Source organism: Nocardioides caldifontis (assembly GCF_008087345.1).
Classification (GTDB): Bacteria; Actinomycetota; Actinomycetes; order Propionibacteriales; family Nocardioidaceae; genus Marmoricola_A; species Marmoricola_A caldifontis.
Genome location: NZ_VHIB01000008.1, coordinates 510002 through 564682 on the forward strand (window position 1 = coordinate 510002; position 54681 = coordinate 564682).

The 54681-nt window shown below is 73.1% G+C and carries 61 protein-coding genes and 1 tRNA gene (2 of these 62 only partly in view); 18 read left to right on the forward strand and 44 right to left on the reverse strand.

The genetic code is table 11. The annotated features are described in order from the left end of the window. The 20 genes from atpA to argS form a co-directional block, all read right to left on the reverse strand. Positions 1-241, reverse strand: the 5' portion of a protein-coding gene (gene atpA / locus FIP57_RS16695) for a F0F1 ATP synthase subunit alpha (protein ID WP_148574638.1). It extends 1400 nt beyond the left edge of the window; only the first 241 of its 1641 coding nucleotides appear in the window; the start codon lies at positions 239-241; its stop codon lies off the left edge, out of view. 76 nt (positions 242-317) lie between these two features. Then, positions 318-1190, reverse strand: coding sequence for a F0F1 ATP synthase subunit delta (locus FIP57_RS16700; RefSeq protein ID WP_148574639.1), 873 nt, complete (start codon positions 1188-1190; stop codon positions 318-320). Next, complete coding sequence (locus FIP57_RS16705; RefSeq protein WP_148574640.1) at positions 1190-1747, reverse strand: F0F1 ATP synthase subunit B; 558 nt, start codon at positions 1745-1747, stop codon at positions 1190-1192. The genes FIP57_RS16700 and FIP57_RS16705 overlap by 1 nt, the downstream gene beginning before the upstream one ends. A gap of 26 nt (positions 1748-1773) precedes the next feature. Then, a complete protein-coding gene (gene atpE / locus FIP57_RS16710) occupies positions 1774-1977 on the reverse strand; it encodes an ATP synthase F0 subunit C (protein ID WP_269800883.1) in 204 nt (67 codons plus the stop codon). A 53-nt stretch (positions 1978-2030) separates the two neighbouring features. Then, positions 2031-2813, reverse strand: coding sequence for a F0F1 ATP synthase subunit A (gene atpB / locus FIP57_RS16715; RefSeq protein ID WP_238993529.1), 783 nt, complete (start codon positions 2811-2813; stop codon positions 2031-2033). A 13-nt stretch (positions 2814-2826) separates the two neighbouring features. Next, entirely contained in the window at positions 2827-3099 is a 273-nt protein-coding gene (locus FIP57_RS16720; protein ID WP_148574643.1) for an AtpZ/AtpI family protein, read from the reverse strand. 36 nt (positions 3100-3135) lie between these two features. Next, the gene (locus tag FIP57_RS16725) at positions 3136-3558 is read right to left on the reverse strand and encodes a hypothetical protein (protein WP_148574644.1); all 423 of its coding nucleotides are present in this window, start codon (positions 3556-3558) and stop codon (positions 3136-3138) included. Positions 3559-3641: 83 nt separating this feature from the next. Then, on the reverse strand, positions 3642-4796 hold the full coding sequence (locus FIP57_RS16730) for a glycosyltransferase family 4 protein (protein WP_148574645.1): 1155 nt from the start codon (positions 4794-4796) through the stop codon (positions 3642-3644). Positions 4797-4804: 8 nt separating this feature from the next. Beyond that, entirely contained in the window at positions 4805-5473 is a 669-nt protein-coding gene (locus tag FIP57_RS16735) for an L-threonylcarbamoyladenylate synthase (protein WP_148574646.1), read from the reverse strand. Positions 5474-5478: 5 nt separating this feature from the next. Then, positions 5479-6351, reverse strand: coding sequence for a peptide chain release factor N(5)-glutamine methyltransferase (gene prmC, locus FIP57_RS16740; RefSeq protein WP_148574647.1), 873 nt, complete (start codon positions 6349-6351; stop codon positions 5479-5481). After that, the gene (gene prfA / locus FIP57_RS16745; RefSeq protein ID WP_148574648.1) at positions 6348-7421 is read right to left on the reverse strand and encodes a peptide chain release factor 1; all 1074 of its coding nucleotides are present in this window, start codon (positions 7419-7421) and stop codon (positions 6348-6350) included. The genes prmC and prfA overlap by 4 nt, the downstream gene beginning before the upstream one ends. A 105-nt stretch (positions 7422-7526) precedes the next feature. Next, the gene (rpmE, locus tag FIP57_RS16750) at positions 7527-7763 is read right to left on the reverse strand and encodes a 50S ribosomal protein L31 (protein WP_148574649.1); all 237 of its coding nucleotides are present in this window, start codon (positions 7761-7763) and stop codon (positions 7527-7529) included. 96 nt (positions 7764-7859) lie between these two features. Then, positions 7860-9473, reverse strand: coding sequence for a sensor histidine kinase (locus FIP57_RS16755; RefSeq protein ID WP_148574650.1), 1614 nt, complete (start codon positions 9471-9473; stop codon positions 7860-7862). A gap of 20 nt (positions 9474-9493) precedes the next feature. Then, on the reverse strand, positions 9494-9868 hold the full coding sequence (locus tag FIP57_RS16760) for a response regulator transcription factor (RefSeq protein WP_148574651.1): 375 nt from the start codon (positions 9866-9868) through the stop codon (positions 9494-9496). Between the two features lie 146 nt (positions 9869-10014). Next, positions 10015-12099: a transcription termination factor Rho gene (gene rho, locus FIP57_RS16765; RefSeq protein ID WP_148574652.1), complete on the reverse strand. Its 2085-nt coding sequence runs from the start codon at positions 12097-12099 to the stop codon at positions 10015-10017. A 214-nt stretch (positions 12100-12313) separates the two neighbouring features. Beyond that, entirely contained in the window at positions 12314-13234 is a 921-nt protein-coding gene (gene thrB / locus FIP57_RS16770; RefSeq protein ID WP_148574653.1) for a homoserine kinase, read from the reverse strand. Further along, the gene (gene thrC, locus FIP57_RS16775) at positions 13231-14283 is read right to left on the reverse strand and encodes a threonine synthase (protein WP_238993554.1); all 1053 of its coding nucleotides are present in this window, start codon (positions 14281-14283) and stop codon (positions 13231-13233) included. The genes thrB and thrC overlap by 4 nt, the downstream gene beginning before the upstream one ends. A gap of 80 nt (positions 14284-14363) precedes the next feature. Beyond that, positions 14364-15701 carry a homoserine dehydrogenase gene (locus FIP57_RS16780; RefSeq protein ID WP_238993530.1) on the reverse strand — a complete coding sequence of 446 codons (1338 nt, stop codon included), beginning with the start codon at positions 15699-15701 and terminating at the stop codon, positions 14364-14366. 5 nt (positions 15702-15706) lie between these two features. Then, a complete protein-coding gene (gene lysA / locus FIP57_RS16785) occupies positions 15707-17107 on the reverse strand; it encodes a diaminopimelate decarboxylase (protein WP_148574656.1) in 1401 nt (466 codons plus the stop codon). Between the two features lie 10 nt (positions 17108-17117). Then, positions 17118-18779, reverse strand: a complete 1662-nt coding sequence (argS, locus tag FIP57_RS16790; protein WP_148574657.1) for an arginine--tRNA ligase — start codon at positions 18777-18779, stop codon at positions 17118-17120. A gap of 90 nt (positions 18780-18869) precedes the next feature. Between argS and FIP57_RS16795 the strand changes: the two genes are divergently transcribed. After that, a tRNA-Arg gene (locus tag FIP57_RS16795) sits at positions 18870-18941 on the forward strand. Between the two features lie 100 nt (positions 18942-19041). Here FIP57_RS16795 and FIP57_RS16800 read toward each other — a convergent pair. Next, positions 19042-19992 (reverse strand): LCP family protein, encoded by a 951-nt coding sequence (locus tag FIP57_RS16800; RefSeq protein ID WP_238993531.1) that lies wholly within the window; start codon positions 19990-19992, stop codon positions 19042-19044. Then, complete coding sequence (locus FIP57_RS16805) at positions 19989-20663, reverse strand: hypothetical protein (RefSeq protein WP_148574658.1); 675 nt, start codon at positions 20661-20663, stop codon at positions 19989-19991. Before FIP57_RS16805 ends, FIP57_RS16800 begins: the two co-directional genes overlap by 4 nt. Before the next feature lie 248 nt (positions 20664-20911). Between FIP57_RS16805 and FIP57_RS16810 the strand changes: the two genes are divergently transcribed. Then, a complete protein-coding gene (locus tag FIP57_RS16810) occupies positions 20912-24739 on the forward strand; it encodes a multifunctional oxoglutarate decarboxylase/oxoglutarate dehydrogenase thiamine pyrophosphate-binding subunit/dihydrolipoyllysine-residue succinyltransferase subunit (RefSeq protein ID WP_148574776.1) in 3828 nt (1275 codons plus the stop codon). A gap of 11 nt (positions 24740-24750) precedes the next feature. Then, a complete protein-coding gene (locus tag FIP57_RS23735; protein WP_203231301.1) occupies positions 24751-24927 on the forward strand; it encodes a DUF6104 family protein in 177 nt (58 codons plus the stop codon). Positions 24928-25100: 173 nt separating this feature from the next. On the opposite strand, the gene FIP57_RS16815 is transcribed toward FIP57_RS23735, so the two are convergent. The 4 genes from FIP57_RS16815 to FIP57_RS16830 all read right to left on the reverse strand — a co-directional run bounded on the left by FIP57_RS16815 (position 25101) and on the right by FIP57_RS16830 (position 28190). Then, positions 25101-25433 (reverse strand): TraR/DksA family transcriptional regulator, encoded by a 333-nt coding sequence (locus tag FIP57_RS16815; protein WP_238993532.1) that lies wholly within the window; start codon positions 25431-25433, stop codon positions 25101-25103. Between the two features lie 2 nt (positions 25434-25435). Next, complete coding sequence (locus tag FIP57_RS16820; RefSeq protein ID WP_148574659.1) at positions 25436-26404, reverse strand: zinc-binding dehydrogenase; 969 nt, start codon at positions 26402-26404, stop codon at positions 25436-25438. Between the two features lie 58 nt (positions 26405-26462). After that, a complete protein-coding gene (locus tag FIP57_RS16825; RefSeq protein WP_148574660.1) occupies positions 26463-27659 on the reverse strand; it encodes an NAD(P)-dependent malic enzyme in 1197 nt (398 codons plus the stop codon). Positions 27660-27845: 186 nt separating this feature from the next. Then, complete coding sequence (locus FIP57_RS16830; RefSeq protein ID WP_238993533.1) at positions 27846-28190, reverse strand: S24 family peptidase; 345 nt, start codon at positions 28188-28190, stop codon at positions 27846-27848. A gap of 185 nt (positions 28191-28375) precedes the next feature. Here FIP57_RS16830 and sodN point away from each other — a divergent pair, with 185 nt between their 5' ends. From sodN to FIP57_RS16845, 3 genes are all read left to right on the forward strand, one after another. Then, complete coding sequence (gene sodN / locus FIP57_RS16835) at positions 28376-28777, forward strand: superoxide dismutase, Ni (protein WP_148574661.1); 402 nt, start codon at positions 28376-28378, stop codon at positions 28775-28777. A 67-nt stretch (positions 28778-28844) separates the two neighbouring features. Next, positions 28845-29231 carry an ATP-binding protein gene (locus tag FIP57_RS16840; RefSeq protein ID WP_148574662.1) on the forward strand — a complete coding sequence of 129 codons (387 nt, stop codon included), beginning with the start codon at positions 28845-28847 and terminating at the stop codon, positions 29229-29231. Beyond that, positions 29228-30076 (forward strand): RNA polymerase sigma factor SigF, encoded by an 849-nt coding sequence (locus FIP57_RS16845; RefSeq protein WP_238993534.1) that lies wholly within the window; start codon positions 29228-29230, stop codon positions 30074-30076. Before FIP57_RS16840 ends, FIP57_RS16845 begins: the two co-directional genes overlap by 4 nt. A gap of 12 nt (positions 30077-30088) precedes the next feature. Here the strand turns inward: FIP57_RS16845 and FIP57_RS16850 are convergent, their stop codons facing one another. Continuing rightward, entirely contained in the window at positions 30089-30493 is a 405-nt protein-coding gene (locus FIP57_RS16850) for a hypothetical protein (RefSeq protein ID WP_148574663.1), read from the reverse strand. A gap of 317 nt (positions 30494-30810) precedes the next feature. Here FIP57_RS16850 and FIP57_RS16855 point away from each other — a divergent pair, with 317 nt between their 5' ends. Next, the gene (locus tag FIP57_RS16855) at positions 30811-31062 is read left to right on the forward strand and encodes a WhiB family transcriptional regulator (RefSeq protein ID WP_148574664.1); all 252 of its coding nucleotides are present in this window, start codon (positions 30811-30813) and stop codon (positions 31060-31062) included. A gap of 6 nt (positions 31063-31068) precedes the next feature. Here FIP57_RS16855 and FIP57_RS16860 read toward each other — a convergent pair whose 3' ends face one another. After that, positions 31069-32538 carry a sensor histidine kinase gene (locus FIP57_RS16860; RefSeq protein WP_148574665.1) on the reverse strand — a complete coding sequence of 490 codons (1470 nt, stop codon included), beginning with the start codon at positions 32536-32538 and terminating at the stop codon, positions 31069-31071. Between the two features lie 55 nt (positions 32539-32593). Here FIP57_RS16860 and FIP57_RS16865 point away from each other — a divergent pair, with 55 nt between their 5' ends. The 3 genes from FIP57_RS16865 (at position 32594) to FIP57_RS24530 (ending at position 34867) form a co-directional block, all read left to right on the forward strand. Continuing rightward, a complete protein-coding gene (locus tag FIP57_RS16865; protein WP_148574666.1) occupies positions 32594-34294 on the forward strand; it encodes an acetolactate synthase in 1701 nt (566 codons plus the stop codon). Positions 34295-34296: 2 nt separating this feature from the next. Further along, entirely contained in the window at positions 34297-34686 is a 390-nt protein-coding gene (locus tag FIP57_RS16870; protein WP_148574667.1) for a thioesterase family protein, read from the forward strand. A gap of 106 nt (positions 34687-34792) precedes the next feature. Beyond that, positions 34793-34867 carry a 50S ribosomal protein bL37 gene (locus FIP57_RS24530; protein ID WP_369759046.1) on the forward strand — a complete coding sequence of 25 codons (75 nt, stop codon included), beginning with the start codon at positions 34793-34795 and terminating at the stop codon, positions 34865-34867. A gap of 72 nt (positions 34868-34939) precedes the next feature. Here the strand turns inward: FIP57_RS24530 and rsrA are convergent, their stop codons facing one another. From rsrA to FIP57_RS16905, 8 genes are all read right to left on the reverse strand, one after another. Further along, complete coding sequence (rsrA, locus tag FIP57_RS16875) at positions 34940-35215, reverse strand: mycothiol system anti-sigma-R factor (RefSeq protein WP_148574668.1); 276 nt, start codon at positions 35213-35215, stop codon at positions 34940-34942. Further along, positions 35212-35868 carry a sigma-70 family RNA polymerase sigma factor gene (locus tag FIP57_RS16880; protein ID WP_148574669.1) on the reverse strand — a complete coding sequence of 219 codons (657 nt, stop codon included), beginning with the start codon at positions 35866-35868 and terminating at the stop codon, positions 35212-35214. The genes rsrA and FIP57_RS16880 overlap by 4 nt, the downstream gene beginning before the upstream one ends. A gap of 135 nt (positions 35869-36003) precedes the next feature. Then, on the reverse strand, positions 36004-36666 hold the full coding sequence (locus FIP57_RS16885) for an alpha/beta hydrolase family protein (protein WP_148574670.1): 663 nt from the start codon (positions 36664-36666) through the stop codon (positions 36004-36006). Next, a complete protein-coding gene (locus FIP57_RS16890) occupies positions 36663-37451 on the reverse strand; it encodes an SOS response-associated peptidase (protein WP_148574671.1) in 789 nt (262 codons plus the stop codon). The genes FIP57_RS16885 and FIP57_RS16890 overlap by 4 nt, the downstream gene beginning before the upstream one ends. A 10-nt stretch (positions 37452-37461) precedes the next feature. Further along, positions 37462-38067: a TetR/AcrR family transcriptional regulator gene (locus tag FIP57_RS16895; protein ID WP_148574672.1), complete on the reverse strand. Its 606-nt coding sequence runs from the start codon at positions 38065-38067 to the stop codon at positions 37462-37464. 45 nt (positions 38068-38112) lie between these two features. Further along, complete coding sequence (locus FIP57_RS24125) at positions 38113-38274, reverse strand: rubredoxin (protein WP_238993535.1); 162 nt, start codon at positions 38272-38274, stop codon at positions 38113-38115. A gap of 9 nt (positions 38275-38283) precedes the next feature. Next, complete coding sequence (locus tag FIP57_RS16900) at positions 38284-39483, reverse strand: alkane 1-monooxygenase (RefSeq protein ID WP_238993536.1); 1200 nt, start codon at positions 39481-39483, stop codon at positions 38284-38286. 85 nt (positions 39484-39568) lie between these two features. Then, the gene (locus FIP57_RS16905) at positions 39569-40321 is read right to left on the reverse strand and encodes a hypothetical protein (RefSeq protein WP_148574673.1); all 753 of its coding nucleotides are present in this window, start codon (positions 40319-40321) and stop codon (positions 39569-39571) included. A gap of 285 nt (positions 40322-40606) precedes the next feature. On the opposite strand from FIP57_RS16905, the gene FIP57_RS16910 reads away from it, so the two are divergent. The 3 genes from FIP57_RS16910 to rsgA are packed head-to-tail and all read left to right on the forward strand — an operon-like array spanning position 40607 to position 45153. Continuing rightward, positions 40607-42823 (forward strand): sigma-70 family RNA polymerase sigma factor, encoded by a 2217-nt coding sequence (locus tag FIP57_RS16910; protein ID WP_148574674.1) that lies wholly within the window; start codon positions 40607-40609, stop codon positions 42821-42823. Positions 42824-42855: 32 nt separating this feature from the next. Next, positions 42856-44133 (forward strand): 3-phosphoshikimate 1-carboxyvinyltransferase, encoded by a 1278-nt coding sequence (gene aroA / locus FIP57_RS16915; protein WP_148574675.1) that lies wholly within the window; start codon positions 42856-42858, stop codon positions 44131-44133. A 21-nt stretch (positions 44134-44154) separates the two neighbouring features. Further along, positions 44155-45153 (forward strand): ribosome small subunit-dependent GTPase A, encoded by a 999-nt coding sequence (gene rsgA / locus FIP57_RS16920; RefSeq protein WP_148574676.1) that lies wholly within the window; start codon positions 44155-44157, stop codon positions 45151-45153. A gap of 9 nt (positions 45154-45162) precedes the next feature. Here rsgA and FIP57_RS16925 read toward each other — a convergent pair whose 3' ends face one another. Next, on the reverse strand, positions 45163-45651 hold the full coding sequence (locus FIP57_RS16925; protein ID WP_148574677.1) for a DUF2231 domain-containing protein: 489 nt from the start codon (positions 45649-45651) through the stop codon (positions 45163-45165). 108 nt (positions 45652-45759) lie between these two features. Here FIP57_RS16925 and hisN point away from each other — a divergent pair, with 108 nt between their 5' ends. Continuing rightward, complete coding sequence (gene hisN / locus FIP57_RS16930) at positions 45760-46710, forward strand: histidinol-phosphatase (protein ID WP_148574678.1); 951 nt, start codon at positions 45760-45762, stop codon at positions 46708-46710. Here hisN and FIP57_RS16935 read toward each other — a convergent pair. Continuing rightward, the gene (locus FIP57_RS16935) at positions 46628-47416 is read right to left on the reverse strand and encodes a hypothetical protein (RefSeq protein ID WP_148574679.1); all 789 of its coding nucleotides are present in this window, start codon (positions 47414-47416) and stop codon (positions 46628-46630) included. The two genes, hisN and FIP57_RS16935, sit on opposite strands and share 83 nt — an antisense overlap. A 99-nt stretch (positions 47417-47515) precedes the next feature. Between FIP57_RS16935 and FIP57_RS16940 the strand changes: the two genes are divergently transcribed. Both FIP57_RS16940 and FIP57_RS16945 read left to right on the forward strand, forming a co-directional pair. Beyond that, positions 47516-47974 (forward strand): CBS domain-containing protein, encoded by a 459-nt coding sequence (locus FIP57_RS16940; protein WP_148574680.1) that lies wholly within the window; start codon positions 47516-47518, stop codon positions 47972-47974. An 84-nt stretch (positions 47975-48058) separates the two neighbouring features. Further along, positions 48059-48427, forward strand: a complete 369-nt coding sequence (locus FIP57_RS16945) for an FKBP-type peptidyl-prolyl cis-trans isomerase (RefSeq protein ID WP_148574681.1) — start codon at positions 48059-48061, stop codon at positions 48425-48427. A 362-nt stretch (positions 48428-48789) separates the two neighbouring features. On the opposite strand, the gene FIP57_RS16950 is transcribed toward FIP57_RS16945, so the two are convergent. Together FIP57_RS16950 and FIP57_RS16955 are read right to left on the reverse strand one after the other, a co-directional pair. Continuing rightward, positions 48790-49032: an RNA-binding S4 domain-containing protein gene (locus tag FIP57_RS16950; protein WP_148574682.1), complete on the reverse strand. Its 243-nt coding sequence runs from the start codon at positions 49030-49032 to the stop codon at positions 48790-48792. Next, positions 49029-50288: a DUF445 domain-containing protein gene (locus tag FIP57_RS16955; protein ID WP_148574683.1), complete on the reverse strand. Its 1260-nt coding sequence runs from the start codon at positions 50286-50288 to the stop codon at positions 49029-49031. Before FIP57_RS16955 ends, FIP57_RS16950 begins: the two co-directional genes overlap by 4 nt. Positions 50289-50379: 91 nt before the next feature. On the opposite strand from FIP57_RS16955, the gene FIP57_RS16960 reads away from it, so the two are divergent. Both FIP57_RS16960 and FIP57_RS16965 read left to right on the forward strand, forming a co-directional pair. Then, on the forward strand, positions 50380-50808 hold the full coding sequence (locus FIP57_RS16960; RefSeq protein ID WP_148574684.1) for an FAD synthase family protein: 429 nt from the start codon (positions 50380-50382) through the stop codon (positions 50806-50808). Further along, positions 50805-51164 (forward strand): hypothetical protein, encoded by a 360-nt coding sequence (locus FIP57_RS16965; RefSeq protein WP_148574685.1) that lies wholly within the window; start codon positions 50805-50807, stop codon positions 51162-51164. The genes FIP57_RS16960 and FIP57_RS16965 overlap by 4 nt, the downstream gene beginning before the upstream one ends. Positions 51165-51419: 255 nt before the next feature. On the opposite strand, the gene FIP57_RS16970 is transcribed toward FIP57_RS16965, so the two are convergent. The 4 genes from FIP57_RS16970 to FIP57_RS24135 all read right to left on the reverse strand — a co-directional run. After that, complete coding sequence (locus tag FIP57_RS16970) at positions 51420-52058, reverse strand: response regulator (protein WP_148574686.1); 639 nt, start codon at positions 52056-52058, stop codon at positions 51420-51422. 311 nt (positions 52059-52369) lie between these two features. Beyond that, complete coding sequence (locus tag FIP57_RS16975; protein ID WP_148574687.1) at positions 52370-53545, reverse strand: hypothetical protein; 1176 nt, start codon at positions 53543-53545, stop codon at positions 52370-52372. A gap of 99 nt (positions 53546-53644) precedes the next feature. After that, positions 53645-54136: a thiolase C-terminal domain-containing protein gene (locus FIP57_RS24130; protein WP_238993537.1), complete on the reverse strand. Its 492-nt coding sequence runs from the start codon at positions 54134-54136 to the stop codon at positions 53645-53647. Between the two features lie 297 nt (positions 54137-54433). Continuing rightward, positions 54434-54681: the 3' portion of a hypothetical protein gene (locus tag FIP57_RS24135; protein ID WP_238993538.1), read on the reverse strand. Its footprint extends 40 nt past the window's final position; 248 of the gene's 288 nt are visible here — the last part of the coding sequence; its start codon lies off the right edge, out of view — the gene reads right to left on this strand; it ends in the stop codon at positions 54434-54436.

Sequence of the window (54681 nt, forward strand, 5' to 3'; positions counted from 1 at the left end):
CGAGGATGACGACACCGATCTCGCGGGTGTCGAGGTTCAGCGCGAGGCCGAGCGTGCCGTCCTCGAACTCGAGGAGCTCGTTCGCCATCGCCGAGGGCAGCCCCGTGACGCGAGCGATGCCGTCGCCGGCCTCCGCGACGGTGCCGACCTCCTCGCGGCTGGCGGTCTCGGGCTGGTAGTCGGCCACGAAGCGCTGCAGCGCGTCCCGGATCTCGTCCGGACGGATCGAAAGCTCCGTCATCTGTCTTCCCTGCTCTCTTCCTCGGTGTGGAAACTCGTGTGGTGGCCGGCGCGGTGGCGCCCGGCCTGCGGGTGGGTCAGCCGGCGAGCCGTCGACGCGCGTCGTCGAGTCGGCTGGCGACGGTGCCGTCGATGACGTCGTCGCCGACCTCGACGCGGACACCACCGATCACACCCGGGTCGACGACCACGTTCAAGTGCACGGGGCGTCCGTACTGCGTGGTGAGCGCCCGGGCCAGCCGGTCGGCCTCGCCCTGCTCGAGGGGGCGGGCCACGCGCACCAGGGCCACCATCCGCTGCCGCTGGCTCGCGGCGATCTTCTGGTACTCGTCGACCGCGACCGCCACCGTGCGGTGGAAGCCGCTGACCGACTGCTCGGCGAGCTTGAGCGCCGCGGTGGAGACCTTGCCCTCGAGGAGCCCCCGCAGCAGCCCGCGCTTGTCCTCGACCGAGCGGCTCGGATCGGACAGCGCGTCCCGGAGCTCCGGGTTGCCGCTGACCAGCCGGCCGAAGGCGAACAGGTCGTCCTCGAGCCGGTCGCCCTCACCCTCGGCGTCGGCGGCCTTGACCGCCGCAATGACCCCGAGGTGCTCCAGGGCGTAACCCAGGTCGCGGGTGCCGGCCCACCGGCGCCCCGCGGCGGCGGCGAGCACGTCGACCGAGACCTCGGCGAGCTTGCCGTCGAAGATCCGGTGCACCAGCCCGGCCTTGGCGTCGGCGGGGAGCGACAGGTCGGTGAGCGTGCGGCGCAGCCCCGGCTCGTCGGCCAGGATCGACGCGACCAGGAAGAGGTCCTCGGAGACACGGCCGGCGTCGACGCGCACCCCGGGCTCACCACGGACCGCGTCGACGACGCGACCCACGAGCGAGCCGGAGAGGCCGCGCTCGAGGTCACCGACGAGAGCCTCCAACGACTCCGCCGACGCGCCCCTCAGGTCTGCGGACGGCATCAGCGCGCCGCCCCGCTGCCGTTCGGCGAGCTCTCGAGCTCGTCGAGGAACCGCTCCACGACCCGGCGCTGGCGCGCCTCGTCGTCCAGCGACTCACCGACGATGCGGCCGGCGAGGCTGGTCGCGAGCGTGCCGACCTCGGTCCGCAGCGACGCCACGGCCTGCTGCCGCTCGGCCTCGATCTGGGCCTTGCCGTGGTCGACGATGCGGTTCGCCTCGGCCTGCGCCTGCTCCCGCATCTCCGCGATGATCGCGGCCCCCTGCTCGCGGGCCTCCTCGCGGATCCGGGCCGCCTCGTGCCGCGCCTCGCTGAGCTGACGGTCCAGCTCGGCCAGCTTGGCGTCGGCCTCGGCCTGCTTCGTCTCGGCGGCCTTGAGCCCGCCCTCGATCGCAGTGGTCCGCTCGGCGAAGGTCTTCTCGAAGTTCGGGACCACGAACTTCTTCAGGGCCAGGAAGAGCAGGGCGAAGACGACGAGCGCCAGCACCACCTCGATCCACTCGGGGATCAGGGGGTTGTGCTCTTCCGCGCCTTCCTCGGCCAGGAAGATGAGGTTCATCTCGGGTCCTTCGTCAGGCGGTCAGGTCAGAGGACGAACGCGAGGGCGATACCGATGATCGCGAGGGCCTCGGCGAGCGCGAAGCCCAGGATGGCGATCGACTGCAGGCGACCCTGCGCCTCGGGCTGACGCGCCACACCGCTGATGTAGGCGGCGAAGATCAGGCCGATGCCGACGCCCGGGCCGATCGCGGCGAGGCCGTAGCCGATCATGTTCAGGTTGCCATCCACGGCAATTTCCTTTCGGTTGGTGGTGCTGGTTGGTCGGGTGGGTGGTCAGGGGGTCAGTGCTCGTCCGCGAGCGCGCCGGAGATGTACATCGCGTTGAGCAGGACGAAGACGTAGGCCTGCAGGAACTGCACCAGCAGCTCCAGGAAGCTCACCAGGATGGCCAGCACCCAGGCGACCGGGCCGGCGACGGCGCCGATCACGCCCTCGTTCTGGAGCAGGTAGAGGCCGCCGGTGGAGAACAGCACGAGCAGGATGTGGCCGGCGAACAGGTTCGCGAAGAGTCGGAGCGCCAGCGTGACCGGCCGCACGATGATGTTGGAGAGGAACTCCAGCGGGATCAGCAGCGGGTAGAGCACCGGGCTCACGCCGTGGGGCACCGACTGGTGCTTGAGGTAGCCGACGAAGCCGTGCTTCCGGATGCCGACCGCGTTGTAGATGATCCAGCTCAGCGCTGCGAGCCCGTAGACCATCCCCGCCCGGCTGAACGTCGGGAAGTTGATCATCGGGATGCTGCCGAAGAAGTTGTTCAGCAGGATGAAGAAGAACAGCGCGAACAGGTAGGGCACGAACCGCATGAAGTCGCGGCTGCCGATCAGGTCGCGGGCCAGCCCGTTGCGGACGAAGCCGTAGGCGGCCTCCCCGGCGTACTGGAGCTTGCCGGGCACCATCGCGCGCTTGGCGGAGGCGGCGTAGAAGAAGGCGAAGACCAGGGCCGCGGCGAGGAACAGCTGCAGCATCGGCTTGGTCACGCCGACGGAGCCGATCTCGAAGACCGGCGGCAGCTCGAAGGTGGCCGGTCCCGGAGCGTGGAAGCTCTCACTGGAGGCGAAGGTCACCAGGTCTCCTCTGTCATTCCTGCTCGGGCTCGTGGGGCGTGGTGTCGTGCTGCGGTCCGGTTCCCGGCACGCCCCTGTTGAAGCGGGCGAAGGTCATGTAGATCCCGATGCCGGCTCCGAGGAGGATGCCGATCGCCACCAGGAACGAGGTTCCGAGCCACCGATCCGCGAGCCAGCCCAGCACGCCGTAGACGGCGACCCCGGAGACGACGTACCCGAACGCATGCCAGGGATCGCCCGAAGGCGAGTCGTCCGGGGAAGCAGGAGGCGTGCTCTGCTGACCCATCGCGCACCGGACAATAGCAGCCGGGACGGACACCTCTCACCGCGCGCCTCCCCTCGTCGCACCGGCGACCAGGGCGCCGGTCCAGGCCAGCGCGCCGACCAGCACGGTGCCCCCGAGCCACTGCCCGTCGACGGCGTCGCGGACGGCCGGCGAACCGGTGACCGCGGTGAGCAGCAGGGCCAGCAGGACGACCTGGAGGGTGTAGGTCAGGACCGCCACCATCAGCGAGGCCCGCGGGGCGTGCGCGGCGACGAAACCCGTGGTCAGCGTGCCGAAGAGGAAGAACGCCCCGACCACTCCGGCGCCGACGAGCGCGCCGACGACCTGCCGCTCGCCCTGTCCGGTGAGCGCCGCGAGGGCCACGCCTCCTCCCCCGACGAGGAGCGTCAGGAGGAGGGCCGACCGCTGCCCCGGGACCGATGGCAACACCATCGGGAGCGGGTCCTCGGTCGTCGTCATTGGCGGCCGTTCCTAGCGCTTGGAGCTGGTCGGGAGGTGCTTGTGAAAATTAGCACAAAGTCCTGGCGAGGCTGAAATCGGGGTCATCCAGCGGGGTGCCGGTAGTCCTCGCCGTGGGTCCACCCGGGGCGGTCGACGCGGGGCACGACGAAGGTCAGAAGCACGGTGACCGCCAGCCACGACGCGATCCCGGCGAGCACGAGCCGGCTCTGGGAGAGGCTCAGCGCCACGCCCCCGAGCGCGATCAGCGCGGCCCACAGCCACATCACGACGACGGCCCTGCGGTGGGTGTGGCCGTACTCCAGCAGCCGGTGGTGCAGGTGCCGCTTGTCCGGCGCGAAGGGCGACTGCCCGCGCAACGTACGGCGGACCACCGCGAGCACCAGGTCGGCGAACGGGACCACCAGGATCGAGATCGGCAGCAGGATCGGCAGCAGCACCGGGAGCAGGCTGGTGGTGTCGGTGGCGCCGCTCTCGGAGAAGTCCACCGCCGGGAACCGGCCGGTGAGGGTGAGCGCGGAGGCCGCGAGGACGAGCCCGATCAGCATCGAGCCGCTGTCGCCCATGAACATCTCGGCGGGGTGGAAGTTGTGGGAGATGAACCCGACGCAGCTCCCCGCGAGCGCGGCGCAGAGGAGCGCCGCGGTCACCGCGAGGCTCTCGCCGTTCACCGACGCCAGCCGGTAGGAGAAGAGGAAGAACCCGACCGCGCCCAACCCGATCACCCCGGCCGCGAGCCCGTCCAGCCCGTCGACGAAGTTGACGGCGTTGATGGTGGCGACGACCAGGAAGACGGTGGCGAGCACGGCCTGCGCGGCGTCGAGGGTGAGCTGGCCGTTGCCGGGGACCCACACGTAGTAGAACTGCACCTCGTTGAGCACCAGGAACCCCGCGGCGAGGACCTGCCCGCCGAGCTTGGTCAGCGCGTCGAGCTCGAAGAGGTCGTCGAGGACCCCGAGCAGGCAGACCATCCCCCCGGCCGCGAGCACCGCCCACGCGTCGTCGAAGAGCTGCGCGCCCGCGCTGCGGAGGAACGGGAGGTGCTGGGCGACGATCACCGCGGCCACCAGCCCGCCGTACATCGCGATGCCGCCGAAGTACGGGATCGGGATCTCGTGGACGTCGCGGTCGCGGACCCGCGCCACCGCGCCGAAGCGCAGGGCGGTCTCGCGGGCCAGCACCGCCAGGAGGTAGGTGACCGAGACCGCGACGAGGAAGACCGCGAGGTACTCGCGCATCCGACCGCCTAGTCGCCCTCGTCGTCACCGGCCACCTGCACGCCGGTCTGGGAGAGGACCTCGTCGAGCCGCGCCACGTCCAGCAGCCCCTCGCGCAGGATCCGCGGCCGCGGCCCCGTGCAGTCGACGATCGTCGAGGGCACCGGCCCGGGCGTCGGTCCCCCGTCGAGCAGCACCCGCACCAGCTCGCCCAGCATCGCCTCGGCGTCGTCGGCGTTGGTCGCCGCCGGCAGCCCCGTGCGGTTCGCACTGCTCACCGCGAGGGGGCCGGTGCGGGAGAGCAGCTCGAGCGCGGCCTCGTGGTCGGGCATCCGCACCGCGACCGTGCCGCGGGTCTCGCCGAGGTCCCACTGGAGGCTGGCCTGCTGCCGGACGACGAGCGTCAGCGGCCCCGGCCAGAGCGTGTCCACGAGGACGCGCGCCCAGTCGGGCACGCCGACCGCGAGGGCGTCCAGCGTGGTCCGCGCCGACACCAGCACCGGCGGCGGCATGTGCCTCCCCCGCCCCTTCGCGTCGAGCAGCCGCTTGACCGCCTCGGGGCTGAACGCGTCGGCGCCCACGCCGTAGACGGTGTCGGTGGGCAGGACCACGAGCCGCCCGCGCTGCACGGCCCGGCCGGCCGCCGCGATGCCTTCCTCGCGCTGCTCGGGGTCGGAGAGGTCGTAGCGCGTGGCCATGGGCGTCATCGTGCCAGTCGCGCCGTCACGAACCGAGGCCGACCTGCGAGGTCGGCGTGGTCGCGCACCTCGGCCCACCGGCCGGTGGCGGCGAAGACCGCGGGGGCCGCCTCGCCCTGCACGTCGGCGTGCTCGGCGCCCACGACGCCGCCGCCGTGGAGGAGCCGCGCGGCCACCCGCTCCACCACCCGCATCGCGTCGAGCCCGTCGCCGCCGCTCCACAGTGCGGCCGAGGGGTCGTGGTCACGGACCTCGGGCGGCACCGACTCGTAGGCCTCCAGCGGGATGTACGGCGGGTTGGCGACCACCACGTCGACCGAGCCGTCGAGCTCGGGGAACGCGTCGGCCATGTCGCCCTGCCGCAGCCGCACCCCGGTGCCGGCCAGGTTCCGCTCCGCCCACGCGGCGGCGCCCTCGTCGAGCTCGACGGCGTGCACCTCCGCGGTCGGCACCTCGGTGGCCACCGAGAGCGCGATCGCCCCGGACCCGGTGCACAGGTCGACGACGACCGGCACGCGGCCCGCGTCGACGACCTCCCGGGCCCTGTCGACGGCCCACCCGGCGAGCACCTCGGTCTCGGGCCGAGGGACGAAGACGCCGGGGCCGACGACGAGCTCGCGGTAGCGGAACCCGACGCGTCCGGTCAGGTGCTGCAGCGGCTCGCGGCGGGCGCGCCGCTCGACGAGGGCCTCGAACCGGCTCGCCTCCTCGGTGTCCACCGCGTCGCGGAGCGGCAGGGCCGCGCGAGAGGTGCCGAGGACGTGGGCGAGCAGCTCGGCCGCGTCGTGGTCGGCAGAGGCCACCCCCGCCTCCGCGAGGCGGCGCGCGGCCGCCGCGACCAGCGCCCTCGGCGTCGGCGGACCCGCCGGGCCGGTCACCGGCTGATCGCCTCGAGCCGAGCGGCCAGGTCAGCCTCGACGCACGAGCCGATCACCGGGGCCAGCTCGCCGCCGAGCACCTGGTCGAGGTTGTAGGCCTTGAACCCGGTCCGGTGGTCGGAGATCCGGTTCTCCGGGAAGTTGTAGGTGCGGATCCGCTCGGAGCGGTCCACGGTGCGCACCTGGGAGCGACGGGCGTCGGACGCCTCCGCGTTCGCGGCCTCCTCGGCGGCCTGGAGCAGCCGCGAGCGCAGGATCCGGAGCGCCTGCTCCTTGTTCTGCAGCTGCGACTTCTCGTTCTGGCAGCTCACCACCAGTCCGGTCGGGAGGTGGGTGATCCGGACGGCGGAGTCGGTGGTGTTCACGCTCTGCCCGCCGGGGCCGGAGGAGCGGAACACGTCGATCCGCAGGTCCTTGTCCTCGATCGTGACGTCGACCGGCTCTGCCTCCGGCATCACCAGCACGCCGGCGGCGGAGGTGTGGACCCGTCCCTGCGACTCGGTCACCGGCACGCGTTGGACGCGGTGCACCCCGCCCTCGAATTTCAGCAGGGCGTACGGCGCCTCCCCCGGCTCGGGGTTGCCACGTGCCTTGACCGCCACCGTCACGGACTTGTAGCCGCCGAGGTCCGAGGGGGTGGCGTCGAGCACCTCGGTACGCCAGCCGCGCTGCTCGGCGAAGCGGGTGTACATCCGGTAGAGGTCGCCGGCGAACAGCGCCGACTCCTCGCCACCCTCGCCCGACTTGATCTCGAGGATCGCGTCCTTGCCGTCGGACGGGTCGCGGGGCACCAGGAGCCGCTGCAGCCGCTCGGCCGCCGCATCGCGGCGCTGCTCGAGCTCCGCGGCCTCCTCGGCGAACGCCGGGTCCTCCGCGGCGAGCTCCCGGGCGGCTCCGAGGTCGTCGCCGAGCTGCTGCCACTCCCGGTAGGTGCGGACGACGGCACCGAGCTCGGCGTACCTCTGCCCGAGCCGGCGGGCGGCGGCCTGGTCGGCGTGCACCGCCGGGTCGGCCATCCTCCGCTCGAGGTCGGCGTGCTCGTCGAGCAGCCCCTGGACCGCCTCGAACACCGCTACCTCCTTCGCCCGTTCCCGCTCCTGCGGCGCAGCGACCACCACGCCGACATGCCGGACGCCGGCCCACCACGAGGTGGAGCCGGCGTCCTGCGTGACGGGCTACTTGCCCTGCTTGCCCTGCTTGCCCTGCTTGGCCTTGGCGTAGCGGGCCTCGAACCGGGCGACGCGACCGCCGGTGTCGAGGATCTTCTGCTTGCCGGTGTAGAAGGGGTGGCACGCGGAGCAGACATCGGCGTGGATGGAGCCGCTCGTCGCGGTGCTGCGCGTGGTGAACGTGTTGCCACAGGTGCAGGTCACCTGGGTCTCGACGTAGTCCGGGTGGATGCCGTTCTTCATGATGTCCTCTCGTGTGGGCCGCCGGGTCGTCCCCCGTCGGAGGACGTGAACCGGAGCCAAGGATCCAGTGTGGCAGAAACGCGCGAACCGGCGAAATTAGTCCCGGGTCAGCTGGGGCGCCGCAGCCGCCTGTCCCGCGGCCTGGTTCCCGGCCTGGTCCACCGCCCCGGGCTCGGCCGAGGTCGGGGGGAACGGCCGGGTGCTGGTGGGGAGGCGGAGCGTGAAGGTGGCTCCCTCGCCCTCCACCGAGTCGACGGCGAGCTGCCCCTCGTGGCGGTCGAGGATGGTCTGCACGATCCGCAGCCCGAGCCCGGTGCCGGAGATCTCGGCCTCGACCGCGTTGCGGGCGCGGTAGAACCGCGATCCGAGCCCCGGCAGGTCGGCCGCCGGGATCCCGATGCCCTCGTCGGAGACCTCGAGGACCGCCTCGGTGTCCTCCTGGCTCACCCGCACCTCGACGACCCCGCCCTGGCGGGAGAACTTGACCGCGTTGGTCACCAGGTTCTGCACCGCCCGGATCAGCTGGCTGCGGTCGCCGAGCACCACCACCGGGACCGGCGGGTGCTGGGTGCGCACGGTGATGTCGCGGGCCGCCGCGGTCAGCCGGATGTCGGAGGCGACCTCGGAGGCGATCCCGCGCAGGTCGACCGGCTCCATCGCGAAGGTGGTCTCCTCGGCGCGGGACAGGGCGAGGAGGTTCTCGATCAGCTCGGTGAGCCGGTCGAGGTTCCGCCGGATCGCACCCATCATCGTGAGCTGCTGGCTCGACAGGTTGCCGGTCAGGTCGTCCTGGAGCAGCTCGAGGTAGCCGGCGATGCTGGTCAGCGGGGTCCGCAGCTCGTGCGAGACCGTCGACACCAGGTCGGTGCGGACCCGGTCGATCGCCTCGAGCTGGTTGAGCACGTCGGCCTCGACCTCGACGGCGCGGATGTTCTCGTCGGTGAGCAGGTTGAGGGCGGACGCGATCTGCTGGATCTCCTCGGGGCCCTCGACCGCCGCGCGCGCCTCCAGGTCGCCGGAGCGGAGCCGCTCGAGCACCGCGGTGATGTCCGAGAGCGGCCGGACGACGTTCTCGCCCATCCGCCGGCCGAGCGTGACCACCCAGGCCACGGTGATCGCCGGGAGCAGGATGACCCCGACGAGCACGATGAAGGTGACCTGTTCGGTGCGGTCCCGGATCTCGCCGACGAGATCGTCGATGCGCATCTTGACCTGCTCGTTGACGTCCATGAAGGAGTCGAGCCGCTGCTTGTTCTCGCGGAGGGCTGCCTGCCGGTCCGCGGGCCTGGGCGCAGGATCCTCGAGCGTCGTCTCGGCGTACCTCGCCCACTCGGAGAGCACGTCGTCCTGCTGCGCGACGAGGTCGACGAGCTTCTCGTCGCCGTCGGCGAGGTCGCGCAGCGTCCGCTGGCTCAGGGGCAGCCACCCGGCAGCCGTGAGGTACGGCGCCTTCGAGGTCACCGGGATCCCGAGGATGTGGTCGTTCACCGCCGCGGAGGTGTCGCTGATCGCCTGCCGGATGTCGCGGTTGGCGACCTCGAGCTGGGTGACCCGGTCGGCGCTGTCCTGGATGGTGCGCGAGGACCACACCACCGCCGCGGCGCAGGCGACGGCGACGAGGGCGCAGACCGTGACGATCGAGGCGAGGGCGAGGAGGTACTGCCGGCGCAGGGAGGAGCGCGCCCCGTGGAGGGTGGGCCGGCCGACCATTCCCGTCGCCTCCCCTCGGATCACCCGGCGGCCCGCTGGAGCAAGGCGTCCACCTGGGAGGCCAGCTCACGGGGGCTGAACGGCTTGGTGACGTAGGCGTCGGCACCGGCGGCGAGCCCGGCGTCGACGTCGGCCGCCTGCGCGCGGGCGGTCAGGAGGATGACCGGGGTCGCGGCGACGGAGGGGTCGGACCGGATGGCCGCGCAGGCCTCCAGCCCGTTCATCCCGGGCATCATCAGGTCGAGGACGACCAGGTCCGGTCGGTCGGCGCGGCAGCGCTCGACGGCCTGGGCGCCGTTCTCGACGCTCACGACCTCGTGGCCGGAGCTTTCGAGCTTGAGCACGACCAGCGTGCGGACGTCGACGTCGTCGTCGGCGACCACGATCCTGGCCATGGCTCCTCCGGGGGTGGGTGCGCGTTGCCGCGGTGGGGATGCCGGGGGGACGCGCCCGCGCTACGCGTGCAGAGCGAGCATAGGACGCCGGACGCCGCCCGACGGTCCAAATGGCGACATCCGCCGGGCAGCCGCCCGACTTCTGCTCAGTCGTCCCCGCCGGTGGACGGGGTGGTCTTCTGGACCTGCATCAGGAACTCGATGTTGCTCTGCGACTTCCGGAGCCGCTCGAGCAGCAGCTCGAGTGCCTGCTGACCGTCGAGCCCGGAGAGCACCCGGCGCAGCTTCCAGACGATCGCGAGCTCCTCCTTGCTCATCAGGAGCTCCTCGCGGCGCGTGCCGGACTGGACGGCGTCGATCGCCGGGAAGAGCCGCTTGTCGGCGAACTCGCGCCGCAGCCGCAGCTCCATGTTGCCGGTGCCCTTGAACTCCTCGAAGATCACCTCGTCCATCTTCGAGCCGGTCTCGACGAGCGCCGTCGCGAGGATCGTCAGCGAGCCGCCGTCCTCGATGTTGCGGGCCGCCCCGAAGAACTTCTTCGGGGGGTACAGCGCGCTCGAGTCGACGCCGCCGGAGAGGATCCGGCCGCTGGCCGGCGCCGCCAGGTTGTACGCACGGCCCAGCCGCGTGATCCCGTCGAGGAGCACCACGACGTCGTGGCCGAGCTCGACGAGCCGCTTGGCCCGCTCGATGGCGAGCTCCGCGACCGTGGTGTGGTCGCTGGCCGGGCGGTCGAACGTCGAGGCGATGACCTCGCCCTTCACCGTCCGCTGGAAGTCGGTGACCTCCTCGGGCCGCTCGTCCACCAGCACGATCATCAGGTGGCACTCGGGGTTGTTGGTGGTGATCGAGTTCGCGATCGACTGCAGGATCATCGTCTTGCCGGCCTTGGGCGGCGAGACGATGAGGCCGCGCTGCCCCTTGCCGATCGGTGCCGCGATGTCGATGACCCGACCGATCAGGTTGTCGTGGCCCGTCTCGAGCCGGAGCCGCTCGGAGGCGTAGAGCGGCGTCAGCTTGCTGAAGTCGACCCGGTCCTTCGCCGCCTCGACGTCGCCGCCGTTGATCGTCTCGATCCGGACCAGCGGGTTGAACTTCTCCTTGCGCTCCCCCTCGCGGGCCTGGCGCACCGCACCGGTGACCGCGTCGCCCTTGCGGAGGCCGTACTTGCGGACCATCGAGAGCGAGACGTAGACGTCGTTCGGGCCGGGGAGGTAGCCGCTGGTCCGGACGAACGCGTAGTTGTCGAGGATGTCGACGATCCCCGCGACCGGGACGAGCACGTCGTCCTCGGTGACCTCGAGGTCCACGTCCTGGTGCTGGCGGCGGTCCCGGTAGCCGCCGCCCTGCGGCTGGTTGCTCTGGCGGTCGCGGTCGCGGCCGCGGCGGCGGCGACGACGGTTGCTGCCGCCGTCCTCGTCGCCCTGGTCACCGTGCGCGCCCTGCTGGCCCCGGTTGCCCTGCTGGTCCTGCTGGCCCTGCTCGCCGCGGTCCTGCTGGTCCCGCTGGTCCCGCTGGTCCCTCTGGTCCCTCTGGTCGCGCTGGTCGCGCTGGTCACGCTGGTCACGGCCAACGCGGCCCTTGCCGCGCTCCTCGCCCTGACGGTCGTCCTGATGGTTCCGGTTCTGCTGTTCGCGGTCCTGCTGGTTCCGGTCCTGCTGGGTCCGGTCCTGCTGGGTCCGGTCCTGCTGGTTCCGATCGCGGCCGCCCTGGTCGTACTGGCCGCGCTCCTGACGGCCGCCCTGGTCGTCCCGGCGGTCGTCCCGCTGGTTGCCCCGGTTGTCGTTCCGCTGCTCGTGCTCCCCGCGGCGGTCGTCCGAGCCCTGCTCCCGACGGGCCTCCTGGCGCTGCTCGGCGCGCTGCTCCTGACGAGGCTCCTGACGAGGCTCCTGGCGAGGCTCCTGGCGGGACTCCTGCGGCTGCTCCTGACGAGGCTCCTGACGAGGCTCCTGGCGAGGCTCCTGCCGGACCTCCTGGCGGGGCTCCTGACGGGGCTCCCGAGCCGGCTCGGCGGGCGCAGTCGAGGGGCCCGACGAGGTCTGACCGGCCTGGGCGGCCCGGATCGCGTCGACGAGCTGGGCCTTCTTCATCCCGCTCACGCCCTTGATGCCGAGGCCGCCGGCGATCTGCTTCAGCTCGGGCAGCAGCTTGCTGCTGAGCCCGCCGGCGCCGCGGCTGCGGCGCGGCGCGCTCTCCGGTGCGGCGGGGGTGGTGGCGGCTGTCTCGGTCACGTGAGGTCCTTCCCACGTACAGGCCAGGTCGGTTCTCCGACGGCCGTGAACAGGAGTGGTATCCGCCAGCTCGGACGGGAGGCAGGTGTGGGGGTGCACGAACCCGACGTACGAGCTGAAGGAGGTGAAGCGCTTGCCTCCGGCTGGGGTGCCAACGTCGGTGAGGACTGCATCAGCCGTGTCCCAAGCGCTGGATCAGACTAGCACCACAGGTTCATGTGAGGTGGGCAACTCCCCCGGGATCCACCCCGGGGTCGAGCGCACGCCACCCGGAGGGGGTCCGAGCGGTCACCTCGGCGACCCGTGCCGGCTCGGGCAGGGCGAGCACCGTCGGTCCGGCCCCGGAGATGACCGCCGGGATCCGGAGGTCGCGGAGCTCCTGGACGAGGGCGGCGGAGCGGGGCATGGCGGGTGCGCGGTAGCGCTGGTGGAGCCGGTCCTCGGTCGCCTCGAGGAGGGCGTGGGCGCCCGACGCGAGCGCCGCGACGAGGAGCGCCGCCCGGCCCGCCGAGAAGGCGGCGTCCTCGTGCGGCACCATGGGCGGGAGCAGCCGCCGCGCCACCGTGGTGGCCAGCGGGTCGGGCGGCACCAGGAGGACCGGGGTGACCGCGGCCGTGACGTCCAGCCGGACCGCGCGCGCCCGTCCGCCCTCCGTCCAGCCGATGGTGAGCCCGCCGTGGACCGCCGCCGCGACGTTGTCGGGGTGCCCCTCGAGCTCGGCGCCGATCTCGAAGAGCCGGTCGTCGGTCAGCGCCTCGCCGGCCGGACCGGCAAGCGCCCGCGCGACCGCGAGCCCGCCGACGATGGCCGCCGACGACGAGCCCATGCCGCGGCCGTGCGGGATCGCGTTGACGCAGTGCAGCCGGACCGGGGGCACCGCCAGCCCGAGCTCGGCGAAGCCCCGGGACATCGCGCGGTGCACGAGGTGGCCGGAGTCGAGCGGGACCTCGTTCGCCCCCTCGCCCTCGACGAGGATCACCGGCGCGGGTCCGTCGACGACCTCGGCGGTGAGCAGGTCGTGGTGGCCGAGCGCGAGCCCGAGCGCGTCGTACCCCGGGCCGAGGTTGGCGCTGCTCGCGGGCACCCGCACCCGCACGGGACCGGTGGCCGACCCCGTGGCGGAGCTGCCCGTCACGCCAGTCCGGCGGCGCGGGCGGCCGCCTCGGCGTCGGGCTGGACGACCGTGTCGACGAGGTCGGTGAAGGTGGAGAGCGCGGTGTCGATGTCCTTGAGCCCGTGGCCGGTGACGGTCACGACGAGCCGGCGCCCCTCCAGCTCGGCTCGCCGCGCGGGGTCGGCGGCGTCCTTGAGGAGCCCGGCCACCGAGGCCGCCGAGCCGGGCTCGACGAAGATCCCCTCGGCGGAGGCGAGCTGCCGCTGCGCGGCCAGGATCTCCTCGTCCTCCACCGCACCGAAGCGGCCGCCCGAGGACGTCGCGGCGTCGACCGCGAGGTGCCAGGAGGCCGGGTTGCCGATCCGGATCGCGGAGGCCACCGTCTCGGGGGCGAGCACCGGCTCCCCTGCTACCAGCGGCGCCGCGCCGGCGGCCTGCCAGCCGAGCATCCGGGGCCGCTGGGTGCTGACGCCGAGCTCGGAGTACTCCACGTAACCCTTCCAGTACGCCGAGATGTTGCCGGCGTTGCCGACCGGCAGCACGTGGACGTCGGGGGCGTCGCCGAGGAAGTCGACGATCTCGAAGGCCGCGGTCTTCTGGCCCTCGAGGCGGTAGGGGTTCACCGAGTTGACCAGCGCCACCGGGTAGCGCTCGGCGAGCTCGCGGGACATCCGCAGGCAGTCGTCGAAGTTGCCGCGGACCATGATCACCTGGGCCCCGTGCACGATCGCCTGCGCGAGCTTGCCGGCGGCGATCTTCCCCTGGGGCACGAGCACCAGCGGCTTGACCTTCGCGCGCGCGGCGTACGCCGCCATCGACGCGCTGGTGTTGCCGGTCGAGGCGCAGACGACCGCCTCGGCGCCCTGGCCGACGGCCACCGAGAGCGCGACGGTCATCCCGCGGTCCTTGAAGGAGCCGGTCGGGTTGTCGCCCTCCACCTTGATCCAGACCTCGGCGCCGGTGGCCCGGGAGAGCCACGGGCTGTCGACGAGCGGCGTGCCGCCCTCGCGCAGGGTGTGCGTCGGGGTGCCCTCCGGCAGCGGGAGGAGCGAGCGGTACTCCTCGATCACGCCCCGCCACTGGTGGGTCGTCGGGCCGGCAGAGCCGGCCTGGCCGGCGGCGCCCTGGACGGTGGTGGTGCCCTGGCCGGTCACTCCGCCTCCGCTCCTTCGACCCGCATCACCGAGGAGACGTCGCGGACCTCGGGCATCGCCCGGAGCGTCTCGACGGTCGCCTGGAGGTCGGCGTCGGAGGCGGCGTGCGAGACAACCACGAGCTGGGCGTCGTCGCCGCGCCCCTCCTGCCGGACGGTCTGGATCGAGACGCCGTGCTCGGCGAACGCCTGGGCGACCACCGCGAGGACTCCGGCGCGGTCGTCGACGTCGACCGAGACGTGGTAGCGGGTGCGGGCCTGGCCGATCGGCTGCACCGGGAGGTCCGCGTACGCCGACTCCCCCGGCCCCCGGACGTCGGCGAGCCGGTTGCGGGCGACCGTGACCAGGTCGCCGAGCACCGCGGACGCGGTCGGCGAGCCACCGGCGCCGGGGCCGTAGAACATCAGCTGGCCGGCGGCGTCGCTCTCCACGAACACCGCGTTGTAGGCGCCGCGCACGCTGGCGAGCGGGTGGGACCTCGGGATCATCGCCGGGTGGACCCGGGCGGAGACGGCAGGCCCGTCGGGTCCGTCGGTCAGGTCGCAGATCGCGAGGAGCTTGACCACGCACCCCATCTCACGGGCGGAGGCGACGTCGGCCGCGCTGACGTCGGAGATCCCCTCCCGGTGGACGTCGGCGGCGACCACCCGGGTGTGGAAGGCCAGGCTGGCGAGGATGGCAGCCTTCGCGGCGGCGTCGAACCCCTCCACGTCGGCGGTCGGGTCGGCCTCGGCGTACCCGAGCGCCTGGGCCTCCTCGAGCGACTCGGTGAACCCGGCGCCGGAGGTGTCCATCCGGTCGAGGATGAAGTTCGTGGTGCCGTTGACGATGCCGAGCACCCGGCGGACCCGGTCGCCGGCGAGGGACTCGCGGAGCGGGCGGAGGATCGGGATCGCGCCGGCGACGGCCGCCTCGTAGTAGAGGTCGCGGCCGAACTTGTCCGCCGCCTCGTAGAGGGTGGCGCCGTCCTCGGCGAGCAGCGCCTTGTTCGCGGTGACCACGCTGGCGCCCGACTCCAGGGCCGTGAGGATGAGGCCGCGGGCGGGCTCGATGCCCCCGATCACCTCGACCACCAGGTCGACGCCGGAGGTCACCAGCCCCTGAGCGTCGGTGGTCAGCAGCTCCGGCGGGACCTCCACGTCCCGGCGCGCGTCGAGGCGGCGCACCGCCACCCCGGCGAGCTCGAGAGGGGCACCGACCCGGGCCGCGAGGTCGTCGGCCTGCTCCAGGAGCAGCCGCACGACCTGGCTGCCCACCGAGCCACAGCCGAGCACCGCGACGCGCAGCGGCGCGCGCGTGCTCCCGGGGCTCCTGCTCTCCACAGCCGTCGTCACGCCCGTCATCGTCCCACGTCGGTGCCGAGCAGGTCGTCCTCGGTCTCACGTCGCACGACGACGGTGGCCACGCCGTCACGCACCGCGACCACCGGCGGACGCAGCAGGTGGTTGTAGTTGCTGGCCATCGACCGGCAGTAGGCGCCGGTGCCCGGGACCGCGAGGAGGTCGCCGGGGCGCACGTCACCGGGAAGGAACTCGTCGCGCACCACGATGTCGCCGGCCTCGCAGTGCTTGCCGACGACGCGGGCCAGGACCGGGGCGGCGTCCGAGCGCCGGGAGGCCAGGGTGGCCGAGTAGTCGGCGTCGTACAGCGCGGTGCGGATGTTGTCGCTCATCCCGCCGTCGACGGAGACGTAGGTGCGCGAGGCGCCCGCGTCGAGCCGGACCTCCTTGACCGTGCCGACCTCGTAGAGGGTGCACATCGCCGGACCGACGATCGCGCGGCCCGGCTCGATCGAGAGCCGCGGGACGTCGACCTCGAGCGCCCGGGCCTCGTGCTCGACGATCTTGGTCAGCTCGACGGCCAGCTGCGAGGGGTCCGACGGGTCGTCCTGGGTGGTGTAGGCGATCCCGAAGCCGCCGCCGAGGTCGAGCTCGGGCATCACCACCCCGAGCTCGTCGGAGACCCGCGCGTGAAGGGCCAGCACCCGCCGCGCGGCGACCTCGAACCCGGAGGTGTCGAAGATCTGCGAGCCGATGTGGCTGTGCAGGCCGAGCAGCCGGAGCCCCGGCGCGGCCTCGATCCGGCGTACGGCCTCGAACGCGTCGCCGGAGGTGATCGAGAAGCCGAACTTCTGGTCCTCGTGGGCGGTGGCGATGTACTCGTGGGTGTGCGCCTCGACGCCGGCGGTGACCCGCACCATCAGCGGCGCCTCCGCGCCGGTCTCGGCGGTCAGCGCGAGGAGCCGGTCGATCTCGTCGAACGAGTCGACGATGATCCGCCCCACCCCCACCTCGAGGGCGCGCCGGAGCTCGACGACCGACTTGTTGTTGCCGTGGAACCCGATCCGCGCCGGCTCGATGCCGGCCCGGAGCGCGACCGTCAGCTCGCCGCCGGAGCAGACGTCGATGTTCAGCCCCTCCTCGGCGACCCATCGCGCGACGGTGGTGCAGATGAACGCCTTCGCGGCGTAGTAGACGTCGTAGTCGGCGAAGGCCTCGCGGAAGGCGCGGGCGCGGCGGCGGAAGTCCTCCTCGTCGAGGACGTACGCCGGGGTGCCGTGATCGCGGGCGAGGTCGCGGAGGTCGACGCCACCGACGACCAGCGCGCCCTCGTAGGTCTTGCGCGCGGTGACCGGCCAGAGCAGCGGCACGAGCGCGTTGGGGTCGGCCGGCTCACGGAGCCAGGCAGGCCCCTTCGTCCCGATGTCGGCGTGCAGCGCGCCGGCCTGGTGCGACCTCATGGCGCCGCTCTCACATCCGCTCGGGCGCGGTGACGCCGAGCAGCGCCAGCCCGTTCCCGAGCACGATCCGGGTCGCGGCGACCAGCAGCAGCCGGGCGCGGTGCAGGTCGCCGGGCTCCTCGTCGCCCTGCGGGAGCACCCGGCAGGCGTCGTAGAACCGGTGGAAGGTGCCGGCGGTCTCCTCGAGGTAGCGCGCCACCCGGTGCGGCTCGCGCAGCTGCGCGGCGGAGGCGACGACGCGCGGGAACTCGGCGAGCGCCCGGAGCAGGTCGCCCTCCCGCTCGTGCGAGAGCAGCGCCGGGTCGAAGTCGTCGCCCGCCGGGGCGAGGTCGAGGTCGGCGGCGTTGCGCAGGATCGAGGCGAGCCGGGCGTGGGCGTACTGCACGTAGTAGACGGGGTTCTCCGCGCTGGCCCGGGTGATCTCCTCGACGTCGAGCGTCAGCGGGGAGTCCACCGGGTAGCGGGAGAGCGTGTAGCGCAGCGCGTCGACGCCGATGAGGTCGACCAGCTCGCCCAGGGTCACGATCGAGCCGGCGCGCTTGCTGAGCCGCACCTCCTCGCCGCCGCGGAGGATCTTGACCAGCTGGCCGATCAGCACCTCGATGTTCGACTCGGGGTCGTCGCCCGCGCACGCCGCCATCGCCTTCAGCCGGCCGACGTAGCCGTGGTGGTCGGCGCCGAGGAGGTAGATGCAGAGGTCGAAGCCGCGCTCGCGCTTGTCGACGTAGTAGGCGGTGTCGGAGGCGAAGTAGGTCAGCTCCCCGTTGCTCCGCCGCAGCACCCGGTCCTTGTCGTCGCCGTAGTCGGTGGTGCGCATCCACAGCGCGCCGTCGGCCTCGTAGAGGTGGCCCTGCTTGTCGAGGACCTGGAGGCCGTGGTCGACCTTGCCCTCGCCGTAGAGGCTCCGCTCGGAGAACCAGACGTCGAAGTGGGTCTGGAAGACCTCGAGCTGCTGCTGCTGCTCGGCGAGCTGGAGCCGGTAGGCCTCCTCGCGGAACGCGACCAGCCGCTCGTCGTCGGGCAGGTCGACGATGTCGGGACGCGCCGCGACGACCTGCTCGGCGAGCTCGTGGATGTAGGCGCCGTGGTAGCCGTCCTCCGGGACCGGCCGGCCCAGGGCCGCGGCCTCGACGGACGCGCCGAACTTGTCCATCTGGTTGCCGCGGTCGTTGACGTAGAACTCGCGGGTCACCGAGGCCCCCGCCGCCTCCATCACCCGGGCGAGGGCGTCGCCCACCGCCGCCCACCGGGTGTGCCCGAGGTGCAGCGGACCCGTGGGGTTCGCGGAGATGAACTCGACGTTGACCGAGCGTCCGGCGAGCGCCTCGTTGCGGCCGTACGACGCCCCGGCGGCCACGACCTGCGCCGCGACCCTCCCCTGGGCGCCGGCCTCGACCGTGATGTTGAGGAACCCGGGACCCGCGACCTGCACGTCGGCGACGCCGCCGACCTCGCGGAGCGCGTCGGCGAGCAGCCCCGCCAGCTCCTGGGGGCGCATCCCCGCCTTCTTGGCGAGCTGGAGCGCGACGTTGGTCGCGTAGTCGCCGTGGCTGCGGACCTTCGGCCGCTCCACGACCACGGAGCCCGGCACCTCGGCCAGCGCCACGGCGCCACGGGTCACCAGCCCTTCGAGGACGTGGACGACCGCGTCGGAGATCTGCTGGGGGGTCACCTGCCGAGTTTATCGGCGGTGTCGAAGCGATACCGGCGGCGGTCCGCTGCCTGGTAGTCATGTAGGCTTCCGGCGCGTCAAGGCCGCGAGGCCCCCGTAGCTCAGGGGATAGAGCACCGCCCTCCGGAGGCGGGAGCGTAGGTTCGAATCCTACCGGGGGCGCAGGTGAGCCCGAGCCGAGCTTGCTCGAGCTCGTGGCGAGGCAAGTCCCCGGTCGAGGAGCGCAGCGACGAGCACCGGGGGCGCTTCTCTTGGAAGCGCGTCAGCAGCCGCGCTCGAAGGTCCCGTCGTTGCGGGCCTCGTTCCCGAGCCGGCGGGCCGTCGAGACGTCGGGGATCACGATGCTCGCCCCTCCTGCGGTGCCGAACGAGCCGCCGATCACGCAGCCGCGGAGCCGGTCGGGGCGGACCTTGGTGACCGCGCGGGCGAGCCGGTAGAGCTCCACCGGCGACAGGTCGGTGTTGGTGTTGCGCAGCACGGAGAGCACCCCCCGCTCGAAGAACCCGGGGCGGTCCAGGCGGCTGCGCACCGTGGCCAGGGTCCCGCGGAGCAGTGCCTGCTGGTTCGCCGACCGGTCGAAGTCGCCCCGCGGAAGGGCGTAGCGGGCGCGGCTGAAGAACAGCGCCTCACGGGCGTCGAGCCGGTTCCGGCCCTGCCGGACGTGGCCGGGCATCTTGGGGTCGGTGATGTCGAACCGCGACTGCACCACCACGCCGCCGGCGGTGTACACCATCGACTGCAGCCCCTCGAACGTGGTGGTGAAGACGTAGTCCGGCCGGACCCCCACCAGGTCCCCGACGGCGCGGGCCATCAGTGGCGGACCGCCGTACGTCATGGCGGCGTTGATCTTGTCGCTGCCCCGGCCGGGGATGGGGACGTAGGAGTCGCGCGGCACGCCGATCATCACGCCGCGGCCGGTCTCGAGGTTGAGCCCCACCATCTGGATCGCGTCCGCGCGCGAGCGCCACGGCGGGTCGCCGGGACGGGCGTCGGAGCCCAGGACCAGGACCCAGACCATGCGGCGGTCGTGGTCGACGCCGTCGGCGCGGTCGACCTTGACCAGGGAGGCCGGGGTGCTCCTCAGCGACGGGTCGGGCACCACCAGCGCCGCCACCGCGAGGACGACGGCCAGCAGGGCCGTCCTGCGCCAGCGGTACGCGCGGCCGCGACCACGCCTGGCGTCGAGCCTGCTCGTGCGTGTGCTCGCGGTCACCGGTTGCCTCCGCTCGTGCCGTCCTTCTCGGTGCTGGCGTCGACGCGTCCACCGGCACCCGACATCGCCAGCTCGTAGCCGAAGACCTGCCACCCGCGACGCGTCGGGGTCAGGTGCAGCTGGCCGGTCACCGTCGAGCGTGAACCGTCGGCGGTGAGCACCAGCCTGACGGCTGCCGTCGCCCCCACCGGCTGGCGCGGGCGCGGCGAGAGCACCGCCACCCGGACCCGGCCCGAGCGGAGCACCGGCGGCTCACCGTCACCGGCGCCGAGCCGCCGACCGGTCGTCACGTCGGCGTCACGACGGGCCAGCCGGCGCGCCTTGTCGGTGAACCCGGGGAACGCCTTGCCCCGGCCGACGTACGCGTCCTCGACGTACTCCTCGAGCAGCACGCGGAGCTGCTTCGCGAGCCGCCGCTCGGCGGCCGGGTGCAGCTTCCCGGCGACCCGCACCACCCGGGTGGGCACCGCGACGCCCGGATCGCCCTTCTCGTCCGCAGGCTCGCCGGGCTCCGTGGCGGTCGGGGCGTCCTCCTCGTCACCCGAGAGCGCGAGCACCGCCGCACCCCCGCCGAGCAGGAGCACGACCACGGCGACCAGCGCGACGACCAGGGTCCGGCGGGACCGGGCCGGCGGTCGCGAGGCGTCGTCGGACGCATGAGGAGAGCGCATACGGGCATTCTCGACGTGGCGCGGGGCCGGGCTCGTGGCACCCCCTGTGGAAGGTCCAGGTCGGCGCGCCGCACCAGCAGCCGCGCACGCTGGTGCGAAGGACTAGATTGGAGGCCGGTCCCACCGCGGTCCGAGAAGCGGTGACCGACGGCACACCCACACGGCGAACCACGACTGCAGCGGAAGAGGCGAACAAGAGAGTGGCCGAGTCTGTCCACCAGCACAAGACCGGTGACCAGCCGGACCCGATGGCGGACTTCGGGGCGAACGAGTGGCTCGTCGACGAGATGCTCGAGCGGTACCAGGCCGACCCCTCGAGCGTCGACGACGCATGGCTGGCCTTCTTCCGCGAGCGCGGTCTCGCGCCGGGCGCCAACGGCGGCAGCCGCGCCGGAGGTGAGGGCTCCTCGAAGAAGAACGAGGAGGAGGCACCCGGGGACCGGGCGGACGCGGCCTCCTCGCAGGCCCGGAGCGCGCCGCCGGTCGCCAAGGCCAAGACGGCGAAGGCAGCCCGCGACACCAAGCCCACCGCCGACGACACCGTCGTGACCCCCCGGGCCCGCGCCGCGGACATCTCCCGCAACGCGCGGTCCGGGAAGAGCAGCGGTGGCTCCGCGGAGCGCACCACCCCGCAGACCGACGTCGCCACCCGCGCCGACGCGGTGCCGGCTCCCCCGGCCTCCCGGCCGGTGCCCAAGGAGAAGGCCCCCGCGGACCTGCCGGACGCGACCGACGAGCCCCGGCTGACCCAGCTGCGCGGCGCCCCGATGCGCACCGCGCAGAACATGGACGCCAGCCTCTCGGTGCCCACCGCGACCAGCGTGCGCAGCGTGCCGGTCAAGCTGCTGTGGGACAACCGCATCGTCATCAACAACCACCTCGCCCGCGCACGCGGCGGCAAGGTGTCGTTCACCCACCTCATCGGCTACGCCATGGTCAAGGCGCTCAAGTCGATGCCGGAGATGAACAACGGCTACGACGTGGTCGACGGCAAGCCGCAGCTGGTGCAGCCGGCGCACGTGAACCTCGGCCTCGCGATCGACATGCAGAAGTCCGACGGGACGCGCCAGCTGCTCGTGCCGTCGATCAAGGCCGCGGAGACCATGGACTTCGCGGAGTTCTGGACGGCCTACGAGGACCTCGTCCGCAAGGCCCGCAACGGCAAGCTGCAGGTCTCCGACTTCCAGGGCACCTCGATCAGCCTCACCAACCCCGGCACGATCGGGACCAACCACTCCGTGCCGCGGCTGATGAAGGGCCAGGGGTGCATCATCGGCGTCGGGTCGATGGAGTACCCCCCGGAGTTCCAGGGCGCGTCGGAGGAGACCCTCACCCGCAACGCGGTCAGCAAGATCATGACGCTGACCTCGACGTACGACCACCGGGTGATCCAGGGCGCGCAGTCGGGCGAGTACCTCAAGCGCATCCACGCGCTGCTGCTCGGCGAGGACGGCTTCTACGACGAGATCTTCCGGGCGCTGCGGATCCCCTACGAGCCGATCCGCTGGGCGCGGGACATCTCCACCAACCACGACGACGACATCAGCAAGCAGGCCCGGATCCTCGAGCTGATCCACGCCTACCGGGTGCGCGGCCACATGATGGCCGACACCGACCCGCTGGAGTACCAGCAGCGCAGCCACCCCGACCTCGAGATCGAGTCGCACGGGCTGACGCTGTGGGACCTCGACCGCGAGTTCGCCACCGGCTCGTTCGGCGGCGACCGGCGGTTCATGAAGCTCCGCGACATCCTCGGGATCCTCCGCGACTCGTACTGCCGCACGATCGGCATCGAGTACATGCACATCCAGGACCCGGAGCAGCGCCGCTGGATCCAGCAGCGGGTCGAGCAGCCGCACGTGAAGCCGCCCCGCGAGGAGCAGCTGCGGATCCTGCTGAAGCTCAACCAGGCCGAGGCGTTCGAGACCTTCCTGCAGACCAAGTTCGTCGGCCAGAAGCGGTTCAGCCTCGAGGGCGGCGAGACGACGATCCCGCTGATCGACGAGATCTGCGAGAACGCCGCCGAGTCCGGCCTCGTCGAGGTCTGCATCGGCATGGCCCACCGCGGACGGCTCAACGTGCTCGCGAACATCGTCGGCAAGTCCTACAGCCAGATCTTCGCGGAGTTCGAGGGCAACATCGACCCGCGGACCGTGCAGGGCTCCGGCGACGTGAAGTACCACCTGGGCGCCGACGGCGTCTTCACCGCCGACTCCGGGGCCAAGATCGACGTCTCGGTGGCGGCGAACCCGTCGCACCTCGAGACCGTCGACCCGGTGCTCGAGGGCATCGCGCGCGCCAAGCAGGACGTCCTCGACCGGGGCGCCGAGTTCCCGGTCCTGCCGCTGCTCGTCCACGGTGACGCGGCGTTCGCGGGCCAGGGCGTGGTCGCCGAGACGCTGAACCTGTCGCAGCTGCGGGGCTACCGCACCGGCGGGACGATCCACGTGGTCGTCAACAACCAGGTCGGCTTCACCACCTCGCCGTCGCAGTCGCGCTCCTCGCTCTACTGCACCGACGTGGCGCGGATGGTCCAGGCGCCGATCTTCCACGTCAACGCCGACGACCCCGAGGCCTGCATCCGCGTCGCCCGGCTCGCCTTCGAGTACCGCCAGGCATTCAACAAGGACGTCGTCATCGACCTCGTCTGCTACCGCCGCCGCGGCCACAACGAGGGTGACGACCCGTCGTACACCCAGCCGCTGATGTACGACCTGATCGAGCAGAAGCGCTCGGTGCGCAAGCTCTACACCGAGTCCCTGATCGGTCGTGGCGACATCACGCTGGAGGAGGCCGAGCAGGTCCTCCGCGACTACCAGGAGCAGCTCGAGCGGGTGTTCCGGGAGGTCCGCGAGGGCGAGTCGACGCCCGACCAGTGGACGACCGTGCCGGAGTACCCCGAGAAGCCGGCCCACAAGGCGACGACCGCCATCAGCCGGGAGGTGCTCAAGCGGGTCGCCGACGCACACGTCAACGCCCCCGAGGGGTTCACCGTCCACCCGAAGGTGCTCCCCCAGCTGCAGCGGCGCGCCGCGGCGATCACCGACGGTCCGATCGACTGGGCCACCGGCGAGATCCTCGCCTTCGCCTCGCTGCTGATGGACGGGCGCCCGGTCCGGCTCGCCGGCCAGGACTCCCGACGCGGCACGTTCACCCAGCGGTTCGCGACGATCATCGACCGCCGCAACGGTGACGAGTGGACGCCGCTGTCGAACCTCAGCGAGGACCAGGCGAAGTTCTACGTCTACGACTCGCTGCTCTCGGAGTACGCCGCGCTCGGCTTCGAGTACGGCTACTCCGTCGCCCGCCCCGAGGCGCTGGTGATGTGGGAGGCGCAGTTCGGCGACTTCGTCAACGGCGCCCAGACGGTGATCGACGAGTACATCACCGCCGGCGAGACCAAGTGGGGCCAGCAGTCGGGCGTCGTCCTGCTGCTGCCGCACGGCTACGAGGGCCAGGGGCCGGACCACTCCTCCGCGCGGATCGAGCGGTTCCTCACGATGGCCGCCGACGAGGCCTTCGTCGTGGCCCAGCCGTCGACCCCGGCCAGCCACTTCCACCTGCTCCGCCAGCACTCGCTGGGCGAGGAGCACCGGCCGCTCATCGTCTTCACCCCGAAGTCGATGCTGCGCCGCAAGGAGGCTGCCTCGACCCCGGAGGACTTCACCGAGGGCGCGTTCCTGCCGGTGATCGGCGACAACGGCGTCGACCCCGAGAAGGTCGAGAAGGTGCTGCTCTGCTCCGGCCGCGTCACGTGGGACCTCATGGCCCACCGCAAGAAGGCCGAGGCCGACGACCCGCGCACCGCGATCGTGCGGATCGAGCAGCTCTACCCCCGGCCGGTCGAGGAGCTGGAGGAGGAGCTCGGGCGGTTCCCGAACCTCAAGGAGGTCCGCTGGGTCCAGGACGAGCCGGCGAACATGGGGCCGTGGCCGCACTTCAAGCTGCACGTGGCCGACAAGCTGTCCGTCCCGGTGTCGCGCGTCTCCCGTCCGGAGTCGACCTCCCCGGCGGTCGGCCAGGCGAGCCGGCACAAGCAGGAGCAGCAGGAGCTGCTGCAGCAGGCCTTCGCCTGACGGGGCCGCGGGTGTACTTCACCGACCGGGGCATCGAGGAGCTCCTGAGCCGGCGTGGCGAGGAGGAGGTCAGCATCGCCTGGCTCGCCGACCGGCTGCAGGAGTTCGTCGACCTCAACCCCGACTTCGAGGTGCCCGTCGAGCGGCTCGCCACCTGGCTCGCCCGCCTCGACGACGAGGACGACTGACCTGCGGACGGACATGAACGCTGACGCCGTACGCCGGTGATCTGCCGTTCCCGACGTACGGACGGATCGGGGCCTGGCCAACCGTCCGTACGTCGGGAGCCACAGGCCCCAGCCCGCCACGAGGGGCGGCTCGACACCACACACGCGCGCCACGAAGGGCGGCTCGACACCGGTCAGGAGGCGCAGGCGACGCAGGTGCGGGCCACCGGGCGCGCCTCGAGCCGGCCCTCGGGGATCGGCTCGCCGCACCGCTCGCACCGGCCGTACCTGCCGTCCTCGACCCGGGCCAGCGCCGCGTCGATCTCCCGCAGGTGCCGCTGCGCCTGGCGGACCAGCGTGCTGACCTGCGACCGCTCGAAGGCGATCGTGGCGCCCTCGGGGTCGTGCTCGTCGTCGGCGTTCGACCCCTCCGAGGCCTCGACCATCGCGCCGAAGTCGGCCTGCAGGGCGGTGAGCCGGTCGAGGGTGGAGCGGCGCTCCTCCTCGAGCCGTCGCCGGGCGTCCACGGCTAGCGGGTGAAGACGATCTTGCCGAAGACGTCGCCGCCGGCCATCGCGGCGAACCCCTTCTCGGCCTCCTCGAGCGGCAGCGTGCGGTCGATGAGCGGCCGGGTGCCGGTGGCGTCGAGCATCTGCACGAGGGAGGCGAGCTCGGTGCGGGTGCCCATCGTCGAGCCGATCACGCTGAGCTGGAGGAAGAAGATCCGGGTGAGCTCGGCGTCGTCGACCTTCGGCCCGCTCGTCGTGCCGCTGATCACGATGCGGCCGCCGGGACGCAGCGAGCGCACCGAGTGCGACCAGGTTGCGCGGCCGACGGTCTCCATCACCGCGTCGACCTTCACCGGGAGCCGCGCCCCGCTCTCGAACACCTCGTGGGCGCCGATCTCGAGGGCCCGGGCGCGCTTGGCCTCGTCACGGCTGGTGGCGTAGACCTTCAGCCCCCCGGCGCGGGCCAGGGTGATCAGTGCGGTGGCGACGCCGCCGCCGGCGCCCTGGACGAGCACCGAGTCGCCCGGCTTGAGCCCGCCCTGCGTGAAGAGCATCCGGTAGGCGGTGAGCCACGCGGTCGGGAGGCACGCGGCCTCCTCGAAGGAGAGGGACGCGGGCTTGGGCACCACGTTGCGACGGGGTACGGCGACCCGGTCGGCGAACGTCCCCTGGTAGCGCTCGCTCAGCAGCGACCGCTTGGGGTCGAACGTCTCGTCGCCGGACCAGGAGGGGTCGGAGACCACCGCGTGGACGACCACCTCGTTGCCGTCCTCGTCGACCCCGGCGGCGTCGCAGCCCAGGATCATCGGGAGCGCCTCCTCGCGGAGCCCGACCCCCTTGAGCGACCAGAGGTCGTGGTGGTTGAGCGAGGTGGCCTTGACGGTGACCGTCGTCCAGCCGTCGGGCACCTCCGGGTCAGGCCGCTCCCCCAGCGTGAGGCCGGACAGCTGGTCGTCGGAGGAGAACGAGGACGCGTAGACGGCGAACATGCTGCGGACCTTACCCAGCAGCCCGCAGCCCGCGGCCCGCAGCCCGCAGGCCGCGGCCTCAGCGCCGGGCGACCCCGTCGCGCCGGGCCGCCTCGGCGACCGCCTCCGCGACGGCCGGACCGACCCGCTCGTCGAACGGCGACGGGACGATGTAGTCCTCCCGCAGCTCGTCGCCGACGAGCCCGGCGAGCGCGTTCGCGGCTGCCAGCTTCATCCCCTCGGTGATCGCCGAGGCGCGGACGTCGAGGGCCCCGCGGAAGATGCCGGGGAACGCCAGCACGTTGTTGATCTGGTTGGGGAAGTCCGACCGGCCGGTGGCGACGACCCGGGCGTGCCGGTGGGCCACCTCCGGGAGCACCTCGGGGGTCGGGTTCGCCAGCCCGAAGATGATCGCGTCGTCGGCCATCGCGGCGACGTGCTCCTCGGGGACGGTGCCGCCGGAGACGCCGATGTAGACGTCCGCGCCGACCAGCGCCTCCGCGAGGCTCCCCTTGCGGCCGGTCACGTCGGCGGTCTGGGCGGCCAGCGCCCGCTTCACCGGGGTGAGGTCGTGGCGGGAGGAGTGCAGGACGCCCTTGCGGTCGGTGACCGCGAGGTCCTTGATCCCGGCGGCCAGCAGGATCTTGGCGACGGCGACGCCCGCGGCCCCGGCACCGGAGATGACCACGCGGGTCGAGGCGTGGTCGCGGCCGGTGAGCTTGAGCGCGCCCTCGAGGGCTGCGAGGGCGACGACCGCCGTGCCGTGCTGGTCGTCGTGGAAGACCGGGATGTCGAGCCGCTCCTTGAGCCGGTCCTCGATCTCGAAGCAGCGGGGCGCGGAGATGTCCTCGAGGTTGATCCCGCCGAAGCTCGGCGCCAGCCGGGCGACGGTGTCGATGATCTCGTCGGTGTCGGTGGTGTCCAGGCAGATCGGCACGCCGTCGACGCCGCCGAACTGCTTGAAGAGCACGGCCTTGCCCTCCATCACCGGCATCGCGGCCGACGGGCCGATGTCCCCCAGCCCGAGCACCGCGGTGCCGTCGGTGACGATCGCGACGGTGTTCGACACCCAGGTGTAGTCGCGGGACAGCTCCGGCTCGGCGGCGATCGCCTCGCAGACGAGCGCGACGCCCGGCGTGTAGGCGAGCGACAGGTCGTCGCGGTCGTCGAGGGCTACCGTCGAGACGATCTCCATCTTGCCGCCGAGGTGCAGGTCGAAGACCGGGGTGCCGGCGCGCGGGTGACCGGCGTCGGCGGGCGGGGGCTGGACGGACATGCGGCGTCTTTCGGTCGGGAGCGTGGCGGAGACGGTCCGACGTGCGCGGTGGCGCTGCACCGGGGCTCCGGGCCTGGGATCACCTGGCACCGACCCCGTCGGGTCTGACCGGCTGTCAGTCTCGCACAGCGGACCGGAGCGCTCGCCGGGCCGCCCGGGTGGCCGCCGTCACACCGTCACACCGGGTCAGGGAGCCGCGCGGCTCCGCCGACGCCGCGGCGGCCAGACCCGCAGCAGCACCAGCGCCACGACGTCCTCGTCGGCCACGGCACCGACCCGCCAGGAGTCCACGCCGACCCGTGGGTTGTCGCGCTCGACCCACCAGCCCTCGTCCACCCGGGCGGTGACCCGCTTGACCGCGAGCACGGGGCCCTCCTCCGTCCTCAGCCGTACGACGGCCAGGCGGCCGGTCCTGGGACGGGCACCGTGGAGGCAGAGCAGTCGGTCGCCGTCGTGCAGCGTGGGCTCCATCGAGCGGCCCCGGACCACGGCGAGCCCCGGCCGGCGGGGCGGGCGTGCCGAGCGCCGCACGTTAGACCTCCTCGCCGCGGGGGATGGTGCACCGGGTGGCTCCCCGGTGGACGCGGTCACGGAGTAGTGTCGCAGTCGATCGGACCGCACCACCCTGACGCACTCCCCGAGCGGACGGCCGCGGGCGGCACCACCGCCGCGAACCGACCGGGCTCGGCCCTCAAGGAACGACGAAAGGACCCTGGATGATCCGGCGACTGTTCGCACCGACGATCGACGTCCACGCCCACTGCGACCTGCCCTGCGGTGTCTACGACCCCAACCAGGCCCGCTACGAGGCGGAGTCGATCAAGGCCATCATCGGCAAGGTCGCGGAGAACGACGACCCCGACTTCCGCACCCGCGCGATCATGATCAAGGAGCAGCGGGCGCAGCTGGTCAAGGAGCACCTCTGGGTGCTGTGGACCGACTACTTCAAGCCGCCGCACTTCGAGAAGTACCCCCAGCTCCACCAGCTGTTCAACGAGGCCACCAAGCTGGCCGGCGGCACCGCCAACAAGGCCACGTTCGACGCGGCCAAGGCCGACGAGCTGATCGCGAAGATCGACGAGATCGCGGAGATCTTCCACGAGACCAAGAAGGCCTGACCACCACGACGGTCGGGGGCGCGCCGGGAGATCGGCGGGCCCCCGCCGCCTGTCACGGGAGCACCCCTTGATCGACGACACCGCCCCGGACGCCGAGCTCCGGCTGCCGGCCGACAGCGCCTACCTCGCCGTGCTGCGCACGGCGACGGCCGGGCTGGCGGCCCGCATCAACTTCACCCTCGACGACATCGAGGACCTGCGCATCGCCGTCGACGAGGCCTGCGCGATCCTGCTGCCGCAGTCGCGGGCGGGCGCCGAGCTGCAGTGCCGGTTCTGGCTCGGCGAGGCGATGATGACGGTCGCGGTGGCCACCTCCTGTGACAACCCGCGCCCGCCGGCCGAGCACGGCTTCGCGTGGCGGGTGCTCTCTGCCCTGACCACCCAGGTCAGCTCCTCGGTCGACGGCGACCGGCTGGCGCTCACCCTCTCGCGGAGCGCAGGTCGCCACCCGTGAGCCCCGCAGACGACACCCGCGCCGGCACCCCGGACGCCGGCGCCGAGCCGGAGACCGAGATCGTCGAGCAGGCCGAGCCCGACCTGCACAGCCGCACGGCCGCCCTGTTCGCCGCGATGCAGGGCGCCGACAGCGAGTCCGAGGCGGCGCGCGTGCGCAGCGAGCTCGTCGAGCTCCACCTGCCGCTCGCCGAGTACCTCGCCCGCCGCTTCGGCAACCGCGGCGAGCCGCACGAGGACCTGGTCCAGGTGGCGACGATCGGGCTGATCAAGGCGATCGACCGGTTCGACCTCGAGCGCGGGGTCGCGTTCTCGACCTACGCCACCCCGACGATCGTCGGGGAGATCAAGCGCCACTTCCGCGACCGCGGCTGGACCATCCGGGTCCCGCGCCGGCTGCAGGAGATCCAGGCGGTGATCAACCAGGCCGTCAGCGACCTCGGCCAGGAGCTGGGCCGCTCGCCGACGGTGGCCGAGCTCGCGCAGCGGGCCGGGATGAGCGAGGAGGAGATCCTCGAGGGGCTGGAGTCGGCGAACGCCTACTCCCCGCTCTCGCTCGACGCCCCGGACCCCAGCGGCGAGGTCGGCGCCGTCATCGAGCAGCTCGGCGACTACGACGACGCGCTCGACGCCGTGGTGGACCGCGAGACGGTCAAGCCGCTGCTCGACAAGCTCGACGCCCGGGCGAAGCGGATCCTGCTGCTGCGGTTCTTCCGCAACATGACCCAGTCGCAGATCGCCGAGGAGCTCGGCATCTCCCAGATGCACGTCTCCCGGCTGCTCAGCCGGACCCTGTCCGACCTGCGCAAGGCCCTGGAGGAGCAGCCCACGGGCGTCGACGCCTGAGCGCCGGCGCCCTCACTCCTCCGAGGGCTCGAGGGCGGCCAGTGACTGCGGGTGGAAGATCCCGGCGAGGGCCACGACCGCCACGGCGATCGCGACGACGGCCACCACGGTGGTGTTCCCGCCCCAGAAGCTCGCTCCGACCATCACCTGGATCAGCTGGGCGAGCACGACGGGGGCCCGGGCCCAGGAGGCGAGCCGCCAGAGGTTCCAGGCGCAGAAGCCCAGGCCGGCGCCCCAGAGCACGAAGAAGAGGGTCGCGGTCACCGCCAGCGCCAGCGCCTCGCCGCGGGCCTGGCTGGCCTCGACGATGCCGAAGAGGAAGTAGACCACCGCCTCGACGGCGACCAGGGAGACGGCGACGGCCAGGGGGGCGGGGACCCGGTGCCGGGGGTCTCTCGAGGTGGGCGCAGAGGTCACGTCGATCGATCGTACGGGGGTGGGACACCCCTTCGGCGGTCGGCGGGGAGAAACGCCGCGGATCCCGTTGTGATGAAAGTGACCAGGACGGGGTATTGATCCTCGACCACGAAGTTGACAACATCGACCGAGTCGCTGGTCGAGGGTGCACGCCCTCGAGGCCTCGCAGGCCCGACCAGTCGACCCTCCAACCAGCCGCCGGTGCGCGGGACAATCGGGGGTTCGCGCGACGTTTCACAAGGACGTCGCTCGAAGGGCATGTCCGTGGCCGACGTTCACGGGTCGGCTCGAACGGACCAGAGAAGGAGCATTCCGCCATGGATTGGCGCCACCGTTCCGCGTGCCTCGAAGAGGACCCGGAGCTGTTCTTCCCGATCGGCAACACCGGTCCGGCCATCCTCCAGATCGAGGAGGCCAAGCAGGTGTGCCGTCGGTGCGAGGTGCGCGAGCAGTGCCTCGCCTGGGCGCTCGAGGCAGGCCAGGACCACGGCGTGTGGGGCGGCCTCAGCGAGGACGAGCGCCGGGCGCTCAAGCGACGCAACGCCCGCCAGCGGGTGCGCACCGCCTGACCCCCCTCACCCCAGCGGTACGTCGAGCACGGCCCGGGTCCCGGTCGGCTCGGCCGGCCCCAGCGCGATCCGCCCCCCGAGCTCGCTCTCCACGAGCGTCCGGACGATCGCGAGCCCGAGGCTGTCCGAGCTGAGGACGTCGAACCCGGGCGGCAGCCCCCGCCCGTCGTCGATGACCTCGACCTCGAGCCGCTCCCCCTCCGGGCCCGTGCGCCGGGCGGTCACCGTGATGTGGCCCGGACCTGCGTCGAAGGCGTGCTCGGTGGCGTTCTGGAGAAGCTCGGTCAGCACCATCGCCAGCGGGGTGGCCACCTCCCCCGGCACCACGCCGAAGCTGCCGATCCGGGCCGACGAGGGCGCCTCGGCGGTCGACCCCACGTCGACCACCATCAGCCGCAGCCGGTCGGCGATCTCGTCGAAGTCGACCGACTCGTCGATCGACTGGCTCAGCGTCTCGTGGACGAGGGCGATCGACCCGACCCGGCGTACCGCCTCCTCGAGCGCGGTGCGGGCCTCGGGCGCGGTCAGCCGCCGGGCCTGGAGCCGCAGCAGCGCCGCGACGGTCTGCAGGTTGTTCTTCACCCGGTGGTGGATCTCGCGGATCGTGGCGTCCTTGGTGACCAGCTCCCGGTCCCGGCTGCGCAGGTCGGTGACGTCGCGGAGCAGCACGAGCGCCCCGATGTGGTCGTCGTCCGAGCGCAACGGCACCGTCCGCGCGATGACCACCGTGGAGCCGTCGCCCATCTCGGTGTCCCGCGGCACCCGCCCGCCCAGCACCGCGCTGAGGGTCTCCTCGTCGGTGCGTTGCGCCGCCGGGATCAGCGCGCGGGTGGTGGACGCGAGGTCGAGGCCGGCGAGGTCGGTGGTCAGCCCGAGCCGCCGGTAGACCGAGAGCGCGTTGGGGCTGGCGTAGGTCACCGTGCCCCCGGCGTCGACCCGGACGAAGCCGTCGCCCACCCGCGGGGAGTCGGTGTGGTCGGAGCGCTGGCCGGGGTAGGGGAACTGGCCGCGGCTGATCATCTGGGTGAGGTCCGCGGCGGTCTGGAGGTAGGCCAGCTCGAGGCGCGACGGGGTGCGCACGCCGAGCAGGTTGGTGTTGCGGGCGATCACCGCGAGCGCCCGCCCCTGGCGGCACACCGGGATCGCCTCGACCCGCACCGGCACCGCGTCGCGCCACTCCGGGTCGCCGTCCCGGACCACCCGCTGCTCGCGCAGGGCGGTGTCGATCAGGGCCCGCTGCCCCCGCGGCAGGAAGCTGCCCACCAGGTCGTCGACGTGGGCGGTCGGGCCGGTGGTGGGGCGCATCTGCGCGGCGGCCCAGAAGCCGCTGCCGTCGCTGGCCGGGAGCCACAGGACGAGGTCGGCGAAGGAGAGGTCGGCGATGATCTGCCAGTCGGCGACGAGCAGGTGCAGCCAGGCGACGTCCTCGTCGGAGAGCGCGGTGTGGGCCCGGGCCAGGCCGCTCAGTGTCGCCACCGGGCCAGCGTAGGCGGGCGGCGGGCGGTGGGTACCCGCAGGTAGGTTGCCTGCCATGACCGACACCGCGACCCCGGAGCAGCCGTCCGCCACCCCCGCCGAGGAGGGGACGGTGGAGGCCCACAGCGGCGCCCACGCCGTCGCCGTCGCCGCCTCCCACGGCGTCGACACCATGTTCACGCTGTCGGGGGCCCACGTGTTCCCGATGTACGACGGAGCGGTGCACGCCGATCCCCCGATGCGGCTCCTCGACGTGCGCCACGAGCAGACCGCGGTCTTCGCGGCCGAGGCGGTCGGCAAGCTGACCCGCACCCCGGGGCTGGCGGTGCTGACCGCCGGGCCGGGCGTCACCAACGGCATCAGCCCGATCACCCAGGCGTACTTCTCCGGGGCCCCACTCGTGGTCGTCGGCGGCCGCGCCCCGGACAACCGGTGGGGCTCGGGCAGCCTGCAGGAGATCGACCACCTGCCGCTGGTCTCCCCCGTCACCAAGTCGGCGCGCACCGTGCACGACGCCGCCGACGTCGCCGCCGAGGTCGACCACGCGTTCAGGGTGGCCCGCTCGCCGCACCGGGGCCCGGCCTACCTCGACGTGCCGATGGACGTGTTCTTCGAGACCCGGGCGGTCTCGCGTCCGACGTACTCCGGGATCGAGCGGGTGGCTCCCGACGACGAGGCGGTCCAGGAGGTCGCCGAGCTCCTCTCGCAGGCCGCCCGGCCGGTGCTGGTGCTCGGCAGCGACGTGTGGGCCGACGGCGCCGAGGAGGCAGCCCTGCGGCTGGTCGAGGAGGCCGGCCTCCCGGCGATCACCAACGGCATGGGGCGCGGGGTCGTCCCCGGCGGCCACCCGCTGCTGGTCACCAAGGCGCGCGGCAAGGCGCTCGGCACCGCCGACCTGGTCGTGGTCGTCGGCACCCCGCTGGACTTCCGGCTCTCCTACGGCTCCTTCGGCGGCAAGGACGGCGCTGCTCCCGCGCGGGTCGTCCACGTCGCCGACGCCGCCGACGGGATTGCCGGCCACGCCGACCTCGCCGCGTCGGTCTCCGGCGACCTGACCGCGGTGCTCGAGGGGGTGCTCGCCGCGCTCCAGCAGCAGCTCCGCAAGCCCGACTGGTCCGGCTGGGTCACCGACCTGCAGTCCGCCGTCGCAGCGGCCGCGGAGCGCGACCGGGCGCTGCTCACCGCGGAGGCCGACCCGATCCACCCGGCCCGGATCTACGGCGAGCTGCTGCCGCGGCTCGCGGAGGATGCGGTCGTGATCGGCGACGGCGGCGACTTCGTGTCGTTCGCGGGCAAGTACGTCGAGCCGGCGCGCCCGGGCGGCTGGCTCGACCCGGGCCCGTACGGCTGCCTCGGCGCCGGGATGGGCGCCGCGATCGCGGCCCGGCTGAGCCGCCCCTCGTCCCAGGTGGTCCTGCTCCTCGGCGACGGCGCGGCCGGGATGTCGCTGATGGACGTCGACACGCTGGTCCGCCACCGGCTGCCGGTGGTCATGGTCTGCGGCAACAACTCGGCGTGGGCCCTGGAGAAGGGGCCCATGCAGATGCTCTACGGCTACGACGTGATCGCCGACCTCGCTCCGCGGACCCGCTACGACGAGATCGTCACGACGCTCGGCGGTGGCGGCGAGATGGTCACCGACCCGAAGGAGATCGGCCCCGCGCTCGACCGGGCCTTCGCCTCGGGGGTGCCCTACCTCGTCAACGTGATCACCGACGTCAACGCCACCTACCCCCGCAACACCTTCGGGATCTGAGCATGGCCGGGAGCACGACCCTCCGGTTCACCGTCGGCGAGGGCGACACCGCGGCGGCGGTGGGCTCGGGCGACCTGCCGGTGCTGGGCACGCCACGGCTGCTCGCGTGGGCCGAGGCGGCGACCTGCGCGGCCGTGGCGGACGAGCTCGACGCGAGCAGCACCTCGGTCGGCACCCGGGTGGCCCTGGAGCACCGGACCGCCAGCGCCGTGGGCCAGGAGGTGCGGGTCACCGCCACGGTCACGCACCGGGACGGCCGGCTGCTCCGGTTCGAGGTGGTCGCCGTCGACTCGGCAGACGCCGTCGTCGGCCACGGCGAGGTGACCCGGGTGGTCGTGGACCGCGAGCGGTTCCTCGGGCGGCTGCGCAAGGGCGCTGCCGAGGGCGGGTGAGGCCCCGACCCGGGCGCCGGCCAGCCCGCGATTAGGGATGCGTCGCCGGGTTTGAGAGGATGGGTCAGTTGTCCCCAGTCTCGAAAGTCCGGAGAAGGAGCACCTGATGGGCAAGACCGGTCGCAAGCGCCGCGCTCGCAAGAAGAAGGGCGCCAACCACGGCAAGCGTCCCAACGCCTGACGAGGTACCCGCACGACCCCGCGCCGCACGGCCCGGGGTCGTTCGCATTTCCCGACCCGAGCCGACCGGAGCTCAGGTGCCGGGGCGCTCGGTGATCTCGATGTGCACCTGGCGGATCTGCACCAGCACCCGCTCGCGCAGCGCCTCCGGGGCCCGCTCGGTGCACGAGCGCGCGACGAGCGTCTTGACGGTCCGCTCGAGGTCGTACTTGCGGAGGCAGGGCGTGCAGTCCGCGAGGTGGCGCTGGATCTCGTCCTCGTCGGCCTTGGCGAGCTCGTGGTCGAGGAAGAAGAACATGTTGGCCAGGGCCGTGGCGCAGTCGGTCCCCGAGGGCTGCTGCTCGGTCATGACTTCGCCCCCGAGCTGGTCGAGTCGACTCGCATGCCGCGCTCCCGTGCGTAGTCGGTGAGCATGGACCTCAGCTGCCGACGGCCGCGGTGAAGCCGGGACATCACGGTGCCGATCGGCGTGTCCATGATCTCGGCGATCTCCTTGTAGGGGAACCCCTCCACGTCGGCGAGGTAGACCGCGAGCCGGAAGTCCTCGGGCAGCTTCGACAGCGCCTCCTTGACGTCGCTGTCGGGGAGCCGCTCGAGCGCCTCGGCCTCCGCGGACTTCAGCCCGCTCGAGGTGTGGGACTCGGCCCGCGCGAGCTGCCAGTCCTCGACGTCCTCGGCCAGCGACGGCTGCGGCTCGCGCTGCTTCTTGCGGTAGCTGTTGATGAACGTGTTGGTCAGGATCCGGTAGAGCCACGCCTTGAGGTTGGTGCCCTCCTTGAACTGGTGGAAGGAGGCGTAGGCCTTCGCGAAGGTCTCCTGCACCAGGTCCTCGGCGTCCGCCGGGTTGCGGGTCATGCGCATGGCCGCGGAGTAGAGCTGGTCGAGGAACGGCAGCGCGTCGCGCTCGAACCTGAGCGTGCGCTGCTCGGCCGTCTCCGGCTCCGTGGATCCCGCCGGCGTCTCACCGACGGCGACCGCACCGGGCTTCTGGTCGTCTGTCATCGTCCGCCAGCCTACCGGCAGGACCCGACGAGGCAGCCCGTCCGAGCTCCGGGTGGGCCGGGCTACGGGTGCTGCCACCGTTGCCGTCACGCTCGCCCTCCGACGTCCGCGCGCCGGACGGACCCGACGCTCTCGTCAGGGCACAACACCCTCGGCGCCGCGACGATTCCCGGCGACGTCGCGGACGACGAACTCCAGCGTCGCCTCGACGATGATCCCGGCCACGTCCGCGGCGTCGAGCCCGCTGCGCTTCGGGACCTTGAAGGAGTGGTCCGCGGCCGGGACCACCACGAGCGGCTGCCGCTCCGGGAACTCCTCGGGCCGGCCGAACGGGTCGTTCTCCCCCTGCACGACCAGCGTCGGGACCGTCACGGCGGTGAGCTCGTCGAGCCGCGACCGGTCGGGCTTGCCCGGCGGGTGCAGCGGGAAGGCGAGCGCGAGCACCCCCGAGGCTCCCAGGTGGTACGCCGTCCGCGCCGCGCTGCGCGCCCCCGCGCTCCGGCCGCCGAGCACCAGGGGCGTCCGGGGACGGAGCTGGTCGGCCGCGGAGACGAGGCAGGCGTCGAGCACCGCCGGCGCCGGCGCGAGCCGCTTCCCGGCCACCCGCCACGGCTGCTCGAGCCGGATCACCGTGATCCCCTCGCGGGGGAGCTCGGCGGCGAGCGCCACCAGGTCGGGCGCCTCGACCCCTCCTCCGGCGCCGTGGCCGAGGAGCAGGGTGGCCAGCGGCCGACGGGAGCGGTCGGTGTGCAGCCGCGCCTCGCCGTGCGGGGTGTCGACCGCGCGCACGGCGGTCACGGGGTGTCCTCGAGCGGCGTCTCCTCGAGCGGGATCGGCTCGACCAGCTCGGGCCCGTTGTTGCGCACGTTGTTGACCTGCGTGGAGACCGGGAAGGCCTCGAGCCGTCCGGGGGCCGCGGGGACCAGCAGCCGGCGCAGCGCCTCGGGCTCCTGGGGGGTCGGGTCGAGCCACGCGGCGTACCGCTCCTTCTCGACCAGCAGCGGCATCCGGTCGTGGATGCGCCCTACCTCGTCCTCGGCGGAGGTGGTGAGCACCGTGCAGGTCCAGCGGAACCGCTGGGGGTCGTCGTCGTCGCGGGTGGGGTCGCGCCAGATCTCGTAGAGCCCGGCCATCGCGAGGACCGAGCCGTCCTCGGGCCGGATGAAGAACGGCTGCTTGAGCGGCTTGCCGGCCTTGGTCCGCTGCTCGGTCGCGTACCACTCGAAGTAGCCGTCGGCCGGCAGCAGGCAGCGCCGCTTGGCGAACGCCTGCTTGAACGCCGGCTTCTCGTGGACGGTCTCCATGCGGGCGTTGATCATCCGGTTGCCGATCGCGGGATCCTTGGCCCAGAACGGGACGAGCCCCCACCGCAGCACGCGGAGCTGGCGGTCACCGGGGGCCTCCTCCGCCGGGCGCTCCCCCGCCGGGGGCCGGGTGACGACGGCGTAGACCTCCTTGGTGGGGGCCACGTTGAAGTCCGGCGCGAGCGGCTCGGCGACGGTCTCCTTGACCGACGCCTCGTCGATCTCGAACTCCTCGGCGAGGTCCTCGGGGCGACGGCTGGAGGCGTAGCGACCGCACATGCCGAGCAGCCTACGGAAGCCGGGCGCCCGCGCCGGCCAGCACCGCCTCGACCAGCGACGCCAGGGAGGCCGCGGTCCGGTCCGGTGGCCCGGTCGGCGTGGTGACGTGGCTGAGCACGAGCCGGACGACCGACTCGAGGACGAGGCGGACCTCGTCGGCGGGGAGCGGGAGGTCGGGGAACCTCTCGGTGACCAGCTGCTCGAGGAACCCGGTGGCGACGACCACGAGGTCCTGCGACTGGAAGATGAACGGCAGCAGGTCGCTGTCACCGCTGTGGCCGCTCTCCAGCACGGTGCGCAGCAGGGCGTTCTGCCCGGCGCCTTCGAGCGCACCCTCCACCGCCGACCGTACGGCGGGCACCAGCGCGTCCTCGGCCTCGAACCGGGTCCGCACCACCTCGAGGAACCGCTCGAGCTCGCGCATCACCAGCTGCTCGGCGAGCTGCTGCTTGCCGCCGAGCTCGTTGTAGACGGTCTGCCGGCTGACGCCGGCGCGGTCGGCGACCTTGGCCATCGTGAGCTTGCGCCACCCCTGGTCGGCGAAGACCGCCGCGGCCGCGTCGAGCAGCCGGTCGCGGAGCATCGTGCGCACCGCCGTGCGGAAGGGCTCGGTCACCCGCCCACTGTCTCACCCGCTCCCGGGCCCGCCGGGGACCGACGGTCAGGCCGGCTCGAAGTCCTGCTGCTCGCGCACGCCGCAGTCGGGGCAGGGCCAGTCCGGGTCGACCTCGGAGAACGGCGTGCCGGCCGGCCATCCCTCGCGCGGGTCGCCCCGGTCCTCGTCGTACACGTAGCCGCAGGAGGGACAGGCGAATCGTGCCACCGGGGCCCCTCAGGCGGCGGCGGGCCGGGTGGTGCCCGCGGAGTGCCGGGACAGGTAGCGCTGCGCGCGCCGCGGGTGGAGGTTGGCCCGCGACACGTCGCCGTCGAAGTGCGCCACGACCTTGGGATCCATGACCGCGCGCCAGACCGCGGGGACCCAGGTCAGCACGATCATCCCGGCGTAGCCGGTGGGCAGCACCGGCGACTCGGGGAAGTCCCGCAGCGTCTGGTAGCGCCGCGTCGGGTTGGCGTGGTGGTCGCTGTGCCGCTGCAGGTGGTAGAGCAGCACGTTGGTCCCGATGTTGTTGCTGTTCCAGCTGTGCGAGGGGTCGACGCGCTCGTAGCGCCCGGACTCGAGCCGCTGGCGGCGCATCCCGTAGTGCTCGAGGTAGTTCACCGACTCCAGCAGCCAGATCCCGACGAGTGCCTGGAGCACGAGGTAGGGAAGCAGGCCGAGGCCGAAGACCGCGAGCAGCCCGCCCCAGAGCACGACCGACATCGCCCAGGCGTTGACGACGTCGTTGCGGAGCGTCAGGTGGTTGCCGCCCTTGCGGGTCAGGCGGCGCCTCTCCAGCGCCCAGGCGCTGCGCAGCGAGCCGACCACGGTCCTGGGCAGGAACTCCCAGACGTTCTCCCCCAGGCGCGAGCTGGCCGGGTCCTCCGGGGTGGCGACGCGGACGTGGTGGCCGCGGTTGTGCTCGATGAAGAAGTGGCCGTAGAAGGTCTGCGCCAGGCAGATCCGCGCGAACCACCGCTCGTGGGACTCGCGCTTGTGGCCGAGCTCGTGGGCGGTGTTGATCGCGATGCCGGCGACGATGCCGGCGTTGACCGCGAGCCCGACCCGGTCGGCGACGTCGAGGTGCGGCCGACTGATCATCCAGGCGGTCCAGAACAGGCAGAGGTACTGCACCGGGATGAACGCGTAGGTCACCCAGCGGTAGTAGCGGTCCTCCTCGAGCGCCTCGAGGACCTCGTCGGGCGGGTTGTCCGGGTCACGTCCCACGACCAGGTCGACGAGCGGGATGAGCACGAAGACGAACACCGGCCCGAAGAACCAGAAGGCGTCGAGGCCGGTCCAGGTGACCAGCCCCCAGGCCAGGAACGGCACCGCGGGGATCACCGCCCCGAGCAGCCAGGCGTAGCGCTTGCGGTCGCGCCACTGCACGGGACCGGCCACCTGGCCGTCGGTCGTTGGGCTCGCTGAGGTCATCACGGACTCCTCGCCTCGACGCGGTTTACATGACCATAGGACTTGTAAAGCGCGTGGGCAAGAGGTGCAGGAATGTCGACTCAGCTCAGCGAGCGACCTCCGAGAGGGCGCGCACCCCGGCGTCGACACCGTCGGGGAGCCCCTCGAGCCACAGCCGGGCTCCGGAGAGGCCGAGGTCCTCGAGCATCAGCCGGGTCAGGGTCAGCGTCTCGCCCAGCTCGGGCGTGCGGCGGACGAGTGCGACCACACGACCGGCGCCCCCACCGGCGATGACCTCCTCGCCGGCGAACACCGTGCGCAGCGCGTCCGCGAGCGCCGCGAGCCGGAGGGCCCGGGTGAAGCCGTCGGTGGGAACGTCCCCTCCGGCGCTCCCACCGACCTGCACCACCACGAGCGCATGGGTACGTCGCACCGACGTCCCGAGGCGCTCGGCCTCTCGGTAGACCTCGCTGAGCCGGGTCCGCAGGTGCGGAAGGCTCGCGAGCCCCGTGAGCGGGTCCTCACAGCTCACGTCGTGGAGGAACTCCAAGGTGGCCTCGCTCCAGGCCACCGACAGCGCCTCCACCGCCGCGAAGTCCGGAGCCGCGCCTCCCAGCGCCTCCCAGGTCTCACGCAGCCCGGACAGTGCCTCTCCCAGGGAGGCTCCGTCCCACGCCAGCGCGCGACCCGCGACTGCGCACGCAGCCACCGGACTCTCCCCCGCGGCCAGTGCCTCGGCGACGGCGTCGAACCGGGGCGGCAGTGACTGCCGCTCCGACTCGGTGACCCGGCGCTCCCGCCCCGACCAACGGAGGTCAGCGGCGATCCGGCGGGAGAACGACGTCCGACCACTGCGCATCCGACGTCCTCCTCCCTCGTCCCTGCCGGCCGCCCTCCCAGGGCGCGACCGGCGTTGTCCTTGCTTGCCGCTGACGAGGAGACGGGGCACCTCGGAGGTCGTGACGCGGTTCCACGAGGTTTTTTCGGGAAGTTCTGCGAAGCCCCCGGAGCACGTCGTAGGGGCAGTTCCGCAGAACCGCCCGTGCTGCTCGCTCTCGCGCGGTAGCGTGCCCCGACGGTAGGTTTCGCCTGGGCGGATTCGCCCGGGTATGACCTTTCCCCCCGACACCCGTTGGTCAGGCAGATGACCGAGCTGCTCAGCAACCTCGACGCTCCGAGCGACGCGGAGCTGATCTCGCGCGTCCGCGGCGGGGACGTCGAGGCCTACGGCACGCTCTTCGCCCGCCACGTCGACGCCGCCCGGCGGCTCGCCCGCCAGCTGCTGCGCGGCCCGGACGCCGAGGACCTGGTCTCCGACGCCTTCGCCAAGGTGATGGGGGTCCTGCAGGGCGGCGGGGGTCCGGACGTCGCGTTCCGCGCCTACCTGCTGACCGCCGTACGCCGGCTGCACGTCGACCGGATGCGCGCCCAGGCGCGGCTCACCACCTCCGACGACATGTCGCAATTCGACCCCGGGGTTCCGTTCCAGGACACCGCCGTCGAGAAGTTCGAGAGCTCCGCAGCGGCGCGCGCCTTCGCGAGCCTGCCGGAGCGGTGGCAGCTGGTGCTGTGGCACCTCGAGGTCGAGGGGCAGAAGCCGGCCGAGATCGCTCCGCTGCTGGGGATGACCGCCAACTCGGTGTCGGCGCTCGCCTACCGGGCGCGCGAGGGGCTGCGCCAGGCGTTCCTCACCGCCCACCTCGCCGAGATCTCCGAGAACGACTGCCGGTGGGTCACCGAGCACCTCGGGGGCTACGTCCGCAAGGGGCTCTCCCGGCGGGACACCGCGAAGGTCGACGAGCACCTCAAGGGGTGCCGCTCCTGCACCGCGATGTACCTCGAGCTCACCGAGGTCAACTCGAACCTCGCCGGGATCATCGCCCCGCTGCTCCTCGGCGGGCTCGCCGCCGGCTACCTCAGCGCGACCGGCGCCGCGGGTGGCGTCGCGGGCGGGGTCACCATGCTCTTCGACCGCGCGAAGGACTTCGTCGTCGCCAACGTGGGCCCGGTCGCCGCCGGCACCGCCGCCGCCAGCGTCGCCGCGGTCACCGTCGTCGCGGTGGCGGTCTCCCAGGGCGGCGGCGAGCCCCAGACCTCGGCCGACCCGCAGGTGGGCACGACCGAGAGCCCCGGCGCGACCGCCGGCCCCGACGCCACCAGCAGCCCGGGCGCCCGGCTCCCGCGGCAGCAGGGCCCGACCGCCCCGGCCAGCACCGAAGGCGTGCTGCCCAGCCAGGCGTTGACGTTGACGGCGAGCCCGTCGGCGACGCCGAGCGCGTCGCCGACGGTGCCGGTCGTCGAGCCGCCGGCGGCGACCGAGCCCTCCGAGACGACCGACCCGGGGGACGACCCCGCCCGCGATCCGGACCGCGGATCCGACGGGCAGCCGAGCCGCGACGTGGCGCTCGCCTCCGTCGACGTCTCCGACGACGCGCTGGTCGTGCGGGTGGACCAGCTCCCCGACGAGCCGGTCACCGTCGAGGTCCGGCTGGACTCGGAGTCGGGGACGACGACGTTCGCCCCGAACGACGGCCGCTGCACGGTCACGGAGCCGAACCTCTCGCGCGCCGTGTGCGTGACGAGCACGGGGGCGGCCCGCTCCGGTGTCCTGATGCTGGCGGCGCCCACGTTCGAGGGCGTGATCCCGCTGCAGTACCCCGCCGACCTCGAGCGCGACGAGCTCACCGTCCGCGTCGCGGTCGACGGCTGGACGGACCCCAAGCCCGAGGACAACACCCGGGTCTTCACCTTCACCCCGGCCGGAGCCCCCGGCGGTCCCACCGAGGAGCCCACCCAGGAGCCCACCCAGGAGCCGACGGAAGAGCCGACCGAGGAGCCCACCGAAGAGCCGACGCAGGAGCCGACCGAGGAACCCACCGAAGAGCCAACGGAGGAGCCCACCGAGGAACCCACCGAAGAGCCAACGGAGGAGCCCACCGAGGAACCGACGGAGGAGCCCACCGAGGAACCCACCGAGGAACCCACCGAGCAGCCCGACGGCAGGGACGTCTCGCTGACGTTCTCCCGCGCGGACGTCCACGGCGACCACGCCTGGGTCACCGCGGTCGTGCGGAGGCTCCCGATCGGCGACTGGCAGTCGCTGTTCCAGCTCGATTTCTCCTTCAGCGACTCCCGGGTCGAGCTGGACCGGATCCCCTCCGCGTGCTGGTACACCGACGGCAGCCACCGGACCGTGCGGTGCTCGCGCCTCGGCTCGACCTCGGTCGCCACCTTCGGGGTCGACCTGAGCCGGTTGCCACGCGGCGAGTCCGTGCGGGTGTCGGCGACCGTCTCGCTGCCAGGCTCCACCGACCCCGACCGCAGCGACAACTCGGCGTCCACGGAGCTCCGCCGGCCCTGAGTCCGGGACCCGGCCTCGGTAGGCTCGCCCCGATGAAGGTGAGCACCGACCTGTGGCCGGCGCCGACCCCGGGGCGTCCGGTGTCGGCCACCGTCAGGCTGCCCGGTTCCAAGTCGCTCACCAACCGCGCCCTGCTGCTCGCCGCTCTGTCCGACGGCCCGTCGGCGGTCCGGGGCGCGCTCCGCTCCCGCGACACGTTGCTGATGGCCGGCGCGCTGCGGGCGCTGGGCGTGGAGGTCGGGACCGAGGGCCCCGACTGGCAGGTCGCGCCCGGACCGCTCCGCGGACCCGCCGAGGTCGACTGCGGGCTGGCCGGCACCGTGATGCGGTTCGTCCCGCCGCTCGCCGCCCTCGCCGACGGCCCCGTGCACTTCGACGGTGACGCCCACGCCCGCACCCGGCCGATGGCGGCGGTGCTCGGCGCGCTGCGGGACCTCGGGGTGGCGGTCGACGACGGCGGCCGCGGCACCCTGCCGTTCACCGTCGAGGGCGCCGGGTCGGTGCCCGGCGGTGGGGTCGACCTCGACGCCTCCGCGTCCAGCCAGTTCGTCTCCGCCCTGCTGCTCGCCGGCGCGCGGTACGACGAGGGGGTCGACGTCCGCCACCGCGGCGGGCCGCTCCCCTCGCTCCCGCACGTCGAGATGACGGTCGCCGCCCTCCGCGAGCACGGCGTCGACGTCGACGACAAGACCCCCGACCGGTGGGTCGTGGCGCCCGGCCCGGTCCGCGCCACCGACGTCGTCGTGGAGCCCGACCTCTCCAACGCCGCCCCGTTCCTCGCCGCGGCCGCGGTGACCGGTGGCCGGGTCACCGTGCCCGGCTGGCCCGCGGCGACCACGCAGGCCGGCGACCGGCTGCGCTTGATCCTCGACGCGATGGGCGTCGCGGTGGAGCTCGACGCCGACGGGCTGACGGTCACCGGGGGCGACGGGCTCCGCGGGGTGGAGCTCGACCTCCACGACGTCGGTGAGCTGGTGCCGGCGGTCGCCGCGCTCGCCGCCCTCGCCGGGACCCCGTCGTCGATCCGCGGCGTCGCCCACATCAGGGGCCACGAGACCGACCGGCTGGCCGCGCTCGCCACGGAGCTCACCAGGCTCGGCGGCGACGTGACCGAGCTCCCCGACGGGCTCGAGATCCGCCCCGCGCGGCTCCACGGCGGCGAGTTCCGGACCTACGCCGACCACCGGATGGCGCACGCGGCGGTGATCCTCGGGCTCGCCGTCCCCGGCGTCCTGGTCGAGGACGTCGCGACGACAGGCAAGACGTTCCCCGACTTCCCGGGGGCCTGGTCGGCCCTCGTCGCGGGCTGACGGGCGGCGGAGCGCCCGGGCATGGCAGGACGTCGGCACTACGAGAGCCTCGAGCAGGAGTCGTTCGACCGTCCCCGGCGCCGCACCCGGCCCCGGACCAAGGAGCGGCCCCGCTACGACGACGCCGTCGACGCCGTGGTGGTCACCGTCGACCGTGGCCGGCTCACCTGCCGGCTCGACGAGGACGACCGCGTCGTCATGGCGATGAAGTCCCGGCCGCTGGGTCGCAAGGGCGTGGTCGTCGGTGACCGGGTGCGGGTCGTCGGCGACGTCTCCGGCACCGAGGGGACGCTGGCCCGGATCGTCGAGGTGCGCGAGCGGACCACCGTGCTCCGCCGCACCGCGGACGACGACGACCCCGTCGAGCGCGTGGTGGTCGCCAACGCCGACCAGCTGGTGGTGGTCGTCGCGCTGGCCGACCCCGAGCCCCGGACCGGCCTCGTCGACAGGGCCCTCGCCGCGGCGTACGACGCCGGCATCGACCCGCTCCTCTGCCTCACCAAGGCCGACCTCGCCGACCCCGCTCCCCTGCTGGCGACCTACGCGCCGCTGGACGTCCCGCACGTCGTGACGCAGCGCGGCGCCGACCTCGAGCCGGTGCTCGAGCGGCTGCGGGGGCGCACCAGCGTGATGCTCGGGCACAGCGGCGTGGGGAAGTCCACGCTGGTGAACGCGTTGGTCCCCGGGGCGGACCGGGCCACCGGCTCGGTCAACGACGTCACCGGCCGGGGGCGGCACACTTCCACGTCCGCGGTGATGCTGCGGCTGCCGGGCGACCCCGGGTGGATCGTCGACACCCCGGGCATCCGTTCGTTCGGGCTGGCCCACGTGGACCCCGCGACGCTGATCGGCGCCTTCCCGGACCTGGCGGAGGCCAGCGAGGAGTGCCCGCGCGGGTGCACCCACGCCGCCACCGAGCCGGAGTGCGGCCTCGACCAGGCGGTCTCGGCGGGCACGCTCGACCCGGCTCGGGTGGAGTCCTACCGCCGGCTGACCGCGAGCCGCGAGGCGCCGTACTGACCTCCGGGGTCAGCTCCCCCAGACGGACCGCGCGCCCGCGTCGCCGGTCATCACGACCAGGACCAGCGCGGCCAGCCCGGCGAGGACGAGCAGCGCCGGCACCACCGTCCCCACCCACGTGGCGGTGCTGCCGGTGTGCTCGAGCTTCCCGGAGACCAGCGCGGAACGCGCCGGGAGGAGCAGGAACGCGAGGACCGCGACGACCGCCAGCACGATGACGGCGTAGAGCAGCAGCTGGGCGCGGTCCTGGTGGGTCTGCAGCTGCTCGGGGATCCGTGGCTGGCCACCGTACCTGTCCTCCAGCAGCGACATGCCGCTCGCGCGCGTCACCACGACGACCAGCAGGGCACCGAGCGCGGTGAGGAGCGTGCCCCAGCGGGCGAACCACCTCCACCCCGGCACCAGCGCCGTCACCAGCGCGAAGAGCGCGGCGAGCGGGACCAGCCCGATCGTGGCGTGCACGATCAGCGGGTGCAGGGGCAGTCCACCGACCTCCATGGTCGGAACCTATCGAGCGGGCCGGGCGCTCGGGAACCTGTACGAACGGGCACGCCTCCCCGCGGTGCCGCCGGAGCCGACGGCACGGCAGGCCATAGCCTGTGGCCCATGCCGACCAACTGGACCGACGACCTGCGGCTCGCCCACGTCCTCGCCGACGACGCGGACTCGCTGAGCACCAGCCGGTTCCAGGCCCTCGACCTGCGCGTCGAGACCAAGCCCGACCTGACCCCGGTCTCCGACGCCGACCGGGCCGTCGAGGAGGGGATCCGCCGGACCCTCGCCCGCGCCCGTCCCCGCGACGCGGTGCTCGGCGAGGAGGCCGGCTCGACCGGGTTCAGCCAGCGGCGCTGGGTGGTCGACCCGATCGACGGGACGAAGAACTACGTCCGCGGCGTGCCGGTCTGGGCGACGCTGATCGCGCTGATGGTCGAGGACGAGGTGGTCGTCGGCGTCGTCTCGGCACCCCAGCTGAACCGCCGCTGGTGGGCGATGAAGGGCGGCGGGGCGTTCACCGGCAAGTCGCTGATGCGCCCGACGCCGTGCCGGGTCTCCGACGTCGCGCGGCTCGAGGACGCCTCGTTCTCCTACTCCTCGCTCGACGGGTGGGACGAGCGCGGCCGGCTCGAGGACTTCCTCGCGCTGGCGCGGCGGTGCTGGCGCACCCGGGCGTACGGCGACTTCTGGAGCTACATGATGGTGGCCGAGGGGTCGGTGGACCTCGCGGCCGAGCCCGAGCTCGCGCTCCACGACATGGCTGCCCTCGACGTGATCGTCCGGGAGGCCGGCGGCCGGTTCACCTCCCTCGACGGGCGCGACGGACCGCTCGGCGGCAACGCGCTGGCGAGCAACGGGATGCTCCACGAGACCGTGCTCGGCTTCCTGGGCTCCGTGGCCGAGCGGCCGTCGAGCAGGGACGACGCCGACCAGCCGGCCGAGCCCGACCCGGCCGGGGCCGGAGGGACCGTGCACGACCTCAGCGCTCGGCGGCGGCCGCCGGCAGCGCCGTCGTCTCCCCCGCAGCCGTCGGGTCCGGGGTTCCCGCCGCTGGGCCCTTGAGCCTCCGCCACGCCGCCAGCCTCCGCCACGCCGCCAGCAGGGCGGGGGCGGTGAGCAGCGCCGCGAGGTCGAACCACCCGTAGCCGCCGGCCGCGCCGGTGGGCGGGTTGCCGATCGTCAGCCAGCCGACCGGGTCCTCCGGCTGCCACGTCCAGGTCCCGAGCTCGGTGCCGAGCACCTCGAGCCACGTCACCACGGCCGCGGCGCCGACGTACACCTCGGTCGAGGGGCCCCACCGCAGGAAGGCGACGAGGCAGCCGAACCAGACCGCGCCGAGCGCGTCGGGCCGGTCGGCCAGCCAGAGCCCGTGCGCCGCCCACGCACCCAGCCCCACCACGGAGGCGGCCACGGCGAGCCGCAGGTGGCGGCGGACGACCGGGGCGTGGCCGAGGGCGAAGGCGGAGAGGTAGACGAGCCCGTGGCCGGGCGGGACGTACGCCGGCACGTTGTCGAACCGGTAGACGTAGACCTCCAGCCCCGGGCTGAAGACGTACTCCACCACCGTCGCGAACGCGACCACCACCGCGGTCTGCACCCGCACCAGCGGGGAGAACCAGCGCAGCGCGACGAGCAGGACGCCCCACGTCGCCACCCCGAGGAGCCGCTGGACCGTCGGCGTCGAGCCGCTGTCGACGACGAGCACCGCGCTCAGCCAGCCCATCATGGCGAGGGCGGCGACGACGCCCCACCGGCACGGCTGCTCCACCGGGCCATCCTGCCGGACGCCCCCGACCGCGGCTCGGGGGTGTCGCGCGGGCGCGCTTCTGCCCTAACCTGCCGGTGTCGCCCACACGGGAGGTCGCTGATGCGCATCCGCGAGATCATCTCCGCCAAGTCCCGCGCTGCCGGAGGGTCCGAGGGCTCCACCCCGGCCGTGGTCACGGTCCGGCCCGACGCGACCGTGACCGAGCTGCTCGGCGTGCTCGCCGAGCACAACGTCGGCGCGCTGGTGGTCAGCAGCGACGGCCGCACGGTGGAGGGCATCGTGTCCGAGCGCGACGTCGTCCGCCGGCTGCACGCGGACCCGTCCGTGTTGAGCTCGAACGTCGAGGCGATCATGACCCGGGACGTGCACACCTGCCCCTCCGACACCACGCTCGACGACCTGATGGGCGAGATGACCAGGCGACGGTTCCGCCACGTCCCTGTCGTCGACGACGGCGTCATGGTCGGCATCGTGAGCATCGGCGACGTCGTGAAGCACAAGATCGATGCGCTCCAGTTCGAGCGCGACCAGCTCGACAGCTACGTCCACCAGACCTGACGGCGGACGTCCCCGCCGGGCCCCGGGCCGCGACGGTGTGCGACGCTGCACAGGTCGTTGCACCCTGCGCGGGAGGAACCCCCGATGGACAAGCCCGAGATCGACTTCCCCGAAGGCCCGCCGCCGTCCGAGCTGGAGGTCACCGACCTCGTCACCGGTGACGGTGCCGAGGCGAGCGCGGGCCAGACGGTCAGCGTCCACTACGTCGGGGTCGCACACTCCACCGGCGAGGAGTTCGACGCGTCGTACAACCGCGGCGAGCCGCTGCAGTTCCGGCTCGGCATCGGCCAGGTCATCTCCGGCTGGGACACCGGCGTGCAGGGGATGAAGGTCGGCGGCCGCCGCCGCCTCGTCATCCCGCCGCACCTCGCGTACGGCGACCGCGGGGCCGGCGGTGTCATCAAGCCCGGCGAGACGCTGATCTTCGTGGTGGACCTGGTCGACGTCCGCTGAGGCGGTCCGGGCGTCATGGGACTCCTGGACCTGACCGGAGTGTGTTGAGCCGCCCCTCGTGGCGCGGACTCGACCGGCGGCGTACATCGTGCAGGTCCGTGCAGGTGAACGAGCTTTGGGACTCCGAGGCCGGTCAAGGGTCGAAGCTCGTTCACGTGGACGGGTCGGGCTCGGGACCCGCCCGACGCGCGCCATGAGGGGCGGCTCAACACCACCCGCGCGCGCCACGAGGGGCGGTTCGACGACTTGGGCGCGGGAGCGGGTACGGGCGGCGAGGGCCTTCGCCCAAGATCTCGGCCGGCGGGTTCACCAACCCCGCTCCGACCTGGCGCCGCCGCCGACGACGCGGCGGGGCCGGGGCGTCAGACCACCCGGACGGTGAGCTCCTCCGCGGGCCCCTCCGGGGAGACCACGGTGAGGCTGACCTCGTCGCCCTTGACGACGCGGCGGCCGCGGCGGGACTCGACCTCGCCGTTGACCTTGACCCGGCCCTGCTCGAGCAGCGGCTTGACGTCGGAGCCGGCCTCGACGAGGTCGGCGAGCTTGAGCAGCTGGCCGAGCCGGATCTCCTCGTCGCGGATCGGCACGTCGCGGTAGGCGGTCATCCCGCCACCACCGCGACGGTGTGGATGAGGACGCCGACGAGCCCGCCGACGATCGTCCCGTTGATCCGGATGAACTGCAGGTCCTTGCCGACGTGCAGCTCGATCTTGCGGGAGGCCTCGCGGCCGTCCCACTGCTCGATGGTCTGGGTGATCACCGAGGTCAGCTCCTTTCCGTAGCGGTCGACGAGGAACACCGCGAGCGACGCACCTCGCTCGTCGAGGCGGTCACGGAGCGCCGGGTCCCCCTGGAGCCGCTCGCCGAGGGCGATCACCTCTGCGACCCCGCGGCGCACCACCTCACCGTCCGGGTCGGAGAGCGCGGCGACGAAGGCGCGGCGCAAAGCGTTCCAGAGCGAGACGAAGGTGGCCGGGACCTGCGGCTGGGCGAGCACCCGCTGCTTGAACCGCTCCATCCGCTCGATGGTCTCCTCGTCGTGGAGCAGCCCGTCGGCGAGGTCGGCGAGCAGCTCGTCGAGGGCGACCCGCGACCGGTGGTGCGGGTCCTTCCGGATGTCCTCGATCCAGGCGAGCACCTCGGTGTGCAGCCGGCGGATCACCCGCTCGTTGAGCGCCTCGGGCGCCCACCAGGGGGCCCGCTCGGCCACCACGTCGTAGAAGGTGTCGGCGTTGCCGACCAGCCAGCCGTGGGCCTCGTCGAGGAGCAGGTCGACGACGCTGTGGTGCACGCGGTCGCGGACCAGCTCCTGGAGCAGCCCGCCGGCGAGCGGGCTGATCGGCTCCTCGGCGAAGCGCGGCACCAGCACCCGCTCGACGAGGTCGGCCACGTCCTCGTCGCGAACCCGCTCGAGTCCGAGCCGGAGCAGCTCCGCGCCCTCGGTCACGACCCGGCGGGCGTTGGCCTCCTGGGCCAGCCAGTCCCCCACCTTGGAGGCCGGCTGCGCCCCCAGCACCCGGGTGCGGATGACCTCCTCGCGCATGAAGTTCTCGCCGACGAACTCCTCGAGCCCGCGGCCGAACATCTCCTTGCGCTTCGGCACCAGCGCGGTGTGCGGCACCGGCAGCCCGAGGGGGTGCTTGAAGAGCGCGACCACCGCGAACCAGTCCGCGATCGCGCCCACCATCGACGCCTCGGCCCCGGCGTTGACGAAGCCGAGGAAGCCGTCGCGGTCGAGCGTCAGCAGGTAGACGACGGCGGCGAGGAGCAGCAGCCCGACCGCCACCGTGCGCATGCGGCGCAGGGCAGCCCGCCGCTCGTGGTCGAGCTGCGGGTCCGCAGAGATCACCGGGGCCGCCATCGCGCTGACGCTACCCGGTGGCCGACCGCCGACACCGGCACGCGGTGGGTGCCGCACCACCCCGCGGGCGCCCGGTGGCAGGATCGCGCGCATGCCCACCCAGCCGACCGAGGCCGCCACCGGCTCGACCACGGTGATCACCTTCGGCACCTTCGACGTCTTCCACGTCGGCCACCTGCGGGTGATCGAGAGGGCCCGGGAGTTCGGCGACCGCCTGGTGGTCGGCGTCTCGGCCGACGAGCTCAACCTCCGCAAGAAGGGGCGGCTCCCGGTCTTCTCCCAGGCAGAGCGGCTCGAGATCGTCGCCGCGCTCCGGGCCGTCGACGAGGTGTTCGTCGAGGAGAGCCTCGAGCTCAAGCGTCAGTACGTGCTCGAGCACGGCGCCCAGGTGCTCGTCATGGGCGACGACTGGGCCGGCCGGTTCGACGAGCTGGGCGACATCTGCCGCGTGGAGTACCTCCCCCGGACGCCGGCCATCAGCACGACCGCGTTGATCGAGAAGATAGCCTCGACCCCGTGAGCGAGTCCTCTGCTCCCGGCACCACCCGCCCCCGGAAGCACCCCAAGCACCTGATGGTCCCCGGGCAGCCGCGACCGGCGGCGCCCCGCGGCTCGATGACCCTGAGCACCGTGCAGAAGTGGGTGCTCTCCACCCTCGCCGTTAGCACGGTGCTCCACCTCGCGGGCGGCTTGGTGCTCGCCGCGAAGTACGTCGACGAGCGCTCCTCGACCATCGGGCTGCTGGTGATCGCCGCCCTGATGGGGATGCTCGGCATGCTGGTCGGGCTGCTCATCCACCGGGCGCGACCGCTGCACCCGCTGCTGCTCGCCGGGCTGCTCCCGGCCGCCCTCGGCACCTGGTGGATCTTCGGCTGAGCTGGTTGCGCGACCGCGTCGGCTCCGCCGCCGCGCTGCCGCGGGGGCTGGTTGCGCGACCGCGTCGGCTCCGCCACCGCGCTGCCGCGGGGGCTGGTTGCGCGACCACGTCGGCTCCGCCGCCGCGCTGCCGCGGGGGCTGGTTGCGCGACCACGTCGGCTCCGCCGCCGCGCTGCCGCGGGGGCTGGTCGCGCCGGGGATGAAAACGCACGGAGCGCGGCGGCTGGGCCGCCACGCTCCGGTGCCAGGATCGATCAGTTGAGCAGCTTGCTGGCGAGCACCGCCGCCTGGGTGCGCCGCTCGAGCCCGAGCTTGGTGAGGATGCTCGTGACGTAGTTCTTCACCGTCTTCTCGGCGAGGAAGAGCTGCTCGCCGATCTGCCGGTTGGTCAGCCCCTCGGCGACGAGCTCGAGGATCCGCCGCTCCTGGGGGGTCAGCGACCGCAGCTCGGCGGGCTCGGAGGCCCCACCGTCACGGAGCCGGTCGAGCACCCGCTGGGTGACGGCCGGGTCGAGCAGCGACTGGCCGTCGGCGACCTTGCGGACCACGTCGAGCAGGTCGTTGCCGACGATCTGCTTGAGCACGTAGCCGGCGGCGCCGGCCATGATCGCGGCGAACAGCGCCTCGTCGTCGTCGTACGACGTGAGGATGATCGCGCGGATCGAGGGGTCGACCGAGCGGATCGCGCGGCACACGTCCACCCCGCTGCCGTCGGGCAGCCGGCCGTCGAGGACCGCCACGTCGGGGCGGAGCGCAGGGATGCGCGCCTCGGCGTCCTTGGCCGAGCCGGACTCACCGACGACCTCGAAGCCCTCCTCGGAATCGAACAGATCCTTCAGGCCCCGGCGGACGACCTCGTGGTCGTCCAGCAGGAACACCCGTACGACGCTCATGCACTCCTCAGTTCCCGTGATGACGCCCTGGTGGTGGGCGTCGGGCGGTTGTGGCCCCATGCTATCGGTCCGCACCGCCCGTGGCTCGCCGCCGCACGAAGTCGTGGCCCGCTCGTGGCCACGAATCTCCGGGAACGGCATCGGGCCGGCCCTGGGAGGGCCGGCCCGGTGGTCCCTGGTGCGCGACGGGAGGTCCGCGCACTGTCTCTCCGGAGACTGCGGCGCCGTCGCCGTGGGAGGTCGGCTCGAGCGTCCTGTCCATGATGCACCCGGGCGACCGGCTGCGGGCCTACCTGATGAAGCCGGGCGGTTCAGGACGGGTGTCCCTGACCGGACAAGCCGGGCTCGGCCCCGGCGCGGACGGCCACCGCCTCCTCGGGTGTGACGACCCCCTCCCGGAGCAGCCGCCAGGCCTCCTGGCGGGAGCCGACGAGCCCGAGGAGCACCGCGACCTGGGTGCGCGTGGGGCGCACCGGGAGCGTCTCGGCCCTGCGGTGCAGCGCAGAGACGGCGGCCGCGGCCGGGCGGTACGTCGCCCCCACACCGGCCCTGTCCAGCGCGGCGATGTCCCCCGGTCCGGGGCGGCACCCGACCTTCTCCCACGCCGCGAGCAGCTCGGCCGCCTCCTCCAGGCTCCGGCCGGTCACCTCGGCGAGCTCACCCGCCAGCCGGACCGTGATGCCGCCCTCGACGAGCACCGAGATCGTGGGCCGGCCGATCCCGCGGGCGAGCCACTGGCCCCGCAGGTGCGGGTGGGTGCGGTCACCGGCGCCGTACCCCCAGGCGGCCCAGACCACCACGTCCGGCTCCGGCCGGCGGGCGACGGTCGCGGCCAGCCAGCCGAGGTCCCGGCAGTGGTACGCCACCCCCAGGTAGGCCTGCGCCGGGAGCGGGCCGCCCCGGGGCAGCACGGCGTCCTGGACCTCGAGGACGAGCTCGGGCGGCACACCGGCGTCCCACAGCGCGTCGAAGCCGCGGACCTCCCGCACGCACGCCAGTGCGACCCACCCCTCGGGAGGGCAGGTCGCGAAGCCGCCGTGCGCGGTCTCGAACGCCGCCGCCAGCCGTTCGAGGACGGCGGGGTCGGCGCCGTAGCGGGGCGCGAGGTGTGTCGCGCTCCGCGCGTGTGCCGCCGCCTCGGGGGCGCTCCCGAAGGACTCCTGCTCGCAGATGCACCCGGCCGTGGGCTCGGTGACGACCCAGCGGCCGGCGTGGTTGCGCCCCAGCGCGAGCAGCCGACGCCGGGCGCGCAGCTGGGCGAGGTCGCGGAGCGCCGGGGCCGTCCGGTCGACCAGGTCGACGCAGGAGCGGTGGCCGCCCAGGGCGACCGCGGCCCGCTCGGCGGCGAGGTCGTGAGGGACCCGCACGGTCCAGTCCGGCTCGACCACGACGACGTGGCGGGTGGGCGGCGCCTCGTCGGAGCGGCACTCGACCTCGACGGCCAGGGGTGCTCCGCCGGGGGCGGGACCGATCGGCTCCGCCTCCACCACTGCTGCTGCCCTCCCGTGCGCCGACGACCTCACAGGACTACCAGCCCTCGGGGTCCCGATCAACGCGGCCCGGGCCGGCGACGGGCCCGCGGGACCTCAGGTGGAGAGCACCACCGACGAACCGTGGCCGAACAGCCCCTGGTTGGCGGTGATCCCCACCCGGGCACCCTCGACCTGCCGCTCCCCCGCCCGCCCGCGGAGCTGCCAGGTCAGCTCGCACACCTGGGCGAGCGCCTGGGCCGGCACCGCCTCGCCGAAGCTCGCCAGCCCGCCGGACGGGTTCACCGGCACCCGGCCGCCGAGCGCGGTGTCGCCCTTGCGGAGCAGCACCTCGGCCTCGCCCCGGCCGCAGAGGCCGAGGTCCTCGTACCAGTCGAGCTCGAGGGCGGTCGAGAGGTCGTAGACCTCCGCGACGTCGACGTCCTCCGGCCCGATGCCCGCCTCCTCGTAGGCCGCGTGCGCGATCGACTCCTTGAAGCTCCGCTCAGCCGGCGGGACCGCCGCCCAGGAGTCGGTGGCGAGGTTCGGCATCTCGATGACGGGCTGGGGGTAGGTCGGCGTCACCGTCGAGACCGCGCGCAGCCGCACCGGGGAGGACGCGCCCCGGGCGCGGGCGCGCTCCGCGTTGGTGAGGACGACCGCCGCTCCCCGTCGGAGGTCGCGCAGATGTCGAGCAGGTGCAGCGGGTCGGCGACGACGGCCGAGGAGAGCACGTCCTCGACGGTGACCGCCTTGCGTAGCGGGCGCGGGGGTTGAGCCGCCCGGCGGCGGCGTTCTTCACCTTGACCTGCGCGAAGTCCTCGGCCGTGGCGCCGTAGAGCTCCATGCGGCGGCGGGCGTACAGCGCGAAGTAGGCGGGGTTGGTGATGCCGAGCAGCCGGAACCTCAGCCAGTCCGGGTGTCGAGGGCCTGCGCGCCGGTGGCGCAGGCGGCGTACGACGTCGCGACGCGGGCGCCGTTCCACCCGAGCGCCTGGGCGAAGGTCGCGCCGGCCACGTAGCCGCCGTTGCCGTTGCGGACCGTCTCGCCACCGACGACGAGGTCCACCTCCTGCCAGTCGACGCCGGCGTCCGCGAGCGCCTCCCGGGCCGCGGCGACGCCGTACTCCACGAAGGGCCGGCCCCACTTGCCCC

Bases quoted from the DNA above. Each gene is read 5' to 3' on its own strand.
- FIP57_RS16700 (WP_148574639.1), bottom strand. From the start codon at position 1,190: ATGCCGTCCGCAGACCTGAGGGGCGCGTCGGCGGAGTCGTTGGAGGCT.
- FIP57_RS16705 (WP_148574640.1), bottom strand. From the start codon at position 1,747: ATGAACCTCATCTTCCTGGCCGAGGAAGGCGCGGAAGAGCACAACCCC.
- FIP57_RS16720 (WP_148574643.1), bottom strand. From the start codon at position 3,099: ATGGGTCAGCAGAGCACGCCTCCTGCTTCCCCGGACGACTCGCCTTCG.
- FIP57_RS16725 (WP_148574644.1), bottom strand. From the start codon at position 3,558: ATGACGACGACCGAGGACCCGCTCCCGATGGTGTTGCCATCGGTCCCG.
- FIP57_RS16730 (WP_148574645.1), bottom strand. From the start codon at position 4,796: ATGCGCGAGTACCTCGCGGTCTTCCTCGTCGCGGTCTCGGTCACCTAC.
- FIP57_RS16735 (WP_148574646.1), bottom strand. From the start codon at position 5,473: ATGGCCACGCGCTACGACCTCTCCGACCCCGAGCAGCGCGAGGAAGGC.
- rpmE (WP_148574649.1), bottom strand. From the start codon at position 7,763: ATGAAGAACGGCATCCACCCGGACTACGTCGAGACCCAGGTGACCTGC.
- FIP57_RS16755 (WP_148574650.1), bottom strand. From the start codon at position 9,473: ATGGTCGGCCGGCCCACCCTCCACGGGGCGCGCTCCTCCCTGCGCCGG.
- FIP57_RS16760 (WP_148574651.1), bottom strand. From the start codon at position 9,868: ATGGCCAGGATCGTGGTCGCCGACGACGACGTCGACGTCCGCACGCTG.
- lysA (WP_148574656.1), bottom strand. From the start codon at position 17,107: ATGAGGTCGCACCAGGCCGGCGCGCTGCACGCCGACATCGGGACGAAG.
- FIP57_RS16805 (WP_148574658.1), bottom strand. From the start codon at position 20,663: ATGCGCTCTCCTCATGCGTCCGACGACGCCTCGCGACCGCCGGCCCGG.
- FIP57_RS16810 (WP_148574776.1), top strand. From the start codon at position 20,912: ATGGCGGACTTCGGGGCGAACGAGTGGCTCGTCGACGAGATGCTCGAG.
- FIP57_RS16820 (WP_148574659.1), bottom strand. From the start codon at position 26,404: ATGTTCGCCGTCTACGCGTCCTCGTTCTCCTCCGACGACCAGCTGTCC.
- FIP57_RS16825 (WP_148574660.1), bottom strand. From the start codon at position 27,659: ATGTCCGTCCAGCCCCCGCCCGCCGACGCCGGTCACCCGCGCGCCGGC.
- sodN (WP_148574661.1), top strand. From the start codon at position 28,376: ATGATCCGGCGACTGTTCGCACCGACGATCGACGTCCACGCCCACTGC.
- FIP57_RS16855 (WP_148574664.1), top strand. From the start codon at position 30,811: ATGGATTGGCGCCACCGTTCCGCGTGCCTCGAAGAGGACCCGGAGCTG.
- FIP57_RS16865 (WP_148574666.1), top strand. From the start codon at position 32,594: ATGACCGACACCGCGACCCCGGAGCAGCCGTCCGCCACCCCCGCCGAG.
- FIP57_RS16870 (WP_148574667.1), top strand. From the start codon at position 34,297: ATGGCCGGGAGCACGACCCTCCGGTTCACCGTCGGCGAGGGCGACACC.
- rsrA (WP_148574668.1), bottom strand. From the start codon at position 35,215: ATGACCGAGCAGCAGCCCTCGGGGACCGACTGCGCCACGGCCCTGGCC.
- FIP57_RS16880 (WP_148574669.1), bottom strand. From the start codon at position 35,868: ATGACAGACGACCAGAAGCCCGGTGCGGTCGCCGTCGGTGAGACGCCG.
- FIP57_RS16890 (WP_148574671.1), bottom strand. From the start codon at position 37,451: ATGTGCGGTCGCTACGCCTCCAGCCGTCGCCCCGAGGACCTCGCCGAG.
- FIP57_RS16900 (WP_238993536.1), bottom strand. From the start codon at position 39,483: ATGACCTCAGCGAGCCCAACGACCGACGGCCAGGTGGCCGGTCCCGTG.
- FIP57_RS16905 (WP_148574673.1), bottom strand. From the start codon at position 40,321: ATGCGCAGTGGTCGGACGTCGTTCTCCCGCCGGATCGCCGCTGACCTC.
- FIP57_RS16910 (WP_148574674.1), top strand. From the start codon at position 40,607: ATGACCGAGCTGCTCAGCAACCTCGACGCTCCGAGCGACGCGGAGCTG.
- aroA (WP_148574675.1), top strand. From the start codon at position 42,856: ATGAAGGTGAGCACCGACCTGTGGCCGGCGCCGACCCCGGGGCGTCCG.
- rsgA (WP_148574676.1), top strand. From the start codon at position 44,155: ATGGCAGGACGTCGGCACTACGAGAGCCTCGAGCAGGAGTCGTTCGAC.
- FIP57_RS16925 (WP_148574677.1), bottom strand. From the start codon at position 45,651: ATGGAGGTCGGTGGACTGCCCCTGCACCCGCTGATCGTGCACGCCACG.
- hisN (WP_148574678.1), top strand. From the start codon at position 45,760: ATGCCGACCAACTGGACCGACGACCTGCGGCTCGCCCACGTCCTCGCC.
- FIP57_RS16940 (WP_148574680.1), top strand. From the start codon at position 47,516: ATGCGCATCCGCGAGATCATCTCCGCCAAGTCCCGCGCTGCCGGAGGG.
- FIP57_RS16945 (WP_148574681.1), top strand. From the start codon at position 48,059: ATGGACAAGCCCGAGATCGACTTCCCCGAAGGCCCGCCGCCGTCCGAG.
- FIP57_RS16950 (WP_148574682.1), bottom strand. From the start codon at position 49,032: ATGACCGCCTACCGCGACGTGCCGATCCGCGACGAGGAGATCCGGCTC.
- FIP57_RS16955 (WP_148574683.1), bottom strand. From the start codon at position 50,288: ATGGCGGCCCCGGTGATCTCTGCGGACCCGCAGCTCGACCACGAGCGG.
- FIP57_RS16960 (WP_148574684.1), top strand. From the start codon at position 50,380: ATGCCCACCCAGCCGACCGAGGCCGCCACCGGCTCGACCACGGTGATC.
- FIP57_RS16970 (WP_148574686.1), bottom strand. From the start codon at position 52,058: ATGAGCGTCGTACGGGTGTTCCTGCTGGACGACCACGAGGTCGTCCGC.